The 54293-nt window shown below is 63.4% G+C and carries 56 protein-coding genes and 2 pseudogenes (1 of these 58 only partly in view); 22 read left to right on the forward strand and 36 right to left on the reverse strand.

Features of this window, described 5'->3' with window-relative positions; translation table 11 throughout:
- Nucleotides 1–491: the 5' portion of a hemolysin family protein gene (locus B6S01_RS05780; protein WP_037464916.1), read on the reverse strand. The gene continues 826 nt to the left of window position 1, outside the view; 491 of the gene's 1317 nt are visible here — the first part of the coding sequence; it begins with the start codon at nucleotides 489–491; its stop codon lies beyond the left edge, outside the window.
- Between the two features lie 151 nt (nucleotides 492–642).
- On the opposite strand from B6S01_RS05780, the gene B6S01_RS05785 reads away from it, so the two are divergent.
- A complete protein-coding gene (locus B6S01_RS05785) occupies nucleotides 643–1323 on the forward strand; it encodes an OmpA family protein (protein ID WP_037464915.1) in 681 nt (226 codons plus the stop codon).
- A 5-nt stretch (nucleotides 1324–1328) separates the two neighbouring features.
- On the opposite strand, the gene B6S01_RS05790 is transcribed toward B6S01_RS05785, so the two are convergent.
- Complete coding sequence (locus B6S01_RS05790) at nucleotides 1329–1877, reverse strand: TetR/AcrR family transcriptional regulator (RefSeq protein ID WP_037464914.1); 549 nt, start codon at nucleotides 1875–1877, stop codon at nucleotides 1329–1331.
- Nucleotides 1878–1935: 58 nt separating this feature from the next.
- Between B6S01_RS05790 and B6S01_RS05795 the strand changes: the two genes are divergently transcribed.
- Nucleotides 1936–2388: a monooxygenase family protein gene (locus tag B6S01_RS05795; RefSeq protein WP_037464912.1), complete on the forward strand. Its 453-nt coding sequence runs from the start codon at nucleotides 1936–1938 to the stop codon at nucleotides 2386–2388.
- Here B6S01_RS05795 and B6S01_RS05800 read toward each other — a convergent pair.
- From B6S01_RS05800 to B6S01_RS05845, 10 genes are all read right to left on the reverse strand, one after another.
- On the reverse strand, nucleotides 2385–3002 hold the full coding sequence (locus tag B6S01_RS05800; RefSeq protein ID WP_037464910.1) for a MarC family protein: 618 nt from the start codon (nucleotides 3000–3002) through the stop codon (nucleotides 2385–2387). The two genes, B6S01_RS05795 and B6S01_RS05800, sit on opposite strands and share 4 nt — an antisense overlap.
- A complete protein-coding gene (locus B6S01_RS05805) occupies nucleotides 2999–3577 on the reverse strand; it encodes a DUF4440 domain-containing protein (RefSeq protein ID WP_407695198.1) in 579 nt (192 codons plus the stop codon). The genes B6S01_RS05800 and B6S01_RS05805 overlap by 4 nt, the downstream gene beginning before the upstream one ends.
- Nucleotides 3578–3639: 62 nt before the next feature.
- On the reverse strand, nucleotides 3640–4533 hold the full coding sequence (gene folD / locus B6S01_RS05810; RefSeq protein WP_037464905.1) for a bifunctional methylenetetrahydrofolate dehydrogenase/methenyltetrahydrofolate cyclohydrolase FolD: 894 nt from the start codon (nucleotides 4531–4533) through the stop codon (nucleotides 3640–3642).
- Entirely contained in the window at nucleotides 4530–4859 is a 330-nt protein-coding gene (locus B6S01_RS05815; RefSeq protein WP_037464902.1) for a DUF167 domain-containing protein, read from the reverse strand. The genes folD and B6S01_RS05815 overlap by 4 nt, the downstream gene beginning before the upstream one ends.
- Complete coding sequence (locus B6S01_RS05820) at nucleotides 4856–5146, reverse strand: YggT family protein (protein ID WP_037464898.1); 291 nt, start codon at nucleotides 5144–5146, stop codon at nucleotides 4856–4858. Before B6S01_RS05820 ends, B6S01_RS05815 begins: the two co-directional genes overlap by 4 nt.
- A gap of 181 nt (nucleotides 5147–5327) precedes the next feature.
- Nucleotides 5328–6233: an acetylglutamate kinase gene (argB, locus tag B6S01_RS05825; protein WP_231567983.1), complete on the reverse strand. Its 906-nt coding sequence runs from the start codon at nucleotides 6231–6233 to the stop codon at nucleotides 5328–5330.
- A gap of 238 nt (nucleotides 6234–6471) precedes the next feature.
- The gene (locus B6S01_RS05830) at nucleotides 6472–7986 is read right to left on the reverse strand and encodes a Ppx/GppA family phosphatase (RefSeq protein ID WP_037464895.1); all 1515 of its coding nucleotides are present in this window, start codon (nucleotides 7984–7986) and stop codon (nucleotides 6472–6474) included.
- 7 nt (nucleotides 7987–7993) lie between these two features.
- The gene (locus B6S01_RS05835; RefSeq protein ID WP_037464892.1) at nucleotides 7994–10132 is read right to left on the reverse strand and encodes an RNA degradosome polyphosphate kinase; all 2139 of its coding nucleotides are present in this window, start codon (nucleotides 10130–10132) and stop codon (nucleotides 7994–7996) included.
- Nucleotides 10133–10148: 16 nt separating this feature from the next.
- Nucleotides 10149–10775: a P-loop NTPase family protein gene (locus B6S01_RS05840; RefSeq protein ID WP_037464890.1), complete on the reverse strand. Its 627-nt coding sequence runs from the start codon at nucleotides 10773–10775 to the stop codon at nucleotides 10149–10151.
- Nucleotides 10772–12109, reverse strand: coding sequence for a heavy-metal-associated domain-containing protein (locus tag B6S01_RS05845; RefSeq protein WP_407695199.1), 1338 nt, complete (start codon nucleotides 12107–12109; stop codon nucleotides 10772–10774). The genes B6S01_RS05840 and B6S01_RS05845 overlap by 4 nt, the downstream gene beginning before the upstream one ends.
- Nucleotides 12110–12213: 104 nt before the next feature.
- Here B6S01_RS05845 and purM point away from each other — a divergent pair, with 104 nt between their 5' ends.
- The 5 genes and pseudogenes from purM to nadB all read left to right on the forward strand — a co-directional run bounded on the left by purM (nucleotide 12214) and on the right by nadB (nucleotide 16761).
- A complete protein-coding gene (gene purM, locus B6S01_RS05850) occupies nucleotides 12214–13308 on the forward strand; it encodes a phosphoribosylformylglycinamidine cyclo-ligase (RefSeq protein ID WP_037464888.1) in 1095 nt (364 codons plus the stop codon).
- Nucleotides 13309–13406: 98 nt separating this feature from the next.
- Nucleotides 13407–13931, forward strand: a pseudogene (gene purN / locus B6S01_RS05855) (phosphoribosylglycinamide formyltransferase); the annotation flags it as partial.
- A gap of 87 nt (nucleotides 13932–14018) precedes the next feature.
- A complete protein-coding gene (locus B6S01_RS05860; protein ID WP_037464885.1) occupies nucleotides 14019–14945 on the forward strand; it encodes an ABC transporter ATP-binding protein in 927 nt (308 codons plus the stop codon).
- 88 nt (nucleotides 14946–15033) lie between these two features.
- A complete protein-coding gene (locus B6S01_RS21575; protein WP_234810790.1) occupies nucleotides 15034–15135 on the forward strand; it encodes a hypothetical protein in 102 nt (33 codons plus the stop codon).
- A 21-nt stretch (nucleotides 15136–15156) separates the two neighbouring features.
- Nucleotides 15157–16761, forward strand: a complete 1605-nt coding sequence (gene nadB, locus B6S01_RS05870) for an L-aspartate oxidase (protein ID WP_037464882.1) — start codon at nucleotides 15157–15159, stop codon at nucleotides 16759–16761.
- Here the strand turns inward: nadB and B6S01_RS05875 are convergent, their stop codons facing one another.
- Nucleotides 16762–17607 carry an alpha/beta fold hydrolase gene (locus B6S01_RS05875; RefSeq protein ID WP_037464879.1) on the reverse strand — a complete coding sequence of 282 codons (846 nt, stop codon included), beginning with the start codon at nucleotides 17605–17607 and terminating at the stop codon, nucleotides 16762–16764.
- Nucleotides 17608–17763: 156 nt separating this feature from the next.
- Between B6S01_RS05875 and B6S01_RS05880 the strand changes: the two genes are divergently transcribed.
- Entirely contained in the window at nucleotides 17764–18909 is a 1146-nt protein-coding gene (locus tag B6S01_RS05880) for a serine hydrolase (protein ID WP_037464876.1), read from the forward strand.
- 35 nt (nucleotides 18910–18944) lie between these two features.
- Here the strand turns inward: B6S01_RS05880 and metH are convergent, their stop codons facing one another.
- The 4 genes from metH to B6S01_RS05900 all read right to left on the reverse strand — a co-directional run bounded on the left by metH (nucleotide 18945) and on the right by B6S01_RS05900 (nucleotide 24649).
- A complete protein-coding gene (gene metH, locus B6S01_RS05885; RefSeq protein WP_037464872.1) occupies nucleotides 18945–21545 on the reverse strand; it encodes a methionine synthase in 2601 nt (866 codons plus the stop codon).
- A 135-nt stretch (nucleotides 21546–21680) separates the two neighbouring features.
- Nucleotides 21681–22727: a homocysteine S-methyltransferase family protein gene (locus B6S01_RS05890; protein ID WP_037464869.1), complete on the reverse strand. Its 1047-nt coding sequence runs from the start codon at nucleotides 22725–22727 to the stop codon at nucleotides 21681–21683.
- A gap of 36 nt (nucleotides 22728–22763) precedes the next feature.
- Nucleotides 22764–23681, reverse strand: a complete 918-nt coding sequence (gene metF, locus B6S01_RS05895; protein WP_037464866.1) for a methylenetetrahydrofolate reductase — start codon at nucleotides 23679–23681, stop codon at nucleotides 22764–22766.
- Complete coding sequence (locus B6S01_RS05900) at nucleotides 23678–24649, reverse strand: ArsR/SmtB family transcription factor (RefSeq protein ID WP_037464862.1); 972 nt, start codon at nucleotides 24647–24649, stop codon at nucleotides 23678–23680. The genes metF and B6S01_RS05900 overlap by 4 nt, the downstream gene beginning before the upstream one ends.
- A gap of 215 nt (nucleotides 24650–24864) precedes the next feature.
- On the opposite strand from B6S01_RS05900, the gene B6S01_RS05905 reads away from it, so the two are divergent.
- Nucleotides 24865–25092 (forward strand): hypothetical protein, encoded by a 228-nt coding sequence (locus B6S01_RS05905; protein WP_037464859.1) that lies wholly within the window; start codon nucleotides 24865–24867, stop codon nucleotides 25090–25092.
- Between the two features lie 178 nt (nucleotides 25093–25270).
- Here the strand turns inward: B6S01_RS05905 and B6S01_RS05910 are convergent, their stop codons facing one another.
- Entirely contained in the window at nucleotides 25271–25678 is a 408-nt protein-coding gene (locus tag B6S01_RS05910) for a glycine zipper 2TM domain-containing protein (RefSeq protein WP_037464857.1), read from the reverse strand.
- A 278-nt stretch (nucleotides 25679–25956) separates the two neighbouring features.
- Between B6S01_RS05910 and B6S01_RS05915 the strand changes: the two genes are divergently transcribed.
- Nucleotides 25957–26946, forward strand: a complete 990-nt coding sequence (locus B6S01_RS05915) for an esterase-like activity of phytase family protein (RefSeq protein WP_037464855.1) — start codon at nucleotides 25957–25959, stop codon at nucleotides 26944–26946.
- A 78-nt stretch (nucleotides 26947–27024) separates the two neighbouring features.
- On the opposite strand, the gene rpmB is transcribed toward B6S01_RS05915, so the two are convergent.
- Nucleotides 27025–27318 (reverse strand): 50S ribosomal protein L28, encoded by a 294-nt coding sequence (gene rpmB / locus B6S01_RS05920; RefSeq protein WP_037464852.1) that lies wholly within the window; start codon nucleotides 27316–27318, stop codon nucleotides 27025–27027.
- Between the two features lie 154 nt (nucleotides 27319–27472).
- Here rpmB and B6S01_RS05925 point away from each other — a divergent pair, with 154 nt between their 5' ends.
- Together B6S01_RS05925 and B6S01_RS05930 are read left to right on the forward strand one after the other, a co-directional pair.
- Nucleotides 27473–27694 carry a hypothetical protein gene (locus B6S01_RS05925; protein WP_037464849.1) on the forward strand — a complete coding sequence of 74 codons (222 nt, stop codon included), beginning with the start codon at nucleotides 27473–27475 and terminating at the stop codon, nucleotides 27692–27694.
- A 40-nt stretch (nucleotides 27695–27734) separates the two neighbouring features.
- Complete coding sequence (locus tag B6S01_RS05930) at nucleotides 27735–28193, forward strand: nucleoside deaminase (RefSeq protein WP_037464846.1); 459 nt, start codon at nucleotides 27735–27737, stop codon at nucleotides 28191–28193.
- Here B6S01_RS05930 and B6S01_RS05935 read toward each other — a convergent pair.
- Nucleotides 28155–30056: a hypothetical protein gene (locus B6S01_RS05935; RefSeq protein ID WP_037464844.1), complete on the reverse strand. Its 1902-nt coding sequence runs from the start codon at nucleotides 30054–30056 to the stop codon at nucleotides 28155–28157. The genes B6S01_RS05930 and B6S01_RS05935 overlap by 39 nt on opposite strands.
- Nucleotides 30057–30101: 45 nt before the next feature.
- Here B6S01_RS05935 and B6S01_RS05940 point away from each other — a divergent pair, with 45 nt between their 5' ends.
- Nucleotides 30102–30518, forward strand: a complete 417-nt coding sequence (locus B6S01_RS05940; protein WP_037464843.1) for a GtrA family protein — start codon at nucleotides 30102–30104, stop codon at nucleotides 30516–30518.
- Between the two features lie 3 nt (nucleotides 30519–30521).
- Here the strand turns inward: B6S01_RS05940 and B6S01_RS05945 are convergent, their stop codons facing one another.
- The 3 genes from B6S01_RS05945 to B6S01_RS05955 form a co-directional block, all read right to left on the reverse strand.
- Nucleotides 30522–31328 carry a LytR/AlgR family response regulator transcription factor gene (locus B6S01_RS05945; RefSeq protein ID WP_037464841.1) on the reverse strand — a complete coding sequence of 269 codons (807 nt, stop codon included), beginning with the start codon at nucleotides 31326–31328 and terminating at the stop codon, nucleotides 30522–30524.
- The gene (locus B6S01_RS05950; protein ID WP_037464839.1) at nucleotides 31325–32431 is read right to left on the reverse strand and encodes a sensor histidine kinase; all 1107 of its coding nucleotides are present in this window, start codon (nucleotides 32429–32431) and stop codon (nucleotides 31325–31327) included. Before B6S01_RS05950 ends, B6S01_RS05945 begins: the two co-directional genes overlap by 4 nt.
- Before the next feature lie 106 nt (nucleotides 32432–32537).
- On the reverse strand, nucleotides 32538–33020 hold the full coding sequence (locus B6S01_RS05955) for a winged helix-turn-helix transcriptional regulator (protein ID WP_037464836.1): 483 nt from the start codon (nucleotides 33018–33020) through the stop codon (nucleotides 32538–32540).
- Between the two features lie 112 nt (nucleotides 33021–33132).
- On the opposite strand from B6S01_RS05955, the gene B6S01_RS05960 reads away from it, so the two are divergent.
- The 3 genes from B6S01_RS05960 to rplL all read left to right on the forward strand — a co-directional run bounded on the left by B6S01_RS05960 (nucleotide 33133) and on the right by rplL (nucleotide 36865).
- Nucleotides 33133–35238: a RelA/SpoT family protein gene (locus B6S01_RS05960; RefSeq protein WP_037464833.1), complete on the forward strand. Its 2106-nt coding sequence runs from the start codon at nucleotides 33133–33135 to the stop codon at nucleotides 35236–35238.
- Nucleotides 35239–35897: 659 nt separating this feature from the next.
- Nucleotides 35898–36413 carry a 50S ribosomal protein L10 gene (gene rplJ / locus B6S01_RS05965; RefSeq protein WP_037465225.1) on the forward strand — a complete coding sequence of 172 codons (516 nt, stop codon included), beginning with the start codon at nucleotides 35898–35900 and terminating at the stop codon, nucleotides 36411–36413.
- A gap of 77 nt (nucleotides 36414–36490) precedes the next feature.
- Nucleotides 36491–36865 carry a 50S ribosomal protein L7/L12 gene (gene rplL / locus B6S01_RS05970; RefSeq protein ID WP_037464830.1) on the forward strand — a complete coding sequence of 125 codons (375 nt, stop codon included), beginning with the start codon at nucleotides 36491–36493 and terminating at the stop codon, nucleotides 36863–36865.
- A gap of 99 nt (nucleotides 36866–36964) precedes the next feature.
- Here the strand turns inward: rplL and B6S01_RS05975 are convergent, their stop codons facing one another.
- The 6 genes from B6S01_RS05975 to B6S01_RS06000 all read right to left on the reverse strand — a co-directional run bounded on the left by B6S01_RS05975 (nucleotide 36965) and on the right by B6S01_RS06000 (nucleotide 43004).
- Complete coding sequence (locus B6S01_RS05975) at nucleotides 36965–37681, reverse strand: Crp/Fnr family transcriptional regulator (RefSeq protein ID WP_037464827.1); 717 nt, start codon at nucleotides 37679–37681, stop codon at nucleotides 36965–36967.
- Entirely contained in the window at nucleotides 37653–37970 is a 318-nt protein-coding gene (locus tag B6S01_RS05980) for a DUF6894 family protein (protein WP_062792970.1), read from the reverse strand. Before B6S01_RS05980 ends, B6S01_RS05975 begins: the two co-directional genes overlap by 29 nt.
- 52 nt (nucleotides 37971–38022) lie before the next feature.
- A complete protein-coding gene (locus tag B6S01_RS05985; protein WP_037464821.1) occupies nucleotides 38023–38529 on the reverse strand; it encodes an energy transducer TonB family protein in 507 nt (168 codons plus the stop codon).
- Nucleotides 38530–38830: 301 nt separating this feature from the next.
- Nucleotides 38831–40450, reverse strand: coding sequence for an NAD(P)/FAD-dependent oxidoreductase (locus B6S01_RS05990; protein ID WP_037464820.1), 1620 nt, complete (start codon nucleotides 40448–40450; stop codon nucleotides 38831–38833).
- Between the two features lie 80 nt (nucleotides 40451–40530).
- Nucleotides 40531–42552 (reverse strand): TonB-dependent receptor family protein, encoded by a 2022-nt coding sequence (locus B6S01_RS05995; protein ID WP_037464817.1) that lies wholly within the window; start codon nucleotides 42550–42552, stop codon nucleotides 40531–40533.
- 53 nt (nucleotides 42553–42605) lie between these two features.
- On the reverse strand, nucleotides 42606–43004 hold the full coding sequence (locus B6S01_RS06000) for a DUF2946 family protein (RefSeq protein ID WP_037464814.1): 399 nt from the start codon (nucleotides 43002–43004) through the stop codon (nucleotides 42606–42608).
- 154 nt (nucleotides 43005–43158) lie between these two features.
- On the opposite strand from B6S01_RS06000, the gene B6S01_RS06005 reads away from it, so the two are divergent.
- Nucleotides 43159–43569: a MerR family transcriptional regulator gene (locus B6S01_RS06005; RefSeq protein WP_037464809.1), complete on the forward strand. Its 411-nt coding sequence runs from the start codon at nucleotides 43159–43161 to the stop codon at nucleotides 43567–43569.
- A 42-nt stretch (nucleotides 43570–43611) separates the two neighbouring features.
- A pseudogene (locus tag B6S01_RS06010) lies at nucleotides 43612–45413 on the forward strand (acyl-CoA dehydrogenase C-terminal domain-containing protein).
- A 135-nt stretch (nucleotides 45414–45548) separates the two neighbouring features.
- Here the strand turns inward: B6S01_RS06010 and rplS are convergent.
- The 6 genes from rplS to ffh all read right to left on the reverse strand — a co-directional run bounded on the left by rplS (nucleotide 45549) and on the right by ffh (nucleotide 49466).
- Complete coding sequence (gene rplS, locus B6S01_RS06015; protein WP_037464802.1) at nucleotides 45549–45917, reverse strand: 50S ribosomal protein L19; 369 nt, start codon at nucleotides 45915–45917, stop codon at nucleotides 45549–45551.
- A 10-nt stretch (nucleotides 45918–45927) separates the two neighbouring features.
- Complete coding sequence (trmD, locus tag B6S01_RS06020) at nucleotides 45928–46659, reverse strand: tRNA (guanosine(37)-N1)-methyltransferase TrmD (protein ID WP_037464799.1); 732 nt, start codon at nucleotides 46657–46659, stop codon at nucleotides 45928–45930.
- Nucleotides 46656–46928 carry a hypothetical protein gene (locus B6S01_RS06025; protein ID WP_037464796.1) on the reverse strand — a complete coding sequence of 91 codons (273 nt, stop codon included), beginning with the start codon at nucleotides 46926–46928 and terminating at the stop codon, nucleotides 46656–46658. The genes trmD and B6S01_RS06025 overlap by 4 nt, the downstream gene beginning before the upstream one ends.
- Before the next feature lie 15 nt (nucleotides 46929–46943).
- Entirely contained in the window at nucleotides 46944–47438 is a 495-nt protein-coding gene (gene rimM / locus B6S01_RS06030; protein WP_037464793.1) for a ribosome maturation factor RimM, read from the reverse strand.
- Nucleotides 47439–47443: 5 nt separating this feature from the next.
- Nucleotides 47444–47911 carry a 30S ribosomal protein S16 gene (gene rpsP / locus B6S01_RS06035; RefSeq protein WP_037464791.1) on the reverse strand — a complete coding sequence of 156 codons (468 nt, stop codon included), beginning with the start codon at nucleotides 47909–47911 and terminating at the stop codon, nucleotides 47444–47446.
- Between the two features lie 103 nt (nucleotides 47912–48014).
- On the reverse strand, nucleotides 48015–49466 hold the full coding sequence (ffh, locus tag B6S01_RS06040; protein ID WP_037464789.1) for a signal recognition particle protein: 1452 nt from the start codon (nucleotides 49464–49466) through the stop codon (nucleotides 48015–48017).
- A 259-nt stretch (nucleotides 49467–49725) separates the two neighbouring features.
- Between ffh and dapF the strand changes: the two genes are divergently transcribed.
- The 4 genes from dapF (at nucleotide 49726) to ispZ (ending at nucleotide 53576) form a co-directional block, all read left to right on the forward strand.
- On the forward strand, nucleotides 49726–50526 hold the full coding sequence (gene dapF / locus B6S01_RS06045; RefSeq protein ID WP_037465223.1) for a diaminopimelate epimerase: 801 nt from the start codon (nucleotides 49726–49728) through the stop codon (nucleotides 50524–50526).
- A gap of 2 nt (nucleotides 50527–50528) precedes the next feature.
- Nucleotides 50529–51926: a tRNA (N(6)-L-threonylcarbamoyladenosine(37)-C(2))-methylthiotransferase MtaB gene (gene mtaB, locus B6S01_RS06050; RefSeq protein WP_037464787.1), complete on the forward strand. Its 1398-nt coding sequence runs from the start codon at nucleotides 50529–50531 to the stop codon at nucleotides 51924–51926.
- Nucleotides 51919–52857 carry a signal recognition particle-docking protein FtsY gene (gene ftsY, locus B6S01_RS06055; protein WP_037464785.1) on the forward strand — a complete coding sequence of 313 codons (939 nt, stop codon included), beginning with the start codon at nucleotides 51919–51921 and terminating at the stop codon, nucleotides 52855–52857. Before mtaB ends, ftsY begins: the two co-directional genes overlap by 8 nt.
- 71 nt (nucleotides 52858–52928) lie before the next feature.
- Nucleotides 52929–53576 carry a septation protein IspZ gene (gene ispZ / locus B6S01_RS06060; RefSeq protein WP_037464783.1) on the forward strand — a complete coding sequence of 216 codons (648 nt, stop codon included), beginning with the start codon at nucleotides 52929–52931 and terminating at the stop codon, nucleotides 53574–53576.
- Between the two features lie 50 nt (nucleotides 53577–53626).
- Here the strand turns inward: ispZ and B6S01_RS06065 are convergent, their stop codons facing one another.
- On the reverse strand, nucleotides 53627–54190 hold the full coding sequence (locus B6S01_RS06065; protein ID WP_037464781.1) for a urate hydroxylase PuuD: 564 nt from the start codon (nucleotides 54188–54190) through the stop codon (nucleotides 53627–53629).
- Nucleotides 54191–54293: the final 103 nt, after the last annotated feature.

Here is a 54293-nt window from a genome sequence, read left to right on the forward strand (position 1 = left end):
ACGATCGGGGCAGTGATCTTCGACAACCACAGCATGGGCGTCGCCACGATCGCGGCGATGGGTTCGGGCGCGCGCAGGGCGAACTGCTTGGGCACCAGTTCGCCGACGATCAGCGAGGCGTAGGTGGTAAGGCCGATCACCAGTGCAAAGCCAAGATTGGCCGACGCGCTGGGCGACAGGCCCAACCAAAGCAGGCGTTCACCCACAGGCCCGCCCAGGCTGGCGCCCGAATAGGCGCCCGCAAGGATGCCAATCAATGTGATGCCGATCTGAACGGTGGACAGAAACTTTCCCGGATCGCTTGCCAGCAGCAACGCCGTCTGTGCGCCGCGCCGTCCGGCCTTCTCCATCGCCTGCAATCGCGGGCGGCGGGCGGACACGATCGCCAGCTCCGACATCGCAAAGACGCCGTTCAGCGCCACCAGCGCCAAAATGATGACAAGGTCTGCCCAAGGGAAGGGCGTCGGAGCGTGCGGGGGGATCATGGCCATGGTGGTCAGCTACGCCCTATAACCCTGTTGCTTGCTATTTCACAACCGTCCCCTCACCTCGCGTTCAGTTCGCTTGTGGAACAAATGCCCTTGCCGACCATTTGGTGAAGCATCCGATGCTTTCGGGCACGATAAAAAGGGAATTGATTCTATGCGGATTTCTCATCGCATCATGGGAGCTGCCGGTTTGGCCGCAATGCTGGCGACGGCGGCTTGCACGACTGATCCCAACACCGGACAGCGGCAGATTTCGAAGGCAGCCATCGGCGGCATTGGCGGCGCGCTGGGCGGTTACCTGCTGGGCGACCTGGTCGGCGGCCGGCGCGACCGGACGGAAAAGATCCTGGGCGCAGGCATCGGCGCGGTCGCGGGCGCTGGCATCGGCGCCTATATGGACGCACAGGAACGCAAGCTGCGGGAAGAAACCGCTGGCAGCGGCGTCGATGTGATTCGCGACGGCGACAATCTGGTGCTGCGCATGCCGTCCGGCATCACTTTCACCACCGACAGCGCAGCCGTTCAGCCACAATTCCGGCCTACGCTGAGCGATGTCGCATCTGTCCTGTCGCAATATCCCAAAACCTATATCGACGTGTACGGCCATACCGACAGCGACGGCTCGGACGCCTATAACCAGACGCTGTCCGAACGCCGCGCCCAGTCGGTGGCGGATTATCTGACCACCAATGGGGTTCAGTCGGCGCGTATTGCAACGCGCGGCTTCGGCGAAACCCAGCCGATCGCCTCGAACGAAACGGCAGAAGGCAAGGCAAGCAACCGCCGCGTCGAAATCAAGATCGCGCCCGTGACGGAAAACGACCTGCGCACCTGACCCGCTCAGGCCGGGGTAGCAAGGCCCCGCGTCATCATGCCAAGCGCCGCCCGCTCCATCGCTGGAGCGGGCGGCAATCGGCCATCCAGAGCCAGCGTCGCCAGTCCGTGCACCAACCCCCAGCAGGCAAGCGCTCCAGCCTCCGCATCCGTCGGACATAGCTGTTCGACCCGTCGGGCCATCAAACGATAGGCTCCTCGGCACTCGTCATGCGGCAGGGCCAGCCCGGCATTGTCGGCGAACATCAGTTGGAACAGGGCGGGATGCGTCCGGGCAAAGCCGATATAGGCCAGGCCCTGCGCCGTCAGCGCCTCAGCGGGATCGTCAACCGCGTCTGCCTCCCGCGCGACCGCCTCCATCAACCCAAATCCGCGCAGGGCGACCGCCGCCAGCAGCGCAGACTTGTCCTCAAAATGGCGATAAGGGGCCATGGCCGACACCCCAGCCGCCCGCGCCACCGCGCGCAAGCTGACGTCGGCGCCGCCCTCTTCCACCAATGCCAGCGCGCGATCGACCAGACGATCATGCAACGAAGGACTATCTGCCGAAACCATGTTTACACTGTAATCCTCAAGGGCTATGTTTACACCATAAAAAGGAAGGAGCGATTCGATGCAATCCCGCCAGTCCGTCGATCTGTCCGCCTATCCCGACCTTATCGTCATCATGCTCGGCTTCCGCGTATCCACCCTGCGCGGCTTCGCGTCGCTGCTGGGCATTGGCAAAGGCCTGCGCGCCATTGCGGCGAGCCCGCCCGAAGGCTTGCTGGCGCACGAACAATGCCTGTTCGCGCTCAACCATGTCGGCATCCGCCAATATTGGCGCGACCTCGAAAGCCTGGAGCGATTCACACGCTCCGCGCCACATGCGGGTTGGTGGCGCGACTTTGCAAAACTCAGCCGCGGCGCGGGATTTTGGCACGAAACCTATGCGCGCAACGGCGCGATGGAGGCGCTCTACGCCAACATGCCCTCGCCCATGGGCTTCGGCCGCTTCGCCCCGCCGCTCGATCCGGTCGGCCCGTTCCTGACGGCGCGCGCGCGAATGGGGCGCAAGGCGGCCTAGAAGCTCGCTTTCAGCCCATCGATCACAAACTGCGCCGCCAGCGCCGCCAGCAGCACGCCGAGCAACCGGGTAATCACCGCCTCGATCTTGCTGCCGAGCCGCGCCATGATCGGCCCCGCCGCCAACAGCGAACCCAGCATCAGCACGAGCGTCGCCACCACCGCCGCCACGACGACCAGCCGCTCGCCGATCCCTTCCGCCTGCGACATCAGCAGCATCACCGTGGCGATGGACCCCGGCCCCGCGATCATCGGCATCGCCATCGGAAAGACCGACACATCCTCCACTTCGGGCGTTTCGGCGATCTTGTGCGCCCGGTCCTCGCGCCGCTGGGTGCGCTTTTCGAACACCATGTCCATCGCAATGATGAACAGCATGATGCCGCCCGCGATGCGGAAGCTGTCGAGCGCGATGCCGAGCACGCCCAGCAACTGCTTTCCCCACAGCGCAAAGACCAGCAATATGGCCGCCGCGATCCCCACCGCCCGCACCGCCATGGCCCGCCGCTGCGCATGGGTCGCTCCAGTCGTCAGGCTGGCATAGATGGGCGCGCATCCCGGCGGGTCGATGACCACGAACAAGGTTACGAAAGCGGAAATGAACAGCTCGATCATGCGCCCGGCGCCGCCACCCGGTCGTCGATCACCATTTCATAATCGCTGCCGTTCCAGACGCGCACGCTGATCCGGCGGCTGCCATCGGCGGCGACGTCTGCGCTCCAGGTCAGGCTGTCGTCAGGCGTGGGAGCGGGCTGCTTCGCGCCGCCCTCCGGCGCGCGCGCGCGCCGTTTGCATGTCGCGACCTTGCCCACCAGAAATTCCGGCGTCTCGCGCGGCTGAGCCAGCGTGTCGCCATGATCGAGGATCCACTTCCACGCGCCCTTCTTGTCGCGCCGCCAGATCGTCGTGAAATAGCCCACCGATCCGTCCGGCCGCTGCCAGTTGCCCGTGCTCGCGGCAAGATTGCCGTCGCAGGACACATGAACGACCGATGGCGTCCAGCTTACCGGCTTGGGCGGATCGTCCCGTCCGTTCAGCCATTGTTTCGCCAGCACCCGCTGCGGCGTGAACATCACGGCGTCATCGGCGGCGGTCTGGCGAAAGGCGGTCCATTGCCCCTTGTCCCGCGCCAGCCGGTTAAACGCGATCTCGGCGGCAAATACGGAACTGGGATCAGGCTGGTAACGCATCGGCGGACGCGCCGCGACCAGCCCGACAAGACTGACCGCGAGCAGCAGCGCCCGCCCTGCCTTCACAGGCCCTCCGGCTTCGCCAGCCCCGCCCGCGCATGGGCGGCAACCAGCGTATTGCGCAGCAGCACCGCAATGGTCATCGGACCCACGCCGCCCGGCACGGGGGTAATCGCCCGGACATGGGCCAACGCTTCGGCGGTGGCGACATCGCCCACGATGCGGCTCTTGCCATCTTCGGTATCGGTGACGCGGTTGATGCCGACATCGATCACGGTCGCGCCGGGCCTGATCCATTCGCCCTTGACCATTTCCGCCCGGCCCACCGCCGCCACCACGATGTCGGCGCGGTGCACGACCGACGCCAGATCCCGCGTCCGGCTGTGCGCGATGGTGACGGTGCAATTTTCAGCCAGCAGCAGCTGCGCCATCGGCTTGCCCACGATGTTGGAGCGGCCCACGACCACCGCCTCCATGCCCGACAGGTCGCCCAGTTCGTCCTTCAGCAGCATGATGCAGCCCAGCGGCGTGCAGGGCACCAGCGCCTCCTGCCCCGTGGCGAGCCGCCCGGAATTGACGACATGGAATCCATCCACATCCTTGGCCGGGTCGATCGCGCCGATCACCGCCGACTCGTCGATATGGCCGGGCAAGGGCAATTGCACGAGGATGCCGTCCACGCGGTCATCGGCGTTCAATTCCTCGACCAGGTCGAGCAGTTCCTCTTCGCCGATACTCGCGGGCAGCTTGAATTCCAGGCTTTCCATGCCCGCCTCGACCGTCATCTTGCCCTTGTTACGGACATAGACGGAACTGGCCGGATCCTCACCCACCAGCACAACCGCCAGGCCGGGTTTGCGCCCGGTGCTTTTGACGAAGGCGGCAACGCCGTCCGCGACCTTGCCCCGCAGCGCTGCGGCATAAGCCTTGCCGTCGATGATCTTGCCGATGGTCATGCTGCCTCAACCCGTTCCCTGATGATGGTGGACAGGCGCTTCAGCGCTAACGCTTCACCCCCGCCCTTGATCCGCAGCCGCTTTAGCCGGTTGCTGTCCCCCGATTCCAGCGAAATCGCGCTACGCGGCCAATCCAGCGCCTTGGCCAGCAGCACGATCAGCGCCGTGTTCGCCCTGCCCTTTTCGGGCGCCGCACGCACGCGGGCGCGCAACCAGTCCTCGCCCTTCTCGTCTGTCCAGCATCCGCCCCACTCATCGCGCGCAGCGCCAGGCGTCAGGCGAATGCTGACCAGCAGGTCGTTTCCGTCCTGCCTCCAGACGCTCACACCTGTCCGAAGATCGGCGGCAATATGGCCTGGCGGATGATAAGGATCGCCAGCAGAACGACCATCGGCGAAAGGTCGAGGGCGCCCAGATCCGGCATGACGCGGCGGATGGGGTTATAAATGGGCGCCGTCATCCGGTCGAGCGCGACCATGACCGTGCGGACCACGTCGCTGGAGGTGTTGATGACATTAAAGGCAATCAGCCAGCTCATGATCGCCTGGATGATGATGATCCACCACAGCACATCGAGCAGGATGACGATGATCTGATAGAGCGCGTAGGCCATGTGGTCTCCAAATTGACTGCGGATGCTCTAGCCGAGGGGGACAGCACGCGACAAGGCTTAGCGGAGGATTTGCTGCCTGTTCCTTCGTCATGCCAGCAAAAGCTGGCATCTCTCCTCTCAACGACACAGCCCAACCGGAGGAGGTCCCAGCTTCCGCTGGGATGACGAACTGCTCCGCAACTTACCGGCGCACTAAAGTACCCGCACCGCGCCTGGTGAAGATTTCCAGCAGCATCGCATGGGGCACCCGCCCGTCCAGGATGACGGCGGCGTCCACGCCACCCTCGACCGCCTTCACACAGGTTTCCAGCTTGGGAATCATGCCGCCGCTGATCGTGCCGTCTTCCTGCAACACCCGGATTGCCGCCGGATCAAGGTCCGTCAGCAACTGGCCCTGCTTGTCCAGCACGCCCGGAACATCGGTCAGCAGGAAGAAGCGCGACGCCTGAAGCTCCGACGCAATCGCGCCCGCCATCGTGTCGGCATTGACATTATAGGTATGGCCGTCCGCGCCAATTCCCACAGGGGCAACCACCGGAATGATGCCACTTTGCGTCAGCGTGTCGAGGATGCTGCGGTCAACCTTCACCGGATCGCCGACGAAGCCCAGATCGACATTGCGCTCGATCCCCGAATTGGGATCGGCCTGCCGCTTGCCCAGCACCTTTTCGCACAGGACCAGGCCGCCATCCTTGCCGGAAATGCCCACGGCCCGGCCACCGGCGCCCGCGATCCAGCCGACGATTTCCTTGTTGATCGATCCTGCCAGAACCATTTCGGCAATCTGCGCGGTTTCCTTGTCGGTGACGCGCAGGCCGCCAATAAACTGCGATTCGACGCCCAGCTTCTGCAGCATCGCGCCGATCTGCGGACCGCCGCCATGGACAACGACGACATTGATGCCGACCGCTTTCATCAGCACGACATCCTCGGCGAAATCGCGCGCCGCTTCGGGATCGCCCATGGCGTGGCCGCCATATTTCACGACAAATGTCTGCCCCGCATAACGCTGCATATAGGGCAAGGCCTCGACAAGGGTTTCAGCCTTCGCGAGGAGCGCGGGATCAGGGGCGTGCTTGCTGTTCATGCGCGCGCGCAATAGGGCCTTATCCATGCGGGGGCAAGTTTTGGGCTGTGCTGGTTTCGCGCAGGGGATGGGGAGGAATCGAACGCCATCCCTCCGTTCGCCCTGAGCTTGTCGAAGGGCTGTTCGTTACGACAACAGGAATGGGCTTCGACAGGCTCAGCCCGAACGGTTCGGGAAGCTATTAACTCCTCCGCATCCTCTGCGCCTCTGCGTAAGCAAAAACCGGTCAACCTCGCCCTTACCAGGCCATCCGGTACTTGACCCCCATGGCCTGCGCCAGATTGCGCTGCCGCCGCTCCACAGCTTCGCCGAAAAGGTCGGCATCCACGCCCCGCAGCCGCAATTCCAGAGTGTCGCCTGCCATTTCCAGCTTCGATCCCAGCAACGGTCCTTCGACCCCGCCTGACAATCGCTGGCCCAGCCGGATCGCCAACCCCCACAATGTCGCCCGCTTCAGCGCCGCTGGAGAAGCAAGCCCCTCGATCGAAGGGGCGATCGCCGCACCTCCGCCGAAATTGCTGTGCAATGCCTGCGCCAGCATCGCGCGTTCGGGCGCGGTGATGCCTACCCAATTGCTGTGCAGCGCAATCTCCACGCCGCGTTCGGCGCGGAAATCCGGGTTGGCGCGCCATCCCACATCGGCCAGCAGGCATGCCGCGCGGCGGATGCGGCGGCAGGCCGGATCGTCATCCTGGAACACAGGCGCGATCCAGCGATCGATCATGTCGCCATGACCGGCAAAGCGGCCCTGCGCCTCGCCTTCCGCCTCCGCCGCGACCAGCAGCGGGTCGTGCGCGCGAATATCGGGGGGCAGATCCTCGAACAACAATCCTTCGCGCAGGCCATAGGCGGACACGATCAGGTCGCGCGACTTCAATTGCCGAACGATAACCGACAGCAGCGCAGCCGCATCGGGCAGCGTGGGCACGCGCGGTCCGGTCATGGACGGAATATCCTTCAGCCGCGCGCGACCGACATGCGACACGATCCGCGTCAACTGCTCGGCGCGCGACGCCGGCATCGCATATTGATGAACCACCGGCAGCGGAAAATTGGTGAGCTGCATGTCGAAACGGGCCAGTGCGCGCCACGATCCGCCCACAAGGTAGAATGGCAGTTCCGGTTCCACGATCCAGCCTGCCTTGGCCAGCATCTTCTTGACCTGCCGTTCCAGCACGCCCGGCCCCTTCGCCCGGATCTGCGGCAGGCGCAGCACCCCCAGCGGCAGGGAAATCGTCTCATGCACCGCGCCATCGCGGATTCGCGCCAGTTCCAGGCTGCCTCCGCCCAAATCACCCACGATCCCGTCCGCACCCGGAATACCCGACAGCACGCCATAGGCTGCGGCGATCGCCTCCTGCGCCCCCGAAAGCAGCTCGACATTCAGCCCTATCGCCTTCGCGCGGCGTAGAAACTCATCGCCATTGGCCGCATCGCGGACCGCCGCCGTGGCGACGCAGCGCACCTCCCGCACGTCCATTTCGCGGCAAAGATGCGCAAAGCGGCCAACCGCGCGCAGCCCGCGCTCCATCGCATCCGGCTCGATCTGTCCCGTCTTGCCCAGCGACGCGCCCAGCCCGGCCATCACCTTTTCATTGAAGAGGATGAAGGGGATGCGGCGCGGGCCGTCATAAACGACCAGCCGGACGCTGTTGGACCCGATGTCGATGATCGCCGTGCGCGCCTTGGCATGTTCAGGCGACGTCGCCATCGTCCCGGCGATGGCGCGCACCTGGCTGAGCATGGAGTTCATGCGGCGCTCAGGCCCGGCCGCGCAGGCGCAATGTCGGAACGGCATCGCTGTCCAGCGCCGCGCCCCGGCCCGACAGCGACGGGTTGGTCATGAAATAGCGGTGCAGGTTGAACGGCCGGCCAGCCGAATCCACGCGGGCATAATGCCCCTCGCTGTCTAACTCCCAACTCTGTTCCGTATCGATCAGATTGGCCACCATCACCTGGTCCAGAATCTGGTCATGCACCGTCGGGTTTTCCACAGGGGCAAGGAATTCGACGCGGCGGTCGAAGTTCCGGGGCATCCAGTCGGCCGAGCTGATGAACACCTTCGCGCCATTGTTGGGCAGCGCCTTGCCGTTGCCGAAAACGGTGATGCGGCTATGTTCCAGGAATCGGCCGACGACCGACTTGACCCGGATGTTTTCCGACATGCCCGGTACGCCCGGACGCAGGCAGCATATGCCGCGCACGATCAGGTCGATCTGCACCCCCGCATTGCTGGCGGCATAGAGCTTTTCGATGATCGCAGGATCGACGAGAGAGTTCATCTTGGCCCAGATAGTGCCCGGCCGCCCCGCGCGGACATGGTCGATTTCCGCATCGATCAGCGCGCAGAGATGGTTGCGCAGGTCGCGCGGGCTCATGACCAGCTTTTCAAGGCGCTCCGGCTCGACATAGCCGGTGATGTAATTGAACAGCGCGGCGGCATCGCGGCTGTAGGCCGGGTCCGCCGTAAAGAAGCTGAGGTCGGTATAGATACGCGCCGTCACCGGGTGGTAATTGCCGGTGCCGAAATGGCAGTAGCTGCGAAACGCCTCGCCCTCGCGCCGGACGACCATTGAAACCTTGGCATGGGTTTTCCAGTCGATGAAGCCATAGACCACCTGCACGCCCGCGCGTTCCAGCGCGTCGGCCCACATCAGATTCTGTTCCTCGTCGAACCGGGCTTTAAGCTCGACCACAGCCGTCACCGATTTGCCCGCCTCTGCCGCATCGATCAGCGCGCGGATGATCGCCGATTGCTTGCCCGCGCGATACAGCGTCTGCTTGATCGCCACGACATCGGGGTCGGAAGCCGCTTGTTTCAGGAACGAAACGACCACGTCAAAGGCTTCATAGGGATGATGGACCACAATGTCCTTCGCCCGGATCGCCGCAAAGCAATCCCCGCCATATTCGCGGATTCGTTCAGGGAATCGCGGCGCATAGGGTTCGAATTTCAGGTCGGGCCGATCTTCGTCCACGACGCCCGACAGGTCGCCGATGCCGACAAACCCCTCGACCTCCGCGATCATCGCCTCATGCCCCTGCAGCATGTCCTGCAACATTTCCTCGACCGGCTCGGGAATCCGCTCCTCAATCTCCAGCCGGATCACGCGTCCCCGGCGGCGGCGTTTGATGGCGCTACGGAAATGGCGGACCAGATCCTCCGCCTCTTCCTCTATTTCGATGTCGCTGTCGCGGATGATGCGGAACACGCCGCTGTTGCGCACCCGATAGCCCGGAAAGAGATCGGCGGAAAAGCGCCGGATCACCGCCTCCAGCGCCATGTAGCGCGCCGGTTCGCCCGGCACCCGGACGAAGCGGGCGAGCGAGGATGGAATCATCACCAGTTCGCGGATCGGCTGCTTGTCCGACAGCCGCTCCAGATCAAAAACGATCGAAAGGCCCTGATTGGGTATGAAGGGAAAGGGATGCGCCGGATCCAGCGCCTGCGGCGTGAGTATCGGAAACACCTGCGTCAGGAAATGTTCGCGCAGCCATGTCTCGCTGGCGGCGTCGATCGGGCTGGCGGGGCCGATCACCTCGATCCCCACCTGCGTCAATTCGTCATGCAGCGCGCCCCACACCTTCTGCTGCGCCGCCATCAACCGCGTCGTTTCATCAGCAATGGCGGCCAGTTGCTGTCCCGGCGTCAATCCGTCAGCGGAGCGCATGTCGACATCCTGCAACTGCTGCCCTTTCAGCCCGGCCACGCGCACGCTGAAAAATTCGTCGAGGTTCGCACCGGAAATCGACAGGAAGCGCAGCCGTTCGAGCAACGGGTGCGCGCGATTCATCGCCTCCTCCAATACCCGTTGGTTGAACGCCAGCCAGGACAGCTCCCGGTTGAAATAGCGGTCGCTGGGCAGGGTCAGGCTGGCGGAGGGGTCGGCTTCGGCCACGTCTCTCTCACGTTGATCAGGGCTGCGGATCGTCCGGCACTATAGGCAAGTATCCAGCGTCTTGCAGGGTCTCTTTCGCCATAGCGACAGAAATCTTACGCGCCGATGACAGGGCCGCCTCATTAAGCAGCCGGGTGACCTGTGCGATCACCCCGTAGCTGCGCTCGATCCGGCGGAGCAGCCAGTCGGGCAAATCCGCCGCATAATGCGCGCCCATCGCCCCTAAAGACCGTTCGATCAACGCGCGGGCAAGGGGCTCGTCAGGCTCCGCGATGACCACATGAGGCGCCGCTGCAAGCCGCGAACGAAGGTCGGGCAAGGCGACATCCCAGCGGGTCGGGGCGTTCCGGCCGATCAGCAGCAGCGGCCGTCGGCTTGTCTGCGCATCGTTCCACGCGTTGAACAGCAGCCGGTCGTCCTGCCCTTCCGCATCGTCGATCACCCGGCCGCCGCTCATCGCCGCGAAACGCCGCCCCAGCATGGACCGGCCAGACAAGGCAGGCCCGCTCAGCACGCTGGTCGCCAGCGGCCAGTCGCGCCAGCCTTCCAGATGGCGGACGGCGATGCTGTTGGCGTCGCTGACCAGGAAATCTCCCTCCGCGCCCTGCCCTGGCCATTCGAACGGCAGGCTGATCTGGCTCATTGCGGCGGCGCTGCTCCCGCAGGCGACGCCCCGCCACGCCGGATGCGCAGGGCGTTGCCGGATCCCGACACGGTAAAGCCGCGCGCCTGCAGCGCCGCGCGCAAAGCGTCGGCCGTGCCGTCGAAGTTGACCTGCATTACCGATGTGCCGCCCAGCGCCAGGCTGCTGGTCGCCGCCGAACGGACGCCCAGGATTGACCGCACAGCAGCCTCGCCCTGCGTCACCGATCCCACATCGGGCGTATCGAATTGAATCGAGAAGCTGGTGGTGGCGGCAGTCGTCGGCGGCGCGTCCAGCATTTCCACCGGCTGATCGGTCCCATTCTCGATGGCCAGGGCGCCCGGATCAATCGGCTCCTCGATGATGAGCGATGGGTCGGGCCGCAAGCGACCGTCGTTAAGCGCAGTGGTGTAGAGCTGGTCGATCCGCCGAGCCGCCTCGTCCAGCATCTGCGGGATCGCGCTTTCAGCAGAAGCGCGCAGAGAGAAGCTGCCGATAAGGTGATCGTCGGGGCCATAGCGCGCGGTGAAGGTGCCGGTGACGGGACCGCCCGGCCATTGCCGTTCCAGCCGGGCGATGGGCACCACCACATCGGCCGCGCCATATTGATCGAGCAGCACGCGCCACCACAGCCGCCCGCGCCGTCCGACCTGTCCGGCATTGAGGAGTATCGGGTCCGCGATCGATCCGCTGACGCGCACATAGTCGATGGCGCTCTCCCCGGTACGGAACCGCGCCCACGCTTTCTGCCACTCATTGATCCGTTCATAGGACACGGCGGAGCCGCCGTCCCACATGACCGGGATGACCAGCAGTGGCGGCGAGCGCATGACATTGCCCGATACGCCCAGCAGTTGGCCCGTGCGCGCCCGGTCGAACAGGATGCCCAGCGTCGCGACATAACGGGTCGGGCCGATCTGCTCATATTCGATTTCGACGCCGGAAATCATCGCCTCCAGCTGCGAATCGGACAGGTTGGGCACGCCCGCATTGCCATGGGTGCGCGTCCACAGCATCCGCCATCCCTGCCGCTGCGCCAGCCGCCATCCGGCCAGCCGCGCGCTGCTGGCGTCCTTGCCCAGCACATCGACCTTGATGCCGCTAACCTGATAATCGCCGCCGCTGGCGATCGGCGGCACGCCGCGCTCGCCCTCCATCTGCGCGAACAGCGCCGCTGCGGCGAGGCCGAACGCAATCGCGCCGATAATCTGGGCCGGTCGCGACAGCAGGCGAAGCAGTTGCAATGGCCGGAAATTGAGGCGGGACAAGGCAGGGGACAGGCTCACGCGCGCCCTTTTGGCGAGATTTCCCGCATCTGCCAAGCGGCAACCCATTTCCCGTTCCGTTTTCCGCGTCATTGTGCACTCTCTGGGTTGCCGCATTTTCCGAGCCGCCAGATGTTTCCATCTGGCTCGAAAATGCTTTAGGGGGCGCGAGCATGAGCGACACCGAATCCTACAGCTACGCCAAGGCTGGCGTGGACATCGCGGCAGGCAATGCGCTGGTCCGCGCCATCGCCCCCCTTGCCAAGGCGACGCGCCGCCCCGGAGCGGACGCCGAATTGGGCGGCTTTGGCGGCTTCTTCGACCTGAAGGCCGCTGGCTATGACGATCCGCTGCTGGTCGCGGCCAATGACGGCGTCGGCACCAAGCTGAAGCTCGCCATCGACCATGACCGCCATGACGGCGTCGGCATCGACCTGGTCGCCATGTGCGCCAACGACCTGATCGTGCAGGGCGCAGAGCCGCTCTTCTTCCTCGACTATTACGCCACCGGAAAGCTGGAGAGCGGCGTCGCCGAGCGCGTCATCGCTGGCATCGCAGAAGGCTGCAAGCAGGCCGGCTGCGCCCTCATCGGCGGCGAAACGGCGGAAATGCCGGGCATGTACGCCGCCGGAGACTATGACCTCGCCGGCTTCTGCGTCGGCGCGGTGGAACGGGCCAGGGCGCTGACCGGCAATCGGGTGAAGGCGGGCGACGTGCTGCTCGGCCTCACCTCGTCGGGCGTGCATTCCAACGGCTTCTCGCTTGTCCGCCGCCTTGCCGCCGACAAGGGGTGGAAGCTCGACCGCCCGGCGATCTTCGACAATGAAGTGCTGCTGATCGACGCGCTGATGGCCCCGACGCGCATCTACGTGAAGGCGCTGCTGCCGCTGGTGCGCGACGGCAAAATCAATGCGCTTGCCCATATCACGGGCGGCGGCCTGCTGGAAAATATCCCGCGCGTGCTGCCCGATGGCTGCCATGCCGTGGTCGATGCGGACGGTTGGGAACAGCCACGGCTGATGGCCTTCCTCCAGGCCCAGGGCCATATCGAGCCGGAAGAGATGGCGCGCACGTTCAACTGCGGCGTCGGCATGGTGCTTGCGGTCGATGCGGGCGTAGCGGATGCGGTTGCGGCGGAACTGGAAGCGGCAGGCGAAACCGTGATCCGCGTGGGCATGGTCGAGGCGGGCGAGAAGGGCTGCACCGTCAAAGGATCGCAGGAAACCTGGAGCGCAAAGGCCGACTGGACCGCGACGCATCTGGGTTAAGGCCCTGCCTTGAGCGTTTTCGACTTCGCTGGAACCGAACGGAGATTGTGCAAGTGAAAGCCAAAGTCGGCGTTCTGATCTCCGGGCGCGGGTCCAACATGGCGGCGCTGCTCTACGCCGCCAAGCACCCCTCCTGCCCCTATGAGATCGTGCTGGTCGCCGCCAATGATCCTGAAGCCGCTGGCCTCACGCTGGCGCAGGCCGAAGGCGTCCCCACCTTCGCGCAAAGCCACAAGGGCCTCAAGCGCGCCGAGTTCGACCGGATCATCGACGCGCAGCTGCGCCGGGCAGGCGCCGAATATGTGGTCCTCGCCGGTTACATGCGCCTGCTTTCGGCTGAATTCGTCGCCGGCTGGGAAAACCGGATGCTGAACATCCATCCCAGCCTGCTGCCGAAATATAAGGGCCTCGATACGCATCAAAAGGCACTGGACGCAGGCGACAGCCATGCGGGCTGCTCAGTCCATGTCGTGACCAGCGAACTGGATGACGGCCCCGTGCTGGCCCAAACGGAAGTCGCCATCCTGCCCGGCGACAGCGCCGACACGCTGGCCGCCCGCATTCTGATCGCCGAACATCAGCTTTACTCGCGCACCCTCGCCGACTTCGTAACGCGCGATCGGTAGCCGCTGGCCCCGTAGACATTTCCGGCGACTTCTGAGGGGCATGGCTCTTTCCTTTCGGCCGTGCCTTCCCCACAATAGGCAGCCATGACCGACGCTATCCCCCCAGCCATCGAAATCAGCCACCTCACCAAGGTTTATGCGGGCGGCAAGCGCGCACTGGACGACATCAGCCTGTCGATCCCGCGCGGCCAGATTTACGGCCTGCTCGGCCCCAATGGCGCGGGCAAGTCGACGACGATCAACATCCTCGCCGGACTGGTGAACAAGACCAGCGGGTCGGCAAGGATCTGGGGCTTCGACATCGACCAGAACCCCCGCAACGCCAAGAATTCGATCGGCATCGTGCCGCAGGAGATCGTCTTCGACCCCTTTTTCACACCTTTCGAAACACTGGAAAATCAAGCGGGCTATTATGGCGTGCCCAAGGGACGGCGGCGCTCGATGGAATTGCTGCGCGCCGTCCATCTGGAGGACAAGGCCCACGCCTATGCCCGCACCCTGTCCGGCGGCATGAAGCGACGGCTGCTGGTGGCGAAGGCGATGGTGCACAGCCCGCCCATCCTGGTGCTGGACGAACCCACCGCGGGTGTCGATGTGCAGCTTCGCCAGCAGCTTTGGGAATATGTGCGCGAACTCAACGCGCTCGGCGTGACGATCGTGCTGACGACGCACTATCTTGAGGAAGCCGAGGAGCTGTGCGACCGGATCGGCATCATCAACCACGGCCGCGTCATCACTGACAAACCGACGCGCGAGTTGATCGCGATGGCGCAGGAAAAGGTGGTGCAGGTCACCGTCGATCGCGACATCGCCACGGCGCCGAGCGGGCCCTGTTTCGAGAAGGTGGAGCTTTCGGACCCACGTACGCTGACGATCACCTATATGAAGGACCGCGCCAACGCGGGTCAGGTGCTGAACGCCGTGCAGGCGAGCGGCCTATCCATCGTCGATGTCGTGACGCGCGATCCCGATCTGGAGGATGTGTTCCTCAGCCTGACAACGCCTGCCTAGTGACGGAAGAAAGTCACATTCCCCCTCCCGTTGGCGGAGGGGGCTAGCGCGCCGCGATAGCTATTGCCGCAGCCAAGGCTATTCCATTTTGCGCTTCACCAATGCAGATGTGCTGACGAACATCGAAGGCGTGCTGTCACATATCGGGGCAGCGCTCCCGCAACTGCCCACCCCCGGCCCCTCCCGCTAGCAGGAGGGGAGAGTATCGAATATGCCCACCACCTCTCATGACGTCGTCATCATCGGCTCCGGCGCCGCCGGTCTTACCGCCGCGATCAACCTGGCTCAGGACCGCAAGGTGGTGGTGCTGGCAAAGGCCGCGCTCGACAGCGGCTCGACCAATTGGGCGCAGGGCGGCATTGCCGCGGTGCTTGACGGGGGCGACAGTTTCGAAGCGCATATCGAAGATACGATGGTTGCGGGCGCTGGCCTCAACAATCGCGAAACGGTGGAGTTCGTCGTTTCCGAAGCCCCGGCTGCGATCGAACGGCTGGCTCAGCTTGGCGTGCCCTTCAACGGCGGCGACGAATTTGGCGAACGCTGGCACCTGACACGCGAGGGCGGGCACAGCCACCGCCGCATCGTCCATGTCGACGACGCCACCGGCCACGCGGTTCAGGTCGCGTTGCTCAAGGCCGCACGCGCCAATCCCAACATCACGCTGCTGGAGGATCTGGTCGCCATCGACCTCATCACCAGCCGCCATGGCGAACGCTATTCGGGCGACGGCCATGTCTGGGGCGTCTACGCCTTTAATAAAAAGACCAAGCATGTCGATGCCCTGCTGGGGAAGGCAACGGTCCTCTGCACTGGCGGCGCAGGGCGCACCTACCTCTTTTCAACAGCGCCGCGTGGAGCGACCGGCGATGGCATCGCCATGGCCTGGCGCGCGGGTTGCCGCGTTTCCAACATGGAAATGAACCAGTTTCACCCCACCTGCCTCTATAATCTGGAGGTCAAGAATTTCCTGATCACCGAAGCCGTGCGCGGCGAAGGCGGGCATCTGAAGCTGCCCCCCGGCGTCCCCGGCGGCGGACAGCGTTTCATGGACCGTTTCGACCCACGCGGCGAATTGGCCCCGCGCGATATCGTCGCCCGCGCGATCGACCATGAAATCAAGCGGCTCGGCCTCGACTATGTCCATCTCGACATCAGCCACAAGCCGCCCGAATTTGTCCGCCAGCATTTTCCAACCATTTACACGCGGCTGCTGGACCTGGACATCGACATCACCAAGGAACCGATCCCGGTCGTTCCCGCCCAGCATTATACCTGCGGCGGGGTGGTGATCGACCTTGACGGCCGCACCGACCTGCCCGGCCTCTATGCCGCAGGGGAAGTCACTGAAAGCGGACTGCATGGCGCAAACCGCCTGGCTTCCAACTCGCTGCTCGAATGCCTCGTCTTCGGCGAAGCAGCCGCGCGGCATATCCGGGCCAACTGGGACAGCCTGCCCCCGCCCCCGCCGGTCCTCCCATGGGATGAAAGCCGCGTCACTAATTCCGACGAAGAGGTCATCGTCCAGCATAACTGGAAGGAAATTCGCCGCTTCATGTGGGATTATGTCGGTATCGTGCGCACCACCAAGCGGCTGGAGCGGGCGCAGCACCGCATCGACCTGCTCGCCAAGGAGGTGGACGAATATTACGGCCATTTCCGCGTGACGCCCGACCTGATCGAACTGCGCAACCTGCTGGAAGTCGCGCGGCTGGTCGTCCGCTCGGCGCTCAAGCGGAAGGAGAGCCGGGGATTGCACTACACGCTTGATTATCCCGACATGCTGCCAGCGGCTGTTGATACCGTGCTGGCGCCCTGATCACGCCCGCAGGAAATCCTTGATCATAGCCGCAAAGCGGCTGGGCTGATCAGCCATCACGACATGCCCGCTGGGACCGATCGGCAACAGCCTCACTCCCTTCTTGGCGGCGTAGGCGGCGCGGAAATTGCGGCTGATCGCATTCGCCTGCGCCGGGTCGGACCCCACCGCATAAACCACATCCATTGGCGCATCGATGCGCGCAAGTTGTGGCCCAAGATCGACATTCGCCAGATCCCGAAGCGCGTTGGCAATCACGTCCGGGTCGCTCCCCCTGGCGCCCGGCGCCTGCGCCAATATCTGCCCCAGATAGGCGCGCCCCGCCTTGGTCCCGGTAAAATACTGGCTGATCTGGTCGGCCAGATAGCCCATGCCCTGCGCCGTGCCGCCGACCATGGCCGCGCCTTCGGGCAGCATATCGACGACCATCAGCCGCCCGGCCAGCCCCTTCAGTCCCAGCATCATGGCCAGCGTGCCGCCCATGGAATGACCGACGATCGCCGGACGCGCCAGCCCCGCCGCGCCGATATAGCGGGCGATTTCATCAGCAAGCGGCTGGACCAGCGGTCCCGAGGCGTTGGCGTCCGCCGCCAGCCCGGCAAACCCGCGCACATGGATCAGATGCCACCGATAGCCCGGCACGGCCGCCATCGTCCCGTTCCAGATGCCCGGCCCGCTCCCCAGCCCGGGGATCAACAGCACATCGCGCCCCGTGCCCCGAACCGTCACCGCGATCCGCCGCGATGTGAAGGGCGCGGCCAGCGCCGGACCGCCCAGCATCGCCCAACCTGCCGCAGCCGCTCCGCTCAGCAGCAGCGTCCGCCTATTCAGAAATTCGCCAATCATTGCACCCTCATAGGCGTAGCGCCTTAACCTTGACTGAGCGCAAGGAGCAGGCCGTTCATGCTCCTTACATCGCAATTGTGGAATCATTCGTCGCATGAACCTTGCCAGCCAGAACACCCGCGCCACGAAGAGAGTGGTGGGAGAGCGGGGACGAAAATGAGTGATGGAAATAACGGGCGCGGGTTGCGTCCTGATGGCGGTACGGCCCGCCTCGTCTTGTTGATCGCAGCGCTTTCGGCTTGTGTCAGCGCGCCCGGAGAACCGCAGGCTCGCGCCACGCAGCGGGTGCAACCAACGACATCGACCTTCCCGATCAAGCCGGTCGCCAATCCGCCCAAGCCCTATCAGGCGCTCGCCGTCGATCAGCGCGAAACGCCGCCGCCCGCTTTGGTCAGCGTGGTCCGCAACCTTGGTCAAAGCTTCAACGGAAAGGTTGGCATCGCGGTCCGCCGTATTGGCAGCGACTGGACCGTCGCCTGGAACGGCAACCTTCTCTTCCCGCAGCAAAGCGTGTCGAAACTCTGGGTGTCGATGACCGTCCTCGATGCGGTCGATCGCGGCAAGTTCCGCCTGTCCGACACGACCACGATCACCCGCAAGGATCTTACCCTTTTCCATCAGCCGTCCGCCGGGCTTGTCGGAAGCAGCGGATGGACCACCAGCTATTCCGACCTCATGCGTCGCGCCATGATGAACAGCGACAATACGGCGAACGACACGCTCTTGCGCTCTGTCGGCGGGCCGGAGGCCGTGCGCTCCTATCTCGCCCGCCGTTTTATAAAGGATGTCCGCTTCGGCCCCGGCGAACGGTTGCTGCAGGCGACCGCAGCGGGCCTGGAATGGCGGCAGGATTATTCGATAGGCCGCAATTTCTATGCGGCCCGCGCCCGGCTGCCCATCGAAGCGCGCAAAAGGGCGCTCGACAATTATCTGGCCAGCCCGCCCGACGGAGCAGCGCCTTCGGCCATCGTGCACGCGCTGGCGAAGCTGAAGGAAGGCGACATGCTCTCCCCCGCATCGTCCCAGTTGCTGATGTCGATCATGAGCGAGGCGAAAACCGGACCGCAACGGATCAAGGGCGGCGTACCGGCGGGATGGCGCTATATGCACAAGACCGGCACCGGCCAGGTATTGGGCGCGCGCTCGACCGGCTACAATGATGTCGGCATCATGACCGCGCCCGACGGCACCAGCTATGCTGTGGCGGTTATGATCGGCAGCACGACCGAACCCATACCCGCGCGTTGGGAACTGATGCAGGCGGTCGCCAAGGCGGTCGCCGCCAATCACGAAAAGCGGTAGCGAGACGCGCAGGACGGCGGTTCCCCCGCCGTCCCTCAGTCCAGATTGGGCCGCAACCAGCGCTCCGCCGTTTCCAGATCCACACCGCGCCGCTGCGCATAATCTTCCAGCTGATCGCGCCCGACCCGCGCTACGCCGAAATATTCCGCCTGCGGATGCCCGAAATAAAAGCCGCTGACCGCCGCGGTCGGCAGCATCGCAAAACTTTCCGTCAGCGTGATGCCCGTCGCATGATGCGCATCCAGCATGTCGAACAGCAGCGGCTTCAGGCTGTGCTCCGGGCAGGCCGGATAGCCGGGAGCCGGGCGGATGCCGCGATATTGCTCCTTGATCAGCGCCTCGTTGGTCAGTTGCTCGCCTTCCGCATAGCCCCACAGCGCCGTGCGGACATAATGGTGCAACCGCTCGGCAAAGGCTTCGGCCAGCCGATCAGCCAGCGCCTTGAGCAGGATGTCCGAATAATCGTCGATCGCCGCCTTGAACCGCGCCAGATGCGGCTCGATGCCATGGATCGACACGGCAAAGCCGCCCATCCAGTCGCCGTCATGGCTGATGAAATCCGCCAGGCACATGTTCGCGCGCCCTTCCCGCTTGGCGATCTGCTGGCGCAGCATCGGCAGGCGGACATGCTTTTCATCCTCGACATGGACGATGATGTCATCGCCCTCACGGCGGCAGGGCCACAGGCCGCACACGCCGCGCGCGGTCAGCCACTTCTCGTCGATGATGCGGTCGAGCATCGCCTGCGCGTCCTTGAACAGGCTGGTCGCGCTTTCGCCCACTACCTCGTCTGAAAGGATGGCGGGATAATTGCCCGCCAGTTCCCACGCCCGGAAGAATGGCGTCCAGTCGATATAGTCGCGCAGATCCTTCAGGTCCCAGTCCGGGAAGCGATGCACGCCGGGCAGGCGCGGCTTGCCGGGCTTCAGGCTCTCATCGATCTCGAAAGCGTTGGCGCGGGCATCCTCGATGCTGACCAGCGCGCTCTGCCCCTTGTTGGCGCGGGCGACGCGGACATGCTCATAATCGTCCTTGGTCTTGCGGACGAAGTCGTCCTTCTGCGTCTCCGATACAAGCGCCGTCGCCACGCCCACGGCGCGGCTGGCGTCCAGCACATGCACCACCGGCCCCTCGAACGCCGGGTCGATGCGCAGCGCGGTGTGCACGCGAGAGGTGGTCGCGCCGCCGATCAGCAAAGGCATGGTCATCCCGGCCCGCTGCATTTCCTGCGCCACCGTCACCATCTCGTCCAGCGAGGGGGTGATGAGGCCGGAAAGCCCGATCATGTCGGCGTCATTCTCGTTCGCCGCCTTGATGATGTCCTGCCAGGGCACCATGACGCCCATGTCGACCACATCAAAGCCGTTACACTGAAGCACGACGCCGACAATATTCTTGCCGATGTCATGGACGTCGCCCTTGACCGTCGCCATGATGATCTTGCCTTTGCCCTTGGCGCCCGGTTCCTTCGACGCCTCGATGAAGGGCAGCAGGTGCGCGACCGCCTTCTTCATGACGCGCGCTGACTTCACCACCTGCGGCAGGAACATCTTGCCCGCGCCGAACAGGTCGCCCACGACATTCATGCCGTCCATCAGCGGACCTTCGATCACCTCGATCGGTTTGACGGCGGAAAGTCGCGCTTCCTCCGTATCCTCGACCACATACATGTCGATGCCCTTGACCAGCGCATGTTCCAGCCGCTTGGCGACCGGCCAGCCGCGCCATTCCTGCGCCGCCTTTTCCGACGCAGCATCCTTGCCCTTGTAGCTTTCGGCCAGCGCAACCAGCCGGTCGCCCGCCTCGGGATCGGTGTTCAGCAGCACATCCTCGCACGCCTTGCGCAGCGCCGGGTCGATCGCGTCGTAAACGTCGAGCTGCCCCGCATTGACGATCGCCATGTCCAGCCCCGCGGGAATGGCGTGGTACAGGAACACCGAATGCATCGCCCGACGCACAGGCTCATTGCCACGGAAGGAGAAGGAGAAGTTCGACAGCCCGCCCGAAATATGGACATGCGGGCAGCGCGCCTTGATCTCCCGGCACGCCTCGATGAAATCAACGCCGTAATTATTATGCTCCTCGATCCCCGTCGCCACCGCGAAAATATTGGGGTCGAAGATGATGTCCTCGGGCGGAAAGCCGATGGTCATCAGCAGCTTGTAGGCCCGCTCGCAAATCTCGACCTTGCGCTCCTTCGTGTCGGCCTGGCCCCTCTCGTCAAAGGCCATGATAACCGCCGCCGCGCCATAGGCCATGCATTTGCGGGCATGGCCCAGAAAGGCCTCTTCGCCCTCCTTCATGCTGATCGAATTGACGATCGGCTTGCCGGACACGCATTTCAGCCCCGCCTCGATCACTTCCCATTTGGAACTGTCGATCATCACCGGCACGCGACTGATGTCCGGTTCCGACGTCATCAGCTTGAGGAAGGTCGTCATCGCCTCGACCGCGTCGAGCAGCCCTTCGTCCATGTTGACGTCGACGATCTGCGCGCCATTTTCGACCTGATCGCGCGCGATATCGATGGCCGCGGCGTAATCGCCCGCCATGATCAGCTTCTTGAACTTGGCCGATCCGGTGACGTTGGTGCGTTCACCGATGTTGACGAAAGTGGCGGTGGATTGCGTGGTCATTTCAATGCCTTCCCCCTCTCCCCTTAGGGAGAGGGCCGGGGAGAGGGGGAGATGCGCCACCCCTCAGTTGTCATCCTGAAGAGGAAGCGCCCGCCCCCTCTCCCAACCCCCTCCCCAAGGGGAGAGGGCTAAAACTTATGCCGCGATGTGCATGGGCTCCAGCCCGGCCAACCGCGTCACCACCGGCAGTTCCGGCACTTGCCTGGGCTTATGCCCCGCCAGCGCCTTCGCCACCGCACCGATATGCGCGGGCGTCGTGCCGCAGCAGCCGCCGACCATATTCACCAGCCCCTCATCTACCCACTGGCGGATCAGCGAAGCGGTCGTTTCCGGCAACTCGTCATATTGCCCTAGCTCATTGGGCAGCCCCGCATTGGGATAGGCCAAAATCAGCGTATCGGCATTCTTCGCCAGTTCGCTGAGATAAGGCCGCAGCAAGTCCGCCCCAAAGGCGCAATTCACCCCGATGGTCAGCGGCTTCAAATGCCGCAGCGAATACCAGAAGGCATTGATCGTATGCCCCGACAGGTTGCGCCCGGACATGTCGGTAATCGTAAAGCTCAGCATCAGCGGCACCGGCCGCCCCGCCGCCGCCTCGGCCTCCCGCGCCGCCATGCCCGCCGCTTTGGCGTTCAGCGTATCGAAGCAGGTTTCGACCAGCAGAAAGTCTACCCCGCCCTCGATCAGCGCATCGCACTGCTCGCGATAGTCGGCCTTCAACGTATCATAATCGACCTCGCGATAGGCCGGGTCGTTCACATCCGGCGAGATCGAAAGCGTCTTGTTCGTCGGCCCGATGGAGCCCGCCACGAAACGCGGCCGCCCATCCTTCGCCGTGGCCGCCTCGCACGCCCTGCGAGCGATCTGCGCAGCCGCGATGTTGATCTCCCGCACCAGATGCTCGCAGCCATAATCGGCCATCGCGATCTTGGTGGACGAAAAGGTGTTCGTCTCGATCATGTCGGCGCCCGCATCGAGATAGGCGGTATGGATGCCCTCGACGATATCCGGCCGGGTCAGGCACAGAAGGTCGTTATTGCCCTTCTGGTCCTTCGCCAGATCGAGCGACCCGCGATAATCCGCCTCGGTCAGCCCATGCTTCTGGATCGACGTGCCATAGCCGCCGTCGAAAATCATGATCTTCTCCGCAGCCACGGCGCGGAATCTTTGTTCAGCGTTCATCTCAAAACTCCGTTCGCCCTGAGCCTGTCGAAGGGCTCATGCCGGCCTAAGCCCAAGCAGATGGCAGATCGCATAGCTCAGCTCGGCCCGGTTGAGCGTATAGAAATGGAAGTCGCGCACGCCGCCCGCATAGAGCTTGCGGCACAGTTCCGCCGCCAGCGTCGCCGACACCAGCTGTCGCGCGGCGGGCAGGTCGTCCAGCCCTTCGAACAGCTTGCCCATCCAGCCTGGCACGTCCGTATTGCACATGGCCGACATGCGCTGGACCGCCGCGAAATTGCTGACCGGCATGATCCCCGGAATGATCTCCGCGTCGATCCCCGCCGCCGCCACCGTGTCGCGGAAGCGGAAGAAGGTTTCCGGCTCAAAGAAGAATTGCGTGATCGCCCGGCTCGCGCCCGCGTCCAGCTTGCGCTTCAGATTGTCGATATCGCTCTGGGCGCTGGCCGCATCGGGGTGCGTCTCGGGATAGGCCGCCACCGAAATCTCGAAGGGGTGCCGCTTGCGCAGCCCTTCGACCAGTTCCGCCGCGCCCTTATAGCCTTCCGGATGCGGCTCGAAATGCTTGCCCGCTTCCGGCGGATCGCCGCGCAACGCGACGATATGGCGCACGCCCGCGTCCCAATAGGCGTCCACCACCTCGTCAATCTCGGCCTTGCTCGCAGCGACGCAGGTCAGGTGCGCGGCGGCGGAGAGGGGCGTTTCCTTCGCGATCCGCGCCACCGTGTTATGCGTCCGCTCCCGCGTCGATCCGCCCGCACCGTAGGTCACCGACACGAACTTCGGCGCCAGCGGCGTCAGCGTCTCGATCGCCGACCAAAGCTGCTCTTCCATCTTCTCCGTCTTGGGCGGGAAAAATTCGAAGCTCACATTCAGGTCGCCCGCAAGGTCCGCATAGAGCGGCGCTTGCCAAGCCCGCGCGGCCTCTTCGACGGAGGGGAAGGAAAGTGTCATGCGGAAAGTCGTCCTTCATGTCGCAGGATGCGCGCGCCAAGACGCCGCCCCAGCCATAATTGCACCGTCAATTCCTGGCCGGGCAGCACTTCCACCCGTTCCAGTTCCAGGCCCGCCTGCGCGAACCAGCTTTCGATCTGCTCGTCGGAAAAGCCAAGCCGCGCATGTTGATCGCGCAACCGCAGCTCTTCCCTCTCATGCGCGGCAAAGTCAGCGATCAGCACCCGGCCGCCCGCCGCCATGACCCGCGCCGCCTCGGCAATTACCGTTTCGGGCGCCTGCGCATAGTGCAGAACCTGGTGCAGCACCACCGTGTCAATGCTTCCCGCCTCCAACGGAAGCGCGCCAAAGTCGCCCAGCACCAGCGCATATTTATCCCCGGCATCGTGCGGCAGCTTCGCCCGCGCCAGCCGCAGCATGTCGGGACTGCGATCCAGCGCGGTCACCTGCTCCGCCGACGGGCCAAACAGCTCGATCATCCGCCCGGTCCCGGTGCCGATATCCAACAGATGCCCAATCGCCTCGGTGCCCAGCAGCGCCGTCATCGCCGCCTCGACATCCACATCGGGCACATGCATCGACCGGATGGCGTCCCATTCCTCGGCATGTTCGGCGAAATAGCTTTCCGCCGCGCGCGAACGGTCCGCCCGCACGGCCGCCAGACGCGCCAGGTCCGCCTTCTGCCACAAATCCTCGCTTTCAGAAGGAACCAGCTGATCGAAAAGGGTCAGGAAAGGCGCGATCGCCGCCGCTTTCCCCAGCCGCAGAAAAACCCAATTGCCTTCCTTGCGCCGCTCGACCAGACCCGCTTCGGCCAGGATACGGACATGGCGGGACACGCGCGGCTGGCTTTGGCCCACGACCTGCGCGATTTCGCCCACCGCCAACTCCATCGCGCGCAGCAGATAGATGATGCGCAGGCGCGTCGGATCGCTCAAGGCCCTGAAAATGTCGAGTGCGGCGCTCATGGGTCATGCATATAAAGAAATCTTTATATACGTCAATGGCAATGGCCCGGATTGCCCCATCTGTCTGAGCCAAAGCCCGTAAATTGGCGAGTCGCATGAATGGGATTGCCATGCGTAGCCCAATTCATTACGAATCGGCCCCGCAGGCGCAAAGGGGGGTGAACTTTTCTCCGAGAGTGGTCTGCACTGTTTTTTTCTCTGAGAGGGGTTTGCCCATGTCCAAGTCGATTGCTCTTTCGCTCGTTTTCGCCGCGTCGCTCGGCCTCGCTGCTTGCTCGGGCAATGCCGACAACGCCGCCAATGTTGCCGACAACGCTGCCGACAACGCGGTGAACGCTGCCGACAACGCCATGATGGCTGCTGAAAACGCCGCCATGAGCGCTGAGAACGCCGCTGAAAACGCCAGCAACGCTGCCGACAACGCCGTTTCGAACGCGATGTAATTTCCCTTTCGGGATTTTATGGAAACAGGGCCGCGCCGGCGACGGAGCGGCCCTTTTCTTTGATTACCGGGCTATTGAAGGCGCCACGGGCGACCCCGCTGCTCCCATCGTGCCGCCGCCATGAAAAAAGGGCCGCCCGATCGAGCAGCCCTTCTTCCTCACATTACCGCAAGCCCGATCAGCAATCGCGATCGATCGCCCGGCCGGCCAGCGCGCCCACACCTGCGCCGACAATCGCGCCCGTGGTGCCGTCGCCGCGTCCATAACGGCCGCTGCCCTTGCCGATTTCGTTGCCGAGCAAGCCGCCCGCGATCGCACCGATGATGGTGCCGCCCGTACCGTTGTCGCGACAGCGATAGCCGCCCCGGTAGCCGCGATAATAATTGTTCCGATAATAGCGGTCGCCGCGATAGCCGCGATAATAATCGCCCCGGTAACCGCGATGGCCGCGGTCGCCCCGATAATAATCGCCGCGCTCATAACGGCCCCAGCCATCGCGCGCCTGGGCCGGAGCCGCGGTCACGGCAAAAGATGCAGCGCCCATTGCCAGCGCCGCCCCCATATTGATCAGAAACTTGGTTTTCATGGCGTTGCTCCTCAAAATCTTGCCATCGATCCGGGTGCTTTCGTTAAGGCTGCACCATCGATTACACCCTTTTTGCCTGATTCGCATTGAGCCGAGCCTGAATGGCCGTGTCAGCCACCATTCAGCAAAAACCATCGCTCGTCCACGCGCTTGCCACGGCCTGCTCCCCTCTCCGGCCAAGCGCCTGCCCAGGCAAAAAACGGCCCATGTCCCGCACCCGGACGGGCTGGTCCGGCAAGGCCATTGGTAAGCAGGCGTGATTTGCCTATGGCGAGGCGATGCGCCGAATTTTGATCGTCCTGCTTCTTGCGATCCTGCTGTTGCCAGCGCCGCACAAGAACAAGCCCGAACTGTTCGGCCCGGGCCCGCTGCTGGTGACGGCACGGGCGCTGCCCTTGAACGCATCGGACCCGGCTGTCCGCAGTGTCGGGATGCTGGACTATCTTGGCGGGTGGCAACTGCGCAGTCCCCATCGCGGCTTTGGCGGCATCTCCTCCCTTCTGGTTCAGGGCGAAGGCCAGGTGCTGGCGCTAAGCGACTCCGGCACGCTGATGGGCTTCACGCTTCATCCGGGCCGGGACAGCCGCCGTCCCTTCATCGCGCCCCTGCCCGTCCGACGCCAGGATGCAGCCCAGCCATGGTGGGCGTGGGATTCGGAGGCGATGGCCCACGACCCGGTCACGGGTCGCTACTGGGTGGGATTTGAAATGCTTCAGCGCATCTGCCGCTATGCGCCGGGCTTCTCGCGCGTGGAGGCCTGCCGCACCTGGCCAGAGATCGAGGCATGGCCGAAAACCGGGTCCATCGAATCCATGGCGCGCCTGCCGGATGGCCGTTTTCTCGTCATCGCAGAGATGGGTATGCGCGGGGATGGCAGCCATGACACGCTGCTGTTTGATGGAGACCCGGCGGACAGCGCCACCCCATCGCCCCTGCATCTGCGCTATGTGCCACCCAGGGGCTACAGGCCCACCGACGCCGTCGCACTGGATGATCGCCGCCTGCTGGTGCTCAATCGCCGCGTTACGCTAAAGAGCCTGTTCACAGCCACCCTCGCCACCATCGAACTGCCCGTCACGCCCAGACCCGACGACCGCCTGTGGGCGCGACCCATCGCCAGGCTTGCGCCCCCGCTGCTGGCCGACAATTTCGAAGGGATCGCGGTCACCCGCGAAGGCGGAAGGACGATCGTCTGGATCGTCTCTGACGACAATCACGAATTTTTCCAGCGCACCCTGCTGCTGAAATTCGCGCTCCGTTCCCGCTGACCATCATCATCGCCAGCCGCCACGCAAAAAAGCGGCCCGTTGCCAGGCCGCTTCTTAAACCGAAACGAATCGAAGTAATCAGGCGGCGACGGCAGCCTGCTTCTTCACGATGTCGCGCTTCAGGCGGCGAGCCTTCAGCGACAGCTTTTCATCGCTGGTCTTGAGCAGCCAGTTGTCGAGGCCGCCATTATGTTCGACCGAACGCAGGCCGTGCGTCGATACGCGCAGCTTCACGGTCGTTTCCAGCGTCTCGGAAATGAGCGACACGTTCTGCAGGTTGGGCAGGAACACGCGCTTGGTCTTGTTATTGGCGTGGGAAACATTGTGACCCACCTGGCGGCCCTTGCCGGTCAGTTCGCAAATGCGCGACATAGTCAATCAACCTTGTAGTTCATGTTCGTTCGGAAAGCGGCGCCACTAACCGGATTCCCGGTCCCCGTCAAGCCGCCTGCCCCAGGATCGAATCGCTTTCGCAACCCTTTCCAACCCTGGGACGTTTGTTGCGCATAGATCATAGGAGAGCGCAATGCGACTCATTGGCGGCTTGTTGCTGATTGTGCTGCTGGTACTGGCCGGAGGCATCGCCACCGGCTTCATCGACCTGCAGAAAACCCAGGAGGGCAGCCTGCCGAAAATCGCCGTGGAAGGCGGGCAATTGCCAAAATTCCAGGCGGATGTGGCAAAGGTCGAAGTCGGAACGCGCAACGAAACGGTGGAAGTGCCAACGGTGGACGTCAAAAAGCCCTGATCATTCCGCAGGCGCGAAACATGCTGTAGAGGCGGTCTCGATGAGTCCGCCCTTCCCTCTTCCAGCGCCTATGCGCCGCGCGCTTGATCTGGCCAGCGCGGCCGAGTGCGCTGGCGAAGTCCCTGTCGGCGCAGTGGTGACCCGCGACGGACAGATCGTCGGCGAGGGCGAAAACCGCAACCGTCGCGACTGCGATCCCACGGCGCACGCGGAAATCGTCGCCATGCGCGCGGCAGCAGCCAGGCTGGGCGATTTCCGCCTCACCGGCTGTGACCTCTGGGTGACGCTGGAACCCTGCCCCATGTGCGCAGGGGCCATTTCTCACGCCCGCATCGCCCGCCTCTTTTACGGCGCATCCGATGCAAAGGGCGGCGCGATAGAACAGGGGCCACGTCTCTTCACCCAGCCCCAATGCCTGCACCGGCCGGAAGTTTATGGCGGGATAGGTGAAACAGAGGCTTCAACGCTGCTGAAGGACTTCTTCGCCGCCCGGCGCTGAATAGTCGATCCGATAGAGCGTATAAGGCAGGGCAAAGCCACTCTTGAGCGATACCGGGTGCAGCCAGCCAGGCGTCTCCCCGCGCATCAGTCCAGCGTAGAAGCCGCGCGGGCTACGTGACTGATAGATGGTGCCTTCAGGGAAGCCGGGGCAGATCAGCAGGTAGGTGGCGTGATGCCGCGCCGCGATCGGGCGGAAGGCATCGGGCGATCCGTCAAAGGCACGGTGCAGGTCCAGAATCACCTTGCCGTTGCGATGATAGGGTCCGGCAAGCGCGCTGTGATGCGTCGTCGCGATGATGCGCGGCCCCAGATCGACCATGGTGAATATGGTGGCGGGTGGAAGCTGGTTCAGCACCTCTAGCGCGGGCAACGACCGGCAACGGCCATTGGCTTTGTTGATCGCCTGTCGCCTAGCCTTGCGGCCCGGTTGCTCGGCCTTCGGCTTTTCATCGGATATCGCCGCCCAAAGCTGGTTCATCTGCGGATAAAGCGGCGTCGCAAAGGCCGCCGTAGCGAGCAACGCGGTTGCAACAACGCCCAGCAGCCGGACCAATGGCCGCCCGAAGATGACCGCCCGGATCACCCGATGCGCGGCCCATGCCGCCGCCGGGATCGCCAGCAACTGCGCCGCCGGCCCCGCGCGCAACTGCCAGAATAGCAGGGCGGTGGAAAAGAGCATCATCAACCCCACCGTCGCCCACGCCCACAGCCGGTCGCTGTCCCGGCGCGATTCCCACAAGGCCCAGATCAGGCCGAACAGGCCCGCCACCGGGATCGCCATCAACGGCACGACCAGGCTGCGCGCCTGCGCGGTGATGGGCTTGGCTTCGCGGATGTTGGAAAGCCACAGCTGCTCCAGTTCGGGCGAAATCTGATAGGCGCCCGTCAGGCATTGCGGCCAGTTGAGCCAGGCAAAGGCCGCGACCGCTGCGCCAACGACGACGCCAGCAGCCAGCCGGGCAGGCCAGCTACGTAGCGGCAGCACCGCCAGCAGCGTCATGCCCGCGCCTGCCGCTGCAAATATCGCGACCCAGATAGGCGAGATCGCGTCGCATACCATCTGGCGATTGGCGTAGCTGGCAAAGAGCAGGAAGAGGATAGAGACCGATCCGGCAAGGCTCAGCGCATAGGGCAGCATCCGCCTCCCGGCCCCCTCCTTGAACACCCAGCGCAGCGCGATCAGCGCCCCGCCCGCCGCCAGATAGACGATCATTTCCATGCCGATGGCGATGGACAGCGCGCTGCTCACTCCGGCGATCACCCCGCCACGCAGCCAGTTGCGGTCGATCAGCCCCGCCAGCATCGTCACGACCAGCGCCAACTGCCAGCCATGATGATCGACGCGCATCGGCACGAACATGCTGATGCCCATCTGCGCGGCAAAGGGCGCAAGCGCGGCCAATATCCAGCCATTGCCCCCCGCCAGCCGCCGCGCAATGAAGCCAAGCGCCAGCATCAGCGGCAATAGCGGGATCATCGGCGCAATCGCGCAGGCGAGCCGGTCGGCAAGCCCTTGCTCCACGAACGCGCGAAAAAACAGCATCAGGGCAGCGAGCGGCAGATCGACCAAGCGGGACCAGTGAATGTTGAACCCCGCGGGCGGATCCAGCCGATACTGCCTCAGGTCGTACCAGCCCTGCCCCGCCAGCCAGTCCCTCACCTGAACGAAGCGGATATTGTCGTCCGTATCGTTGAGTGTCAGCCAATGGACCGAAGGCCAGCGCGAGTAGAGCAGCCACGCCACGGCCACGAGCCACAACAGGAAGGTCAGCCATTTCCAGTGCCGTTCTGCCCCGGCGGACAGGCAGGTCAGGGCGCGCCGGACAGGTCCGCGCAGGGCAAGGCTACTTTGCAAGTTCATGGCGGGTGGATTAGAGGCTCCGCATCAAATCGCAACGGGGCCTTCATGAAATTGCTGTCACGACTGCCGCCGGAAAGACGGGCCCTGTTCTGGCAGGTCGTGCGCTATGGCATCAGCGGCCTGTTCATCACCGCCTGCCAGGCAGTGGTTTACTGGACGCTCGCAGCGCTGGCCGGATGGCACCCGCAGGTTGCCAATGGGATCGGCTATCTGGCTGCGGTCATGATCGGCTATGTGACGCACAGCGCCTTTACCTTCCGCGGCCAGGGCGGCGATGGCAATCACGCCGCGCGGGGCGTGAAGTTCGTAGTTGTGTCGTTGCTCAGCTATGCGCTGAACGCCCTATGGGTATTCCTCTGCGTCACCCATATGCGATGGCCGGAATGGTCGCCCATCCCGGCCATGATCTTCGTGACCCCGGCGGTGATGTTCGGCATCAACCGGCAATGGGTTTTCCGTTGAAACTTAATGCACGAACCGGGCGACGACGTCCCTGTAGGAACGGCTGACCTTCACCTGCGCGCCCGACTCCAGCACCAGGAAACATTCCCCATTGGTATGCGGCTTCACCTGCCGCACCTGGCTCAGATTGACGATCGTCGACCGATGCACCCGCTGGAAATTCCTGGGATCCAGTCTTTTCTCCAGATCCTTCATGGTTTCGCGCAAGATCAGCGAATTGTCGGCGGTATAGATACACATATAATCGCCCGCCGCGTCGATCCGCTCGATCGAATCGACATCCACACGGAATATCTGTCCCCGATCCTTGATGTTGATGAGCTTTTCGAAGCGATTGGACGACGGCGCATCCTCATCGCCGCCGGCGTTGAACTCGGTCATCGCATCCGGCGCAACTTCCGCCAGCACCTCGCGCAGTTTTTCCGCTTCCTGCACCTGCTTCTTTTCGGACAGACGCTGCCGCACACGGTCCAGCGCATCGGCGAGGCGGCCTTCGTCCACCGGCTTCATCAGATAATCGACCGCCTGCGCTTCAAAGGCGCGGATCGCGTGATCGCTATAGGCGGTGCAGAAAATGAACAGCGGCGGTTCGACTTCCATCAGCCCCTGGACAACCGAAAAGCCGTCGAATCCAGGCATTTGGATGTCAAGGAACACAAGGTCGGGTTTATGCGTCTTGATGGCGCGAATGGCTTCGCGGCCGTTCGAGCATGTTTCTACGATTTCGACATCCTCATGCGCTTCCAGACGCAGCTTGAGGCCTTGGATAGCCAGGCTTTCGTCATCGACGAGGATTGTTCTTATGGTCATGCGGCCACTTTCGATGGTTCATCCAGGTTAAGCGGCATTTCGATCTGGACCGAGAAGCCGCTCGGCGTGGAACGCGTTTCAAAGCTCTGTCGTTCCCCGAACGCCTGAATCAGGCGATCGCGGATGTTTGCCAGGCCAACGCCTGTCCCTTCGCTCAGAGGAGTGTTTGGACGCATGAACCCCTCGTTCAATCCCGGACCGGTATCCGATACGATGACCCGGACGTTTTCACCGGCAGGCTGCGCCGTAATGGATATTTCCGCCCCTTCTTCCTTGGGGGTAACCGCATATTTGATCGCGTTTTCAACCAACGGCTGGAGAAGCAGGGAAGGCAGCCGCGACTGGGCCACTGCCGGGTCAATGTTAAAGACGGGTCGCAACCTGTCCTCGAACCGCATCTTCTCGATCTCAAGATAGAGCTTCAACGTCTCCACCTCCTGTTCGATGGTCACCTGCGCGGTGGGTTCGTTGATAAGCGTATAGCGCAGGAACGAGGACAGGCGCGAGAGCATCGCATTGGCCCGATCCGTCTGCTTCAATAGCACAAGCGTCGATATGCTGTTGAGCGTATTGAACAGAAAATGCGGATTGAGCTGATAGCGCAGCATGGCCAGTTGCGCGCTGGAAGCCTGATTTTCAAGGCGCAGCAGTTGGTCTGCCTGTTCCTCTACCGTCAGGTAGAAGTTGATGGCGTAATAGAGCGCCGACCAAGCGCCCAGCAGGGTGATGCTGAGATAGAAGGCGCCAAGGAACAACTGCAGCCCCGCTGTCTCGCTCGCACGATTCTGGGTGGAAAAGACCCATGCGTCGATGAACGCCACCAGCCCCGCCGCCACGACTACAGTTACGATCGAGGCGCCCCAGGTGACGATAGGACGCTGCTTTTGCAAAAACCGGAAGATCACCGCGATCAGCAATGTGACCGAATAGCCGGTCACGGTAGAGATCATCACGGGGATCAGGCTGGAGAGCGGCTGGCCATTGGCGATGGTTGATGAACCCCGCAACAGGAAGGCGCCCGCCCACCCCGCCGATTGCAGGTTCCAGAAGGCGCGGTTCTTGTCAGCGAAGAAGGGCTGAGGCTGGATGCGATGCACAGACATTGGCGCCAGCCTAGAACATCCGGCAAAAAAGTGGGAACCGCTTTTTTGTGAAGGGGCTCAACCGCCCAGTGCAACGTGCATGCCTCGACTGCGCGCCGTCGCCACGTCAGGCGGCTGCGGCCGACTCCTCATCCATCGGAGTGATCTCGTCCGGGCACAGCCATACCAGGTCGCTCAGTTCAAGCGGCCGCCCATCATGCGCCTGGATGGTCATCTTCCGGATCGGCTGGCCATCGCGCCGGTCCGCCAGCACCTGACAGGACACCGGACCACAGCCCCACTTTTCCCCCCATTGCCGCAGCGCGATCATCACGGGCGCGAGTTCCCGGCCCTTTTCGGTCAGGCGATATTCGATCTTGCGCCGGTCGCACTGCATCGGCTGACGCAGCATGATGCCATTTTCCACCAGCCGCGCCAGGCGATTGGCCAGGATGTTGCGGGCTATGCCCAGGGTCGATTGAAATTCCTCGAAATGCCGGATGCCGGACAGGGCGCCCCGCAAGATAAGAAACGACCAGCGTTCGCCCATAGCCTCCAGCGCGCTCGGGAGCGCGCATTGTTCCAGATCTTGCGCCAGAATGTGCTTCATCGTCCCGCCTAGATAGCTCAAAGCCACAGCCGTTGCAAAAGCGCAGCTATTTTAAGGCAAGATGGGATTTTTTTGTTGCACAGCAAGATGCTTCCCGGACAATCGGACTACGATGCTGCGTCAATATGAACTTGTTGAGCGTGTGAAGCGCTACGATCCCGATGCGGACGAGGCGATGATCAACCGCGCCTACGTCTTTTCCGTCCAGAAACACGGGTCGCAGAAACGCGCCAGCGGCGACCCTTATTTCAGTCACCCGATTGAGGTTGCGGGCATTCTCACCGATTTCAGCCTGGACGATCAGACCATCGTCACGGCGCTGCTGCACGACACGATCGAAGACACGCTCGTCACCTATGAGGAGATTGAAAGCGCGTTCGGCAAGGATGTTGCGCGCATGGTCGATGGCGTCACCAAGCTATCCAAGATCGAAGCGATGTCGGAAAATGAGCGGGCGGCGGAAAACCTCCGCAAGTTCCTGCTCGCCATGTCCGACGACATCCGCGTGCTACTGGTCAAGCTCGCCGACCGCCTCCACAATATGCGCACGCTGCATTTCATCAAGAATGAGACCAAGCGCCGCCGCATCGCCCGGGAGACGATGGACATCTATGCGCCGCTCGCCGAGCGGATCGGCATGTACGACTTCATGCGGGAAATGCAGCTGCTCGCTTTCCGCGAGCTGGAGCCGGAAGCCTATGACAGCATCACCAAGCGACTGGAGCAGCTGAAGGAAGGGGGCCATGACAAGGTCGACCGGATCGGCGCCGAATTGCAGTTGTTGTTGGGCAGCAACGACCTGTCCGTCACCGTCTCGGGCCGGGAAAAGCACCCCTTCTCCATCTGGAAGAAGATGCAGGAGCGGCACATCAGCTTCGAACAGCTGACCGATGTCATGGCGTTCCGCGTCATCACTGAAACGACCGAGGATTGCTACCAGGCGCTGGGCGTCATCCATCAGACTTACAAGATGGTGCCGGGGCGGTTCAAAGATTATATCTCCACCCCCAAGCGCAACGGCTACCGTTCGCTTCACACGACAGTCATTCATCAGGACAATGCCCGCATCGAGGTGCAAATCCGCAGCCGCGACATGCATCATGATGCGGAACTGGGGCTGGCGGCGCATTGGGCATACAAGCAGAAGGGCGATGCGGGCGACCATCATGCAGCGTGGCTGCGCGACCTGGTCGAGATACTGGAACAGAGCCAGGACGCCGACGAGCTGCTCGAACATACACGCATGGCGATGTATCAGGACCGCATCTTCGCCTTTTCCCCCAAGGGCGAGCTGCACCAGCTGCCCAAGGGATCGACCCCGGTCGATTTCGCCTATGCCGTCCACACATCACTGGGCAACCAGACGGTCGGCGCAAAGGTCAATGGCCGGGTGGTTCCCCTGCGTACGCCGCTGGAGAATGGCGACCAGGTCGAGATCCTGAAATCGGAAGGCCAGGAGCCGCAACCGGGCTGGCTGACCTTTGCCGTTACGGGCAAGGCGCGGGCGGCCATCCGCCGCTTCATCCGGCAGAAGCAGCGCGGCGAGGAAATCGCGCTCGGTGAAAAGCTGTATGACGAAATCATCGGCCGCCTTTCCCCGGAACTGGCCAGCGAATTGGGAGAGAAGGCGCTCAAGGCCGCGCTCAAACGCCTGAAGCTTGAAGATCGCGGCGCGCTGATGATCGCCATCGCCACCCATCGCCTGCGCGATTCAGAGGTCATGGAAGCCCTTGTGCCAGGATCGACGAGCGCGGAGGGCATGGAAGAAGCCCATCCACGTCAGCATGCTCCGGTGTCGATCCGCGGCCTGACGCCGGGCATCGCCTATCATCTGGGCGACTGCTGCCACCCCGTGCCCGGCGACCGCATCGTCGGCGTGCGCCGCACCGGCGAACCGATCGAGGTCCACACGATCGACTGCCGCTCGCTCGAGGCCGGGCAGGACGACGATTGGATCGACCTCGCCTGGGACAGCAAGTCGAAGGGCGGCACCGCCCGCCTCCAGGTCATCGTCAAGAACCAGCCCGGTGCGCTGGCCGCCGTCGCCAATGTGTTCGGCGCGACCAAGGCGAACATCCTCAACTTGCAACTGGTGAACCGCGAAGGCCCCTTCCACACCGACATCATCGACCTGGAAGTCGCCGACGCCCAGCATCTGAACCGCATCCTCTCCGCCCTCCGCGCACTGGAAACGGTGGCGCAGGCGGACCGGGTGTAGGGCGGGATGAAGCGGAACTGCTGCCTCCCCCGTCACCCCGTCACCCCGTCATCCCGTCATCCCGGACTTGATCCGGGGTCCCGCTATTCTCTCATCCGCAAATCGAAAAGCCCAAGCGGCACCGCCACCCCGCTCCCAACCTAACCCACCCAAACTGTCACCCCACAGCCACGCCCCCTACAAAAAGCATCCTATTACCGCCGTACCGACCCATTCTCGCTGTCCTACACCACCCCAACCCGCCTATCGCAGCCCAGTCTTTGAAATGTCCAACCGCCTCCCACGCCGCCTACGCGCGCCTGCGTACGCGCGCGCATACACTGTGAACTTCGGGCAAAAACCTCGCTTTTCCGCGCCTCTCCCGAACCGCTCCAGATTCCGCGTGACAGAAAGCGTCCTATTCTGTAGGTGCGCCGCCAGCAGACTCTTCGGAGTCTTCCGTCCGAGACAGTCGGTGAAGGGAATTTGCCCTTCTTAATTTCCGGCCTAGACGGGGAAAAGTTCTTTACCGGCCGGGCCTTTTGCCCTGTCCGGGTCTGCCTGTTTTCCCATGAGGATGCGGGCCAGTCGATCTCTCCCCTTCGGACCAATGCCCCGCGTTCCGGCGCGGGTTTTTGCCGTTCATCGGGTCGTCCGATGGACATGAAGTGGAGAATGGCATGGATCGTAATCAGAAAGCTGAGGTCGTTTCCGCGCTGAACGCAGAACTGGCAGAAGTTGGCGTGGTCGTCGTGACCCGCAACCTCGGCATGACCGTCGCTCAGTCGACTGTCCTGCGCCAGAAGATGCGCGAAGCCGGTGCGTCCTACAAGGTTACGAAGAACCGCCTCGCCCGCATCGCCCTTGATGGCACTGACTATACCGGCCTCAGCGAACTGCTGACCGGCCCAGTCGGCCTTGCCACCTCGGCCGATCCGGTCGCAGCCGCCAAGGTTGTGGTCGAGTTCGCCAAGACCAACGACAAGCTTGAGATCGTTGGTGGCGCGATGGGTGAAGTGCTGCTGAACGCGGAGGGCGTCAAGGCGCTCGCCTCGATGCCGTCGCTGGATGAACTGCGTGCGAAGATCGTTGGGCTGCTCGTTGCACCCGCGACCAAGCTCGCGACCGTCACCCAGGCACCGGCTGCGCAGCTCGCGCGGGTCTTCAACGCCTATGCGGAGAAGGACGCGGCCTGATTGGCCGGTCTTTTTCGGAATAACGTTTTCAACTCTTGTTTTAGGGGCACATGCCCCACCCAGAAGGGAATATTAACATGGCAGACATCAACGCACTGGTCGATCAGCTCTCGGCCCTGACCGTCCTCGAAGCCGCTGAACTCTCGAAGGCTCTGGAAGAAAAGTGGGGCGTTTCCGCCGCCGCTGCCGTCGCCGTCGCTGGCCCGGCCGCTGCCGCTGCCGCTCCGGCCGCTGAAGAGCAGTCGGAATTCGACGTCGTTCTCACCGGCGACGGTGGCAAGAAGATCAACGTCATCAAGGAAGTCCGCGCCATCACCGGCCTGGGCCTGACCGAAGCCAAGGCGCTCGTCGAAGGCGCGCCCAAGGCTGTCAAGGAAGGCGTCAGCAAGGACGAAGCCGAGAAGCTCAAGAAGCAGCTTGAAGAAGCCGGCGCGACCGTCGAGCTCAAGTAATCGGCCCGGCTCCGCCTCGTGCGGAGCTGTCCGGTCCAGCACAGCTGGAATGGGGCGGTATCTTCGGATGCCGCCCTTTTTTTCGCTTACTCGTCCGCCTCAAAGTGGGTCAGGGTTCAGGTAAAGATAGCGGTCGTCAAACTCCGCCACGGCTTTCAATCCTTCCAGGTCGAGTATCTCCACCTCTCCCCGCCGATAGGCAAGCAGGCGCTGGTCGCGTAACATGCGCAATGTGCGATTGACGTGAACCGCCGTCATTCCCAGGCTATCGGCCAGTTGAGCCTGACTCATCCCCAGGTTGAAACGTCCATCAGCCTTGCCCACCACACCCAGCCGGATATGGATTTCGCATAAGAGCGCGGCCAATCGCTCCACCGCCGACCTTTGCCCCAGGGACAATTCCCACTCGCGATTCATGGACGCGTCCAGATTGGTGCTGAACCAATAGAGCCGACCCAATCGGGGCCATCGTTCAATCAACTGGCGAATTTCTTCGTGCGGAACGAGACTCAACTTGCACTCGGTCAGCGCCATCACTTCATGTTCCAGGCGCTTGAGCGTGAACCCATGAATGTCGACGAAATCGCCAGCGACATGGATCTGCGTGATCTGCCTTTTCCCGTCCGCCAGATCCTTTAGGCGACACATCATGCCATCGAGCAGCAGGGTGCTTGCTTCCAACCGTTCGCCCTCATGCACTACGGTGGTGTTGCGCGCGACATGCCGCGCAGGTGGGACGATTGCGCGGATCGCCTGCTCTTCCTCGTCGGAAACCGGATGCCGGAACCTAAGCTTGGCGAGATGCGCCTCTATCATCGCTGCCTCCTGGTTCGAGCCGGAGACACACAGCCTCGCTGAAGGTAACTCGTCCGAACTGTATACCGGTCTCGCTCCTGATGTCGATCCAACCCGTTAGATCCACGACGCCCATCATGACTTCCTCGCTCAGGATCGAGCGAATGCTGCGAATGGCGAAGGCGCGGGGATCGGCGTCGTCCTCCATTTCACGACCCTCCTCGTCCGCGGTAAAGCCGGTGCCGTTATGGAGGTCAAAATGAAGGCGGCGCATGACGGGAAGAACGCCGCCCTCTGGCAGAAGTTTCACGGCGGACAGGAAGGTGCGGGATGCGCCCTCTCCTTACGACGAAGGTCCACGGTCAGCGGAGCGCGAGAAGTATCGGGCGATCCTCTGGCGCTTGCGCGAATGTCTGCGCCCGGTGCTCGGCACGCAGGCTTGTCAACATGATCTCTCGCTCCGCGGCGTCGCCAGCGACAATGACCCATGCTTCGAATTTTGCGCCTGGCCTGACATCCTGCGGCAATGGGTAGAGCGAGCCCAAGGTCCGGATCGAACGCATCGATATGCGATTGACGTTCCTCGACTCGGACGAACCGGCCAAGGCGACATTCTCCGGCCTGCCGTCTTCTCCCAGCTTGAACTGCACGCGAGCGTAGCCGGTCGAAGCGCTGTCCCGGTAGAAGGACGTCGCCTGCCGGATGCTCCGCGACAGTTTTGAAGCTGCCCTGTCTGTCCATTTATCATGACTTATTACGTCTTTGTCAGGCGCGACGACTGTCAGTTGGCCGTTTCCTTGCCGCGCGCTTGCAGCCGCGGGCAATATCAAGCAGGCGCAAAGCGCCGCTATCACAGGCTTGGCGTACATAGAGGCCTCCTCTGTTTGCTTTTCGATTTTCATTTGAGAGCCGCTGCGGCGGCGTCGAGCCGGCCGAGAGCAGCGATGCCTATATATGGCAAAGAGGAGCGGGATGATAACAAATATAGCTTAGTGATGTCATCGACATAACATTATTTCATCAGCGCTTCATCTTGCAAACAAACCACACTTATCTTTCAAAGCCGGTTCTTCATGTGAAGATGCGTGCGTAAGGCATCGCAATGAAGGGTTTTTGCAGGATTGCCGTTGCGCCTATGCTGGGGCGACTCGGTTGAACTGTTCCTTATCCTCAGCGCGTGATCGCCAGCCCCACGGCTTCCGCGACCTTGATCCCATCGATCGCTGCCGACAAAATGCCCCCGGCATAGCCGGCCCCTTCCCCCGCCGGATAAAGCCCAGCGACGTTCAGGCTTTGAAAATCTTTCCCCCGCGTGATCCGGATCGGAGAGGATGTTCGGGTTTCCACTCCCGTCATGACGGCATCTGGATGGTCGTAATTGGCGATCTGACGCCCGAACATTGGCAGAGCCTCGCGGAAAGCCTCGATCACGAAGGGAGGCAAGCAGCGCGACAGGTCCGTCATTGTAACGCCGGGCTTGTAGGAGGGAACGACCTCCCCCAACTCGGTCGAAGCACGCCCCGCCAGGAAATCACCCACCTTCTGCGCTGGAGCCTGGTAGGAGGATCCCCCTGCGAGAAAGGCTTCGCTTTCCCATCGCCGCTGAAGATCTATGCCCGCCAGCGGTCCATCGGGATAATCCCGATGCGGTTCGATCCCCACGACCAGACCGGAATTGGCGTTGAACTCCGCCCGGCTATACTGGCTCATGCCGTTGGTAACGACCCGGCCCTCTTCCGATGTCGCGGCCACCACGCGACCGCCGGGACACATGCAGAAACTGTAGACAGTGCGGCCATTCTCGCAATGGTGCGCCAAACTGTAGGCGGCCGCCCCCAGCACCGGATGCCCTGCGCATTTGCCGAAGCGCGCCCGGTCGATCCAACCCTGAGGATGTTCGATCCGCACGCCGATCGAAAAGGGCTTGGCCTCGATATGCACGCCGCGCTTGTGCAGCATCTCGAACGTGGGCCGCGCACTGTGCCCGACGGCTAGCACCACATGATCCGTCTCGATGAAGCTGCCATCAGACAGATGGAGGCCGCGCAGGCGCTGCGCGCCGTCGCCCTGTCGTTCCAGCTCCAGTTCCTCGACCTTGTGCTGCCAGCGATATTCGCCCCCAAGCGCTTCGATCTGGCGACGCAGGCTTTCCACCATGGTGACCAGCCGAAAGGTGCCGATATGGGGATGCGCCTCAGTCAATATGTCGTCGGGAGCGCCTGCCGCAACAAATTCCTCCAGCACCTTGCGCCCCAGAAAACGGGGGTCCTTCACCCGGCAATAGAGCTTGCCGTCGGAAAAGGTGCCCGCGCCGCCCTCCCCGAACTGCACATTGCTGTCGGGATCGAGTTTCCCACGGCGCCACAGGCCCCATGTGTCTTTCGTCCGTTCCCTCACCACCTTTCCGCGGTCAAGGATGATGGGGCGAAAGCCCATCTGCGCGAGGATCAATCCCGCAAAAAGCCCGCACGGCCCCGCACCCACCACGACCGGGCGCTTGCCCGACCATTGCTGCGGCGCCTGCGCGACGAAGCGGTAGTCGGTGTCAGGGCGCGGCCGGACATCATGATCGCTGGCAAGCCTTTCCAGCACAGCCTGCTCATCGGTCAGTTCGACATCGACAGTATAGACAAGCTGGATGGCGTTCTTCCGGCGCGCGTCATTACCCCGGCGGGCGATGACGTGGTGGATCAGTTCCGCCGCCTCGATGCCCAGCCGTTCGCAGATGGCGGCGGGCATTGCCTCGGCCGGGTGGTCGAGAGGGAGTTTCAGACCGGTAAGACGCAACATGACGCCGCCTCTAGCCCTAATCCCCGCCCCGCTCCACCCCCTCAAGAGGATAGGCCGCCGCCTTTTCAGAGACGCCTGCCTCAGAAATCGGCGCGCAGCCCCGCATAGATGGCGCGCCGCTCAATGGGATAGAAAGCCGCCTGGCCGTTATAGCTCACCACTGCCCCGATGTCGCCGACCGCTCGCTTCTTCGTCAGATTGCGCGCATCAAGGAACATGGTCACACCCGGCTGCAGCTCTGCCTGAGCGCCGACGTTGATCGTCGCATAGCCGTTCGCCCGCTTGCTGTTCCGGTAATCGACCCATGCGCCCTGCGGCACCCATTCAACTGCGGGGGAAATGCTCATCCGCTCCGTCCCCAGCCGGATTTCCCCGCGATAGACATGGCGCGGGACCACCGGCAGTCGGTTGTCGCCGAACTGCGCATCGCCCCGAAAACGGAAGTCGTTATACTGATACACCTGCCGCAACACCGCCCAGGGCGCAAGCATCAGGTCCAGCCCGGCTTCGATGCCCTGATGGCGCGTGCGACCGGCATTGAAGGTCGCGGCCGGGATCACCCCTGCCTGCACATTATATTGCAGCAGTTCCCCCTTGATGTCCGCACGGTAAAAGCTGACGTCCCAGCGCGCGATGCCCCAGTTGCCGCGTGTGCCAATCTCTGCCGTCCATGCCCTCTGCGGTTCCAGCGGCGTGAAACCGGGCAGCGCCACGCCACCTGGGCCAGTCACGGGCTGTCCCAGTTCGATAAAGCCGGGCAGTTCTACCGACCTGCTGTAATTCGCATAGAATTGCATGGTCTGGGACGGTTCGAACAACAGGCCGAATTTCGGTGCGAAGCCATCGAACTTCGCGTCCCCGCTGCGCGCCGGGACAAGGCGATTGTCCAACTGTCGCTCGCCATGGGTGTAGATGCCGCCCGCTATCAGCCATAGCCCCCGGACCGGCGCAACCCGTGCTTCGCCATAGCTGTTGATTGTCAGGGCGCGGGCCTTCTGGAGCGAGGTGAGCGCTCCCGCCTTGCCGTTCACATTGACGAACTGTCGGAAATCGCCTCGGCCAAAGCGAGCTTGGCTGCCCAGCGTCAGCGCAACAGGGAGGTTGCCGACTTCACCTGTCAGGTCGAGGCTGGCGAAAAGACCGCGATCTTCCGACTTCTGGTCCACCACCTGATAGATCGGGTGGTCGAGAGACTTGCTGTTATAATAGGCGCCAAAGGACAGCTGGCCGGCTTCCAGTCGCACGGTGGTACGGTTCTGCAGCCGGATCGAATCGATGTCGCGCGCCTGATCGCCGATGAAATTGCCCTTCGCGGGGTTGTTCAGTGCATCGGCCTCGGTGAGAGCGCCGGACAACTCCTGCCGGATCGACTGAACGCTGGCGTAGAAGCGCGTCTCCACCCGATCGCTCAACTGCAATCCGACATTGCCGTTGAAGCGCAGCGCCTTGCGCCGTCCATGGTCGCGGTCTCCATCGGACCGGTCGGCGGTGATTGCCGCCCACGCATCCCCCCGATCATTGGCATAGCCATAGGCGGCCTTGGCGCGTTGCGTGTCGAAGGAGCCGCCGTCGATCCGCAACTCCGCCCCCGGTGCGGTCCGCCCGGTAGGCGTCACGGCGTTGATCGCGCCGCCCAATGTGGATCCACCCACGCGCAACGCATTGCCGCCGCGATAAACCTCCAGATGCTGGAAAACCTGCGGGTCCAGTTCCTGGAAATCACCATTGTCGTCGGCCATGTTGATCGGAATGCCATCCTGAAGCAGCGTCAGGCCGCGCATGTGGAAACCGCGCGACAAGCCGGAGCCTCGGATGGATATACGCACCTCCTGACCAAAGCGCGGCTGCGTATAGACCCCCGCCGAAAAGTTCAGCGCATCGCGAAGAGACACGGCCAGCTTGTCTTCGAACTCCTGCGCAGGGACCACATTCGCGCCCCCGGCGGTGCTGTGAACGCGCCCGGCAGCGGCGTCGATCACGGGGTTGGCGGTGACGATGATGCCGCTCTGCTCCGCCGCTTCATCGGCCAGGGCGGGAACGGACAGGAACGAGCAGGCAAGGGCGCACAGCGAAACGCCGCGCACGACGGAAATAGCAGACATGACAAACCTCAAGAAAACAGGGCGCGCGCGAACGCGCGGAAACAAGCTGGTTTTCAGGAGGCTACGGGTGGCCCGGATGAAGGTGGCGGGGGCGCAGCCAGACGCGCGATCCGCCCGGTCTTGAGGGCAAAGGCGATCGGCCCGAACGCAAGCTGCCAGGCTGACAGCGGCAGGTCGGCCAACGCCAGCGGCGGGACGACGGGCTGGACGGAAGCGGCAAAGGCGCAATGTTGCTGAACCTGCGCGCCATCATCCTGACGATGGGGCGTCTGATCGCGATCGACGATCATGTTGATGGCGCCTTGCCCGGTGCAGAGCGTCACCACCACGCCGCGTTCGGTGCGGACCGGCATGAAACCGGACGGCGCGATCAGCTGGATGGCGAGCACGAGCAGAGCCAGCGCGGCCAGCAGGCCACGTGCGCTTTCCGACTGTCTGATTGCCCCCAACATGATGCGGCTCGCTTAGCGACGAGGGGAGGCGCTGTCATCAGGACAAATTGTCCGGGATTTGTGAATTAATGAAGGAAATAGCGAAATGAAACGGTTTTGGCGGGGCGGCAGGATCATACTTGACGTTAACGTAAACGTCTCCTAGCTAGGGGCCATGGACCAGCGCAGCAGCATCGCGGGCATCGAATTGCCCGATCATGAGGAACGGCAGAGCTATAGCATCACCGACCTGTCGGAAGAGTTCGGCGTCACCGCGCGTGCGTTGCGCTTCTATGAGGATGAAGGGCTGATCGCGCCTGAACGCCATGGTCTGGCGCGCGTCTATTCGCGCCGCGATCGCGCTCGCCTGGCCTGGATATTGCGGGGCAAGAGGGTGGGCTTCAGCCTGGCCGACATCCGCGAGATGATCGACCTGTATGACGCGGACGAGGAACATGAAGAGCAGCGGCGCGTCACTGTCGCAAAATGCCGGGCGCGGATCGAGCTGCTCACCCGGCAGAAGGCGGATATCGACGCCGCGATCGCCGAACTGTCCGACTTCATAGGGGCGATCGACAAGTCCTGAACCCCGACGCCCCGCAAAAAGAACAAGCCCGGAGAGAAGATCATGCCCAGCTATACCCCCCGCTTCGCGAAACCCGTTTCGTGCTGGACCATGTCGTGGGTCTCGACCGCTATGCCAATCTGCCCGGTTTTGAAAATGCCACGCCTGATCTGGTGGAAGCGATCCTGGCCGAAGGCGGGAAGATGGCGCAGGAAGTGCTGTTCCCCCTGAACGCGGTGGGCGACAAGGAAGGATGCATCCGTCATCCCGATGGCAGCGTGACGACGCCTCCCGGATTCAAGCAGGCTTTCGATACTTATGTGGAGGGCGGCTGGACGACGCTGCATGCGCCCGTGGAATATGGCGGACAGGGCCTGCCGAACGTCGTCGCATCGGCCGTGGGCGAATATGTGCTGTCGGCCAATCACAGCTTTGAAATGTATCACGGCCTGACCAGCGGCGCGGTATCCGCCCTGCTGGCCAAGGGCAGCGACGAACTGAAGCAGAAATATATCCCCAACATGGTGTCGGGCAAATGGACCGGCACGATGAACCTGACCGAACCGCACGCGGGCACCGACCTTGGCCTTATCAAGACCAAGGCCGTGCCGCAGGATGACGGCAGCTATGCGATAACCGGCACAAAGATCTTCATTTCGTCGGGCGAGCAGGATTTGACCGAGAACATCATCCACCTCGTCCTCGCCAAGACCCCGGATGCGCCGGAAGGCAGCAAGGGCATCTCGCTGTTCGTGGTGCCCAAGGTGCTGGTGAACGAGGACGGATCGCTGGGCGATCGCAACCCCGTGTCCTGCGGGTCGCTTGAGCACAAGATGGGCATTCACGGCAACGCGACATGCGTCATGAATTATGACGGCGCGACCGGATGGATGGTGGGCGAGGAGAATAAGGGCCTGGCCGCCATGTTCATCATGATGAACGCCGCGCGCATGTGGGTCGGCATGCAGGGGCTGGGCCAGGCCGAACTGGCGTTCCAGAACGCGGTCCATTATGCGCGCGAGCGGCGGCAGGGCCGTGCGCTGACCGGAGCCAAGGACGTCGAGGAAAAGGCCGACACGCTGTTCGTCCATCCCGATGTTCGCCGGATGCTGATGGAAGCCAAGGCGCTGACCGAAGGGCTGCGCGCGCTGATGCTATGGGGTGCGTTGCAGGTCGATCTGGCCCAGCATGCCGCGACCGAGGAAGAAAGGCAGGCTGCCGAGGACATGGCGCAATTGCTGACCCCGGTCCTGAAAGGCTATGGCACCGACAAGGGTTTCGACGTCGCGGTCATGTGCCAGCAGGTATTTGGCGGCCATGGCTACATATGGGAAAATGGCGCCGAACAATATGTGCGCGACGCCCGCATCGCCCAGATTTACGAAGGCACGAACGGCATTCAGGCGATGGACCTGGTCGGCCGCAAGCTGGCGATGCATGGCGGCCGCGCGTTGCAGGCCTTCCTGAAGATCGTCGCCACCGAAGTTGCGGAAGCGAAGGGCAATGACAAGATCGCGCCCTTTGCCGAGGCGTTGGAGAAGGCGAGCGGGCAATTGCAGGCGGCGACCATGTGGCTGATGCAGAACGCGATGCAGAACCCCGACAATGCGGGTGCTGGCGCAGTTCATTACATGCACATATTGGGCATCGTCGCGACGGGCCTGATGTGGCTGCGCATGGCGAAGGCGGCTGCGAGCCTGCTTGAGGCAGGCGAAGGCGATGCCCGCTATCTGGAAGCGAAGCTGGTCACCGCGCGCTTCTTTGCCGAACGGATCATGCCCGACGCAGGCGCGCTGCGCCGCAAGATCGAGAGCGGCGCGGAAAGCCTGATGGCGATCGACGCGGATATGTTCATCGCAGCCTGATTATCGGGCGTCGCCCGACAGCGGGGCGGCAATCGTCCTGATCGGCTTTCGGCCCGGACAAAGGCCCACACGAAAACAGGCGGCGCTCCGGGGAGCGCCGCCTGTCTGTAATCCATCAGCGATGGCTGCGAGGAATCAATCCTCGGTGCGGACGTCGCGGCGCTCGGCGATGCGAGCGCGCTTGCCGGTGCGGCCACGCAGATAATAGAGCTTTGCACGACGCACGACGCCACGGCGGACGACCGTGATCGAATCGATGTTCGGCGAATAAAGCGGGAATACGCGTTCCACGCCTTCACCGAACGAAATCTTGCGCACGGTGAAATTGCTGCCCATGCCCTTGTTGGAGCGGGCGATGCAGACGCCTTCGTAATTCTGGACGCGGCTGCGTTCGCCTTCGACGACCTTCACGCCGACGCGAAGCGTGTCACCGGGGCGGAATTCGGGAATATCCTTGGCGAGGGCCGCGATGTTTTCGGCCTCGATCTGCTGGATCAAGTTCATTGCTCAAGTCCTACTTTTCGCGTTGCGCACCAGAGGGCGGCTGGTCCCGAACGCCGATATGGCGTTCCCAAAGGTCCGGCCGCCTTAGCCGTGTATCTTCCTCCGCCCTTTGTTTCCGCCAGGCGGCGATTTTCGCATGATCCCCCGATCGCAACACTTCAGGGATCGTGCGCCCTTCCCACAGAGCGGGCCGGGTGTAGTGCGGATATTCCAGAAGGCCGCTTTCGAAGCTTTCTTCATCCCCACTTGAAGCCGCGCCCATTACTCCGGGAAGCAAGCGAATGCAAGCATCCAGCAGCATCAGCGCCCCCATCTCTCCACCGGAAAGGATGATGTCGCCCATGCTGATCTGTTCAATGGACCGCGCATCGAAAATACGCTCGTCAAAGCCTTCGAACCGGCCGCAAAGGATGGTGGCCCCCGGCCCTGCCGCCAGCGCGCGGACACGGGCCTGCGTGATGGGCGCGCCGCGCGGGGTCATGGCGATGACGGGCAGGTCCGGGGCCTTTTCCAGCGCATGATCGATGGCGAGGCCCAGAATGTCCGGGCGCAGCACCATGCCCGCGCCGCCGCCCGCGGGCGTATCATCGACGGTGCGATGCCTGTCCGTTGCGAAATCGCGGATGTGGATGGGATCGCAGGCCCACTTTCCCTCGGCCAGCGCCCGTCCGGCGAGCGATGTGCCCAGGGGGCCGGGAAAGATGTCCGGGTAGAGCGTCAGAATTTGCGCGCGGAAGCTCATGTCCTGCGCGCCTTGAGCCACGCGCCCGCCATGCCAAGCAGCAGCGCGGCCACGCCGCTGATGGCCAGCGCAGCGCCGATCAGGCCCAGCAGATCGGCAAAGGGGCGATCAGGGTGCATCAGGGCAGGCAGCAGGAACAAGGCCGGGATGGGCAGGATCAGAGTGGCGGCCACGGCGATCTTCAACGCGCGCGACCATGCCATCAGGAACAGCCGCCAGCCCAAAGCGGCCATCAGCAGCAGATAGAGCGCGGCAAGGAGCGTGGACATGGACGCGACCGGCCGTCAGACCACGAAGGCGGCGTCGATGACGGCGTGCGTATCGTTGATCGTCACGGCATGCATGGGGGCCATGAAACGCTTGGCCTTATTCCCTTCAACGGCTGGCCGTTCGACTTCGATGATGTCGCCAGCGCCGAAATTCTCGACCGCGACAAGCATGCCCAGTGCTTCGCCATCGCTGGAGGAACAGGGCAGGCCGATAAGGTCGGCATGATAATATTCGCCCTCCTCCAGCGGAGGCAAAGCGGATCGCGGCACCGTCAATTCGGTCCCGCGCAGGGCTTCGGCGGCGCTGCGATCGCCGATCCCGTCGAAACGGGCGACGGCCCCGTTGGGACCGGCGCGCACCGATTTCAGCGTCAGCGTCTTGCCCGCCGCGTCGAAGCTCTTGTAGGATTTGAGCGTTTCCGCCCCTTCCCCAAAGAGCTTCAGGCGAACTTCGCCCGCCACTCCATGAGCGCCGATGATGACGGCCAGAGTGACGGGCTTGTCGGTCAAAGGATTCAGCCTTCGGCCTGTTCTTCGGCCGGAGCGGCAGCTTCCTCGGCGGCAGCGGCAGGCGCTTCTTCCGCAGCCGGAGCAGCGGCGGCTTCGGCAGCGGCGGCCTTGGCGGCTTCAGCGGCTTCGGCAGCTTCAGCGGCCTTGGCGGCGCGATCTTCCGCGCGGTCCTTGGCCTTCTGGCCCGGCTCTGCCTTGTTCGGGTTGTTGCGGGCGGCGCGTTCCTTCACGCCAGCAGCGTCCAGGAAGCGGGCGACGCGGTCGGTCGGCTGGGCGCCGGCGGCAACCCAGTGCTTCGCGCGCTCAACGTCCAGAACGACGCGCTTTTCATCGCCCTTGGGCAGAACGGGGTTGTAGCTGCCGATCCGCTCGATGAACTTGCCGTCGCGCGGGGCGCGGCTGTCGGCCACGACGATGCGGTAATAGGGACGCTTCTTGGAACCACCGCGCGAAAGACGAATGGACGTTGCCATGGAAATTTGACCTTTCTACTCTAATCTACTTAGCTTCAATTCGTCATCCCGGCCGAAGCCGGGATCCTGTGCCTGAGATCCCAGCCTTCGCTGGAATGACGGGCTATTTCTTCATGAAATTCTGGAAACCGGGGGGCAGGTTGGGCATGTTGCCGCCCAGCCCCGGCAAGCCCTGCGGAGGCGCGCCGCCACCGCCCAGCATGCCGTCCAGCCCGCCACCGGTGAACATCTTGGCCAGCCCTTTCAGGCCGCCCATCTTGCGGATCTTCTTCATCGCCGTTTCCATCTCCTGATGCATTTTCAGGAGCTTGTTGACTTCCTGCACGGTGCGGCCGGAACCCTTGGCGATGCGGATCTTGCGCTTGGCGTTGATGAGCGCGGGCTTTTCGCGCTCCTTAGGCGTCATCGACCCGATCATCGCGTCGAGATGCACCAGCGTCTTATCATTCGCGCCGCTGTTGGCCATCGCCGCCTGCGCCTTTTTAAGGCCCGGCAGCATGCCCGCCAGCGCGCCAAGGCCGCCCATGCGGCGCATCTGGTTGAGCTGGCTGCGCAGGTCGTTCATGTCGAACTGACCCTTCGCCATTTTCTTGGCGAGCTTGTCGGCTTCCTCCGCGTCGATCGTTTCGGCGGCCCGCTCGACCAGCGACACGACGTCGCCCATGCCAAGGATGCGCTGCGCCACGCGGGCGGGATGGAATTGCTCGAGCGCGTCGAGCTTTTCGCCGGTGCCCGCGAACTTGATCGGGCGGCCGGTGACGGCGCGCATCGACAGCGCCGCACCGCCGCGCGCATCGCCGTCCATGCGGGTCAGCACCACGCCGGTCAGCGGCACCTGGGCGGTGAAGCTGCTCGCGACATTCACTGCGTCCTGGCCGGTCAGCGAATCGACCACCAGCAGGATTTCCGCCGGATTGGAAACGTCGGCGACCGCCTTCATCTCGTCCATCAGCGCCTGATCGACGTGCAGGCGGCCCGCGGTGTCGAGCATGACGACATCGAAGCCCTGGAGCTTCGCCGCCTGCAACGCCCGCTTGGCGATATCGACCGGCTGCTGGCCCGGCACGATGGGCAGGGTCGCCACATCGGTCTGCGTGCCCAGCACCGCCAACTGCTCCTGCGCGGCAGGGCGCTGGACGTCGAGCGACGCCATCAGCACCTTCTTGCGCTCTTTTTCCTTGAGCCGCTTGGCGATCTTGGCGGTGGAGGTGGTCTTGCCCGACCCCTGCAAGCCGACCATCATGATGACGGCGGGCGGGGAGACGTCGATCAGCAGGTCGGAGGTTTCCGACCCCAGCGTTTCGGTGAGCGTGTCGCTGACGATCTTGACGACCATCTGGCCGGGCGTGACCGACCGCAGCACATCGCTGCCGACCGCGCGCTCCGTCGCCTGCTCGACGAACTGGCGCACGACGGGAAGGGCGACGTCCGCTTCGAGCAGCGCGATTCGCACCTCGCGCATCGCGGCGCGGACATCGTCCTCCGTAAGCGCACCGCGCCCACGCAGTTTGTCGAATACCCCACTCAGACGATCGCTTAGCGAATCGAACATCATCACCTCATTTGGGCCGAAAAGGCCCGGAAACTTTGCCTATCCCGCCAAACGACAAAATCGCCGACGGGCGAAAACTCGCCGGCCAGCGTCCATCCGGTGCCCCTGTCGGGCGCCATGGATTTGTCAGGATATCGCGTAGCCAAGCCACCCGATTGCGAGCCGGCCTTTACCGCAACCCCGCCACACATGCAATGGCGGCGTCATCGGCGCGCGCGCAAGACTGGCCTTTTGCCCGCACAGTCCCTACATGCGCGCCCTTATGGGCCGTTTTTCGAAAATGCACGGACTGGGCAACGACTTCGTCGTAATCGACGCGCGCGATGGCGCCGTCGACATGACGCAGGCGCGCGCGCAGGCCATTGCCGACCGTCACGCCGGGATCGGTTGCGACCAGCTGATCCTGATCGGCCGGTCCGACCGGGCCGATGTGTCGATGCGCATCTTCAACAGCGACGGCGGCGAAGTGGAGGCATGCGGCAACGCCACGCGCTGTGTTCCGCTGTTCGTCGGCCGCGATGTGCTGATCGAAACGAAGGCGGGACTGCTGGACGCGAAGGGCGTGGATGGCGGCGCAAGCGTCGATATGGGCGCGCCCCGGCTGGAGTGGGACGCCATCCCCCTCGCCTACGCCATGGACACGCTGGCCATGCCGGTCAGCTGGGAGGATCTGCCCGCGCCCGCCGCGGTCAATGTCGGCAATCCGCATGTCATCTTTTTCTGCGACGATCTGGGCGCGGTGGATATCGAGCGGCTGGGCCCGATGATCGAGACCGATCCGCTGTTCCCGGCGCGGGTCAATGTGAATTTCGCGCAAGTCGTCGGCGACAATCATATCCGCCTGATCGTGTGGGAACGCGGCGCTGGCCTGACGCGCGCCTGCGGCACCGGCGCTTGCGCGACCGCCGTGGCGGCGGTGCGCCGCAAGCTGGTGAGCGGTCCCACGCGCGTCACCCTGCCCGGCGGCGATCTGGTGATCGACTGGACGCCGGGGGGCCATATCCTGATGACCGGGCCCGCCACCCATGTCTTTGACGGCGAGGCTGACTGGGCGCGCTTTTGACCATGAGTGGCCCGCAGATCATCACCCTGGGCTGCCGCCTCAACATCGCGGAAAGCGAGGCCATCCGCGAGATGGCGAGCGATCAGGATGACCTGATCGTCGTCAACAGCTGCGCCGTCACGGCAGAGGCGGTGCGGCAAACGCGCCAGGCGATCAGGCGGGCGCGCCGTGAGCGGCCCGATGCGCGAATCATGGTGACGGGCTGCGCGGCGCAGACCGAGCCGCAGACCTTCGCGGCGATGGCGGAAGTCGATGCGGTGATCGGCAACAGGGAGAAGATGGAGGCCCATCATTATCCGTCGTCGCGGCGGGCGGCGGGAGAGTCCACGGCAGCGCGCGGTTTGGGGGATGAGACCCCAGCTTTCGCTGGGGTGACGGATGGCGCTACCGGGGTGACGGAGGACGTTGCCGGGGCGGTGCATGGCCCTGTCGGGGTGGCAAACGGCCTTGAGGTGACGGACAAGGTCCAGGTCTCCGACATCATGGCCGTCCGCGAAACCGCGCCGCATATGGCGAGCGCCTTTGCCGAACATGCCCGCGCATTCCTGGAGGTGCAGAATGGGTGCGACCATCGCTGCACCTTCTGCATCATCCCCTATGGCCGGGGAAACAGCCGGTCCGTCCCGGCGGGAGCCGTGATCGAAAAGGCCCGCGAACTGATGGATGCGGGCTATCGGGAAATCGTGCTGACGGGCGTGGACGTCACCAGCTATGGCCCCGACCTGCCCGGCTCGCCTTCGCTCGGCCTGCTGGTCGAGCGCATATTGAAGGCCGTGCCGGACCTGCCCCGCCTGCGCCTTTCGTCCCTCGACAGCGTGGAGATAGACGAGCGGCTGTTCGACCTGCTGGCGCATGAGCCGCGCATGATGCCGCATTTGCACCTGTCGCTACAGGCTGGCGACGACATGATCCTCAAGCGCATGAAGCGCCGCCATGGCAGGGCCGACGCGATCCGCATCGTCGAAAGGCTGAAAGCCGCGCGCCCGGACATCAGTATCGGTGCAGACATTATCGCCGGGTTCCCGACCGAGGATGAGGCGATGTTCGAAAACAGCCTGAAGCTGGTCGAGCAGTGCGACATCGTGCACGGCCATATCTTCCCCTATTCGCCCCGTCAGGGCACGCCCGCCGCGCGCATGCCGCAGGTCGAACGCTCGCGCGTCAAGGCCCGCGCCGCCCGCCTGCGCGCAGCGTGCGAGGTGCAGCGGCAGACGTGGCTGCGGGGCCTGATCGGATCGGTTCAGTCGGTGCTGGTCGAGCGCAATGGCATGACCGGCCATGCCGAAAATTTCGCGCCGGTTCGCTTTGCCGCGCCGCAATCCCCATCCTCCATCACCCGTGCGCGCATCACGGCGCTTGAGAATGGCGTCCTGATCGCGCAAGAGGCGGTTGATGACTGAACCCGGCAACAGCTGGCGCGACCGCCTGTTCGGCGGACTGAAGCGCACATCCGACAAGCTCGGCGAGAATTTGACCGGCCTTTTCACCAAGGCCGCGCTCGACGACCAGACATTGGACGAGATCGAGGAGGCGCTGATCGTCAGCGACCTTGGCCCGGCCATGGCCGCCCGCGTGCGCGACCGCCTGTCCGAAGGGCGCTATAATCGCGAGCTGACCGAGGAATATCTGCGCGAGATCATCGCGGAGGAGATCGAAAAGGTGCTGGCCCCGGTAGCCCGCCCGCTGGAGATCGAAGCGTTCCCGCGTCCGCAGGTCATACTGGTCATCGGCGTCAACGGTTCGGGCAAGACCACCACCATCGCCAAGCTCGCCAACCTGCTGCTCGAACAGGATTATGGCGTGATGCTGGCGGCGGGCGACACGTTCCGCGCGGCGGCGATCGGGCAGCTGAAGGTCTGGGCCGAGCGGCTGGGCATTCCCATCGTCGCGGGCAAGGAAGGCGGCGACGCAGCCGGCATTGTTTTCGACGCGGTCAAACAGGCCACCGAGACAGGCATCGACGTGCTGATCGTCGATACGGCAGGGCGGCTTCAGAACAAGACCGAATTGATGGACGAGCTGGCGAAGATCCGCCGCGTCCTTGGGCGGTTGAACCCGGCGGCCCCGCATGACGTTGTGCTGGTGCTGGATGCCACCACGGGACAGAATGCGTTGAGCCAGATCGAGGTTTTCAAGGAAGTCGCGCAGGTGACGGGGCTGGTCATGACCAAGCTGGACGGCACGGCGCGCGGCGGCGTCCTGGTCGCGGCGGCGGAAAAATACCGCCTGCCCATCCATGCCATCGGCGTGGGCGAGAAGATCGAGGATCTGCGGCCCTTCGACCCCGGCGACATGGCGCGGGCGATTGCGGGGACGGCCTATGCGCGCTGATTTGTCTCCGGTGGGTGCGGGTCCATATGGGCCCTCAGCCTCAATTGCGGTTTTGACGGGAGTTTCAATTCATGGCTGACGCCAAAGCACAGCATGGCGGCAACCTTAGCCTGGCGCTCGATTTCGGGCCGCTGCTGGTCTTTTTCCTGACCTACAAGGGCGTCGGCTGGGTCTGGGGCGGGGGCAACCCGATCACCGCCATGTCGATCGGCACCGCCGCCTTCATGGCCGCGATCATCATCGCCGTCATCATTTCCAAGGTGAAGCTGGGCCGCGTGTCGCCGATGCTGTGGCTTTCGGCGATGCTGATCCTGTTTTTCGGCGGCCTCACCATCTATTTCCACGATCAGCGGTTCATTCAGATCAAGCCGACGATCATCTACAGCTTCTTCGCGCTGATGCTGTTTGGCGGGCTGATGCGTGGCAAGGCTCTGCTCAAATATCTGTTGCAGGCCGCCTATGACGGGCTGAGCGATGAAGGCTGGCGCAAGCTGTCGCGCAACTGGGCCATATTCTTCGTCGGCATGGCCATCGCTAATGAGGCCATGCGCCGGTCGATGAGCTTCGACGCGTGGCTGGCGATCAAGGTGTGGGGCGTGACGATCGTGTCGGTCGTCTTTGCCGCGGCGAACATTCCCATGCTGATGCGGCACGGGCTTGCGCTTGGTAACAAGCTCGACAGCGAGGAAATCGGCGAAACGACCCCGCCGCAAGGCTAGAAGGCGGCAGGCGAAGCCAGGACGCGCCCGGCCCCGCCCGCATGCGAAGCTCAGCCGCCGTTGAAGTTGATCATGCAATACAGCATCGGCAGCGAGAGCAGCGTGTTGGTGCGCGAAAAGATCATCGCGGTGGTCGCGGCCTTTGCCTTTGCCGCGTCTTCGGCGGGCACGATCCCCAGCGCCTTCTTCTGATTCGGCCAGATGATGAACCATACGTTGAAGGCCATGATCAGGGCGAGCCACATGCCGATGCCGATCAGCACGAAGCCGGGCGTCAAGGTCAGCGATTCGACCAGATAGGCGCTACGCCAGGCGATGATGATGCCGGTCAGCACCGTCAACGCCGCACCCCAGCGGAAAAAGAAAAGCGCGGACGGCGCGATGAATTTGGAAACGCCCGGCTTCAGGTCCGCCGGCACTTTGGGCATCGTCGGGATCTGGACGAAGTTGAAATAATAAAGCAGCCCGATCCAGACGACACCGAAGAACAGATGGAGCCAGCGAAGGATCGCCTGTTCCGGGATGGTGTTGGCGGGAACCGCGAAAATCACCGCCAGTGACAGCACCAGCCCCGCGGCCAGCACAAGATGCAGATTACCGAAGAATTTTGCCATTGATCCTACCCCCATGTCCGGCCGCCGCTTGCGGGCTGCCTGACCGGTGATGCTAGGTCATCATTTCGCACCTGTCACATGGATATTTCCGTGCGTTTAAAAG

This window comes from Sphingobium herbicidovorans, assembly GCF_002080435.1.
GTDB lineage: Bacteria > Pseudomonadota > Alphaproteobacteria > Sphingomonadales > Sphingomonadaceae > Sphingobium > Sphingobium herbicidovorans.

Excerpts from the sequence above, each read along its gene's own strand:
- ftsY (WP_037464785.1), top strand. The coding sequence starts at position 51,919 with ATGACTGAACCCGGCAACAGCTGGCGCGACCGCCTGTTCGGCGGACTG.
- B6S01_RS05805 (WP_407695198.1), bottom strand. The coding sequence starts at position 3,577 with ATGCGTTACCAGCCTGATCCCAGTTCCGTATTTGCCGCCGAGATCGCG.
- mtaB (WP_037464787.1), top strand. The coding sequence starts at position 50,529 with ATGAGTGGCCCGCAGATCATCACCCTGGGCTGCCGCCTCAACATCGCG.
- B6S01_RS05785 (WP_037464915.1), top strand. The coding sequence starts at position 643 with ATGCGGATTTCTCATCGCATCATGGGAGCTGCCGGTTTGGCCGCAATG.
- B6S01_RS05820 (WP_037464898.1), bottom strand. The coding sequence starts at position 5,146 with ATGGCCTACGCGCTCTATCAGATCATCGTCATCCTGCTCGATGTGCTG.
- folD (WP_037464905.1), bottom strand. The coding sequence starts at position 4,533 with ATGACCATCGGCAAGATCATCGACGGCAAGGCTTATGCCGCAGCGCTG.
- purM (WP_037464888.1), top strand. The coding sequence starts at position 12,214 with ATGAGCGACACCGAATCCTACAGCTACGCCAAGGCTGGCGTGGACATC.
- B6S01_RS05795 (WP_037464912.1), top strand. The coding sequence starts at position 1,936 with ATGCAATCCCGCCAGTCCGTCGATCTGTCCGCCTATCCCGACCTTATC.
- B6S01_RS05955 (WP_037464836.1), bottom strand. The coding sequence starts at position 33,020 with ATGAAGCACATTCTGGCGCAAGATCTGGAACAATGCGCGCTCCCGAGC.
- dapF (WP_037465223.1), top strand. The coding sequence starts at position 49,726 with ATGGGCCGTTTTTCGAAAATGCACGGACTGGGCAACGACTTCGTCGTA.
- B6S01_RS05950 (WP_037464839.1), bottom strand. The coding sequence starts at position 32,431 with ATGTCTGTGCATCGCATCCAGCCTCAGCCCTTCTTCGCTGACAAGAAC.
- ispZ (WP_037464783.1), top strand. The coding sequence starts at position 52,929 with ATGGCTGACGCCAAAGCACAGCATGGCGGCAACCTTAGCCTGGCGCTC.
- rplS (WP_037464802.1), bottom strand. The coding sequence starts at position 45,917 with ATGAACTTGATCCAGCAGATCGAGGCCGAAAACATCGCGGCCCTCGCC.
- B6S01_RS05985 (WP_037464821.1), bottom strand. The coding sequence starts at position 38,529 with ATGTACGCCAAGCCTGTGATAGCGGCGCTTTGCGCCTGCTTGATATTG.
- B6S01_RS05975 (WP_037464827.1), bottom strand. The coding sequence starts at position 37,681 with ATGATAGAGGCGCATCTCGCCAAGCTTAGGTTCCGGCATCCGGTTTCC.
- B6S01_RS05880 (WP_037464876.1), top strand. The coding sequence starts at position 17,764 with ATGAGTGATGGAAATAACGGGCGCGGGTTGCGTCCTGATGGCGGTACG.
- B6S01_RS05995 (WP_037464817.1), bottom strand. The coding sequence starts at position 42,552 with ATGTCTGCTATTTCCGTCGTGCGCGGCGTTTCGCTGTGCGCCCTTGCC.
- ffh (WP_037464789.1), bottom strand. The coding sequence starts at position 49,466 with ATGATGTTCGATTCGCTAAGCGATCGTCTGAGTGGGGTATTCGACAAA.
- B6S01_RS05940 (WP_037464843.1), top strand. The coding sequence starts at position 30,102 with ATGAAATTGCTGTCACGACTGCCGCCGGAAAGACGGGCCCTGTTCTGG.
- B6S01_RS05790 (WP_037464914.1), bottom strand. The coding sequence starts at position 1,877 with ATGGTTTCGGCAGATAGTCCTTCGTTGCATGATCGTCTGGTCGATCGC.
- B6S01_RS05930 (WP_037464846.1), top strand. The coding sequence starts at position 27,735 with ATGAGTCCGCCCTTCCCTCTTCCAGCGCCTATGCGCCGCGCGCTTGAT.
- B6S01_RS05800 (WP_037464910.1), bottom strand. The coding sequence starts at position 3,002 with ATGATCGAGCTGTTCATTTCCGCTTTCGTAACCTTGTTCGTGGTCATC.
- B6S01_RS05915 (WP_037464855.1), top strand. The coding sequence starts at position 25,957 with ATGCGCCGAATTTTGATCGTCCTGCTTCTTGCGATCCTGCTGTTGCCA.
- rplJ (WP_037465225.1), top strand. The coding sequence starts at position 35,898 with ATGGATCGTAATCAGAAAGCTGAGGTCGTTTCCGCGCTGAACGCAGAA.
- B6S01_RS05900 (WP_037464862.1), bottom strand. The coding sequence starts at position 24,649 with ATGAGCGCCGCACTCGACATTTTCAGGGCCTTGAGCGATCCGACGCGC.
- B6S01_RS05990 (WP_037464820.1), bottom strand. The coding sequence starts at position 40,450 with ATGTTGCGTCTTACCGGTCTGAAACTCCCTCTCGACCACCCGGCCGAG.
- B6S01_RS05960 (WP_037464833.1), top strand. The coding sequence starts at position 33,133 with ATGCTGCGTCAATATGAACTTGTTGAGCGTGTGAAGCGCTACGATCCC.
- B6S01_RS06005 (WP_037464809.1), top strand. The coding sequence starts at position 43,159 with ATGGACCAGCGCAGCAGCATCGCGGGCATCGAATTGCCCGATCATGAG.
- rpmB (WP_037464852.1), bottom strand. The coding sequence starts at position 27,318 with ATGTCGCGCATTTGCGAACTGACCGGCAAGGGCCGCCAGGTGGGTCAC.
- B6S01_RS05905 (WP_037464859.1), top strand. The coding sequence starts at position 24,865 with ATGTCCAAGTCGATTGCTCTTTCGCTCGTTTTCGCCGCGTCGCTCGGC.
- B6S01_RS05945 (WP_037464841.1), bottom strand. The coding sequence starts at position 31,328 with ATGACCATAAGAACAATCCTCGTCGATGACGAAAGCCTGGCTATCCAA.
- metF (WP_037464866.1), bottom strand. The coding sequence starts at position 23,681 with ATGACACTTTCCTTCCCCTCCGTCGAAGAGGCCGCGCGGGCTTGGCAA.
- nadB (WP_037464882.1), top strand. The coding sequence starts at position 15,157 with ATGCCCACCACCTCTCATGACGTCGTCATCATCGGCTCCGGCGCCGCC.
- B6S01_RS05875 (WP_037464879.1), bottom strand. The coding sequence starts at position 17,607 with ATGATTGGCGAATTTCTGAATAGGCGGACGCTGCTGCTGAGCGGAGCG.
- B6S01_RS05840 (WP_037464890.1), bottom strand. The coding sequence starts at position 10,775 with ATGAGCCAGATCAGCCTGCCGTTCGAATGGCCAGGGCAGGGCGCGGAG.
- B6S01_RS05910 (WP_037464857.1), bottom strand. The coding sequence starts at position 25,678 with ATGAAAACCAAGTTTCTGATCAATATGGGGGCGGCGCTGGCAATGGGC.
- B6S01_RS05830 (WP_037464895.1), bottom strand. The coding sequence starts at position 7,986 with ATGAACTCCATGCTCAGCCAGGTGCGCGCCATCGCCGGGACGATGGCG.
- B6S01_RS06000 (WP_037464814.1), bottom strand. The coding sequence starts at position 43,004 with ATGTTGGGGGCAATCAGACAGTCGGAAAGCGCACGTGGCCTGCTGGCC.
- metH (WP_037464872.1), bottom strand. The coding sequence starts at position 21,545 with ATGACCACGCAATCCACCGCCACTTTCGTCAACATCGGTGAACGCACC.
- rpsP (WP_037464791.1), bottom strand. The coding sequence starts at position 47,911 with ATGGCAACGTCCATTCGTCTTTCGCGCGGTGGTTCCAAGAAGCGTCCC.
- B6S01_RS05935 (WP_037464844.1), bottom strand. The coding sequence starts at position 30,056 with ATGAACTTGCAAAGTAGCCTTGCCCTGCGCGGACCTGTCCGGCGCGCC.
- B6S01_RS06065 (WP_037464781.1), bottom strand. The coding sequence starts at position 54,190 with ATGGCAAAATTCTTCGGTAATCTGCATCTTGTGCTGGCCGCGGGGCTG.
- B6S01_RS05860 (WP_037464885.1), top strand. The coding sequence starts at position 14,019 with ATGACCGACGCTATCCCCCCAGCCATCGAAATCAGCCACCTCACCAAG.
- B6S01_RS05845 (WP_407695199.1), bottom strand. The coding sequence starts at position 12,109 with ATGGGTTGCCGCTTGGCAGATGCGGGAAATCTCGCCAAAAGGGCGCGC.
- argB (WP_231567983.1), bottom strand. The coding sequence starts at position 6,233 with ATGAACAGCAAGCACGCCCCTGATCCCGCGCTCCTCGCGAAGGCTGAA.
- B6S01_RS05890 (WP_037464869.1), bottom strand. The coding sequence starts at position 22,727 with ATGAACGCTGAACAAAGATTCCGCGCCGTGGCTGCGGAGAAGATCATG.
- B6S01_RS05925 (WP_037464849.1), top strand. The coding sequence starts at position 27,473 with ATGCGACTCATTGGCGGCTTGTTGCTGATTGTGCTGCTGGTACTGGCC.
- rplL (WP_037464830.1), top strand. The coding sequence starts at position 36,491 with ATGGCAGACATCAACGCACTGGTCGATCAGCTCTCGGCCCTGACCGTC.
- trmD (WP_037464799.1), bottom strand. The coding sequence starts at position 46,659 with ATGAGCTTCCGCGCGCAAATTCTGACGCTCTACCCGGACATCTTTCCC.
- B6S01_RS06025 (WP_037464796.1), bottom strand. The coding sequence starts at position 46,928 with ATGTCCACGCTCCTTGCCGCGCTCTATCTGCTGCTGATGGCCGCTTTG.